The organism is Anaerosporomusa subterranea, assembly GCF_001611555.1.
Classification (GTDB): domain Bacteria; phylum Bacillota; class Negativicutes; order Sporomusales; family Acetonemataceae; genus Anaerosporomusa; species Anaerosporomusa subterranea.
The window spans coordinates 346,030-390,709 of record NZ_LSGP01000025.1; the positions used below are offsets into that span (position 1 = coordinate 346,030).

Sequence of the window (44,680 nt, forward strand, 5' to 3'; positions counted from 1 at the left end):
CCACGGCTTGAAAGGCCGCTTTGGCGCTTTGGTACATCAGTGGAAAAGCCACAACCGTTCCTGCCAGGACAGCAGCAAAAGGAGTGAATATGATTTGAACAGCAAATAAATCGGTTAACAACCGACCAATTGGCCCTTGTTTACCGATGAGCAGCAGCAGCAAGAATCCTGTAACGACCGGTGGCAGAACCAAGGGCAACGTAAACAGAGCTTCCAGAGCCGCCTTTCCTGTGAATTCATATCGTCGCATCAAATACGCGCTTGACACGCCTAAAATAGAGACGATAGCAAGTGAAAACAATGCTACCTTAATTGAAAGAATCACCGGTTGCCATTCAACCATCGAATCACCTGCTTTCCTATTTGCTCATGACAAAGCCATTCTTCTCAAAGATCGCCTTGCTCTCTGCGCCGAACAGGTAAGCGACGAACTCGTTAGCAGCTTTTGATTGTTTAGCACCGGATAGCACCGCGATAGGGTAAACGATAGGTTGATGGCTTCCTTCAGGAGCAGTCGCCGCAATTCTTACTTTTTGGCTGGATGCCGCATCTGTTTTATAAACAATGCCTGCCTCTACGTTACCCGTCTCCGTGTAAGCCAGTACGGTGCGAACATCTTTTGCATATACGACTTTATCTTTTAACTTATCCCACACGTCCAGTTTCAGCAAAACCTGTTGAGCATACTGCCCTGCTGGCACTACCTTCGGTTCACCAAGAGCAATTTTTTGTATCCCTGCTTGCGTTAATCCCTCAAAGTTAACATTCTCTAGCTTAGATGTCGACGGAACAATGAGCACTAGTTTGTTCTCCACAAGATTCTTTCGTGTAGCCTTGTTGATAAGATTGCTCTTCTCCAAATCGTCCATTTGCTTAGGAGCGGCGGAAATATAAATATCAGCAGGAGCGCCTTGCTCAATTTGCTTCTGCAACGAGCCTGAGGCGCCAAAATTATATAGCAGTTTTACATGAGGATTCTTAGATTGATAATTTTTCTGGATTTCAGTCAACGCATCTTTCAAACTGACAGCAGCGGATATGTGTATCTCTACCAGCTGCTGCTTGCTCGGAGAGCTACCTTTGCTACCTCCGCAACCAATAAGTGTGATCACAAGTATAAAAAGCAGTAGACAGACTGTTATAATCCTTGGCCTCACATTTAATCGCTCCTCTTCATTGGCTGCTCCAAGCGAGATAGTCAACCATAACTAAATACATCTGGTGTTATTATATAACAAAAAATGACCTCGCGGTCAAGTGCCGCAAAGCTTGGTGGAGAAAAGCGCCATCGAACTGCTGACCTATTGAATGATATTCAATTAATGGCACCCCCGCTTGGATTAATTGTGAGCTAGCGTTCGCCTCCCCTTCGGTAGCCCAGTTTAATCTTCCTTATTTGTTCCCTATTTGAAAACTGATTTAAATAGCCTATATCTACTAACTTAATAATAATTTAACTTACCTGTCATATGTATGTCGGACGTTATGTCAGAAACATGCTGAATAATTTTACCATTTATCTATTAGAGCTAACTAAAATAAAAAAGCCGCAGCCATACGGCCAGCGGCAATTAATAGTTAGAAGTGCAATCGTAACAGCAGAATATCCTGAACAAACGAACGATGATGACTAATACGAGCCAGGTTAAATCACATTCTGAGTCGAAACATCCACAGCCAAAGCGCATGGGTATACCTCCCAAGTAAATAACTGATTAATGTAATTTATGATAGGCAGATAAAAACTGTCCCTAACCAATAAGCCGCTCCCGAAGGAGCGGCAATCAAGGAGAAAATCAAATATAGTTACCACGCAACAGCGCGCCAGCGCAGCCGATAGTCCATTTCGCGGCCATTCGTGCCTATGTCAACACCAATACGGTTGAACTGCAAGCCGATACCGGAATACTTGCCGACGAATAAATCAATACCACCTGTCTTAGTTCGGTCAATAATCTGTGGCTTAACCTCCAGATTGATGCCGATCTCAGACGACTGCAATAGACTGACTTTCCCCTGCTCAAGCTTCTGTTTCTCGCCCTGCAGTAACCCGAATTCATACGGCTTACCGTTCAGCTTAACGTTGACGGTCGGCTGTTTTATTTCGGCCTGGACGTCGGTTTTCTCAATTTGTCCGGTTGCAGGGTCGGCCTCTTTAGGCACGTACACAACCTCGGTCGCTGTCACCGTTTTGACGACCTCTTTAATCTCCGCCGGTCGCTCGATGACACGCTCCGTATAGTGGTGCTGCGTCAGCGCCGGGGCCAGCCAGTAAACCCCGGCCGCCACGCCAACCACCAAGCAGGCGACGCAGAGGCTAGCTACAATCTGCCATCTCATAGCCAGCCCAGCAGCTTAGCAGCTCCTACTAAGGCGAGCGCCGCAATGCCGAGACCAAGCCAAACCTGCGGCTTTGTAAATCCGTGTTTCGCGGATTTGGCTTCAACCCAATTATCTACTTTATGACCAGCTTTATCGATTTTATCAGTTACTTTCCTATTCATGCAAATCACTCCTCTACATAATTAGTCTATGCTACCAACGCAGCCACGGTATCTCTTATCTGTGGCAACATCCCATACAAAACATCTCCTGGGCAGGCTGTCGGTGTCGGCGTATCACGGTGACCGATGATAGCTGTCGTTGGGTCGATGTCGTATTCATCGCATAGATCAGCCAACAGCGCTACCAATGATTCTATCTGTGCTGATGTTGGTTCACTGCTTGTAAACTCGCCACCGACATGGACGCCAACGGTATCTGTGTTTCTTCCATAGGCATGGCTGCCGACGGCCCACTTCGGCCGGCCGCATTCGACGGTACCGTCTTTCCGAATAATATAGTGATAGCCGCAGCCATTCCAACCGTTTTGTTTATGCCAGTCGTGGATTGTCGCCGCATCCGGATCCAGATCGGCCCCGGTGTGGTGGATGACGATGGCGTTGGTCTCCTCTCTGGGGGTAAGTTGGTTAAAATCCAGGCCGGTTTCTATTACAGATACTCTTCCCATGAGTTAGCCCTCCTTTATCTGCCAGACGGGCTATCGATCAGCCGCTCCTGCTTCTTGCTCAGCATCGCGATGAGGGCCCCATCTCTACCAGCCCATATCTCGCAGGTTCTCCAGGATGCACCTCGCCTCGATGAGCGTACGTAGGCGCGTGCTAACTCGATTGCCGATTTACTAATTGTTTAACCGAAAAAGAAAAACTGTTCGCGCTGGTTAGCAACGATAAGCATTACAATATACCATATGATTTTTTGCAAGCCTTCGCGCATACCCCGCTAGATATTGCGTCGGCTGTCCAGGCCTCCCATAATCCGCCGCACCGACGTGATATAGCTGCCCATTTCGTAATCCAGTCCAGCACGACCAAGGCGCATAGAGTAACCAATCCCGAAAAAGCAAAAAGACAGGCATCAAAGCCTATCTTTTCTATATGGACTATATTGAACTGCATCCTCAGTTAATAAAGGGAAAAGCCGGCCGTTTGGGCAGGCACGAAATACGGTCAACCAGATAACTCTTTTTTCTAGTCAAGCATTTCTATTGATTCGGATTTGAGTCACTTCGCAACCGGTAATTTCGATTTCCTTATTTCTGTTCATGGCAGATTTCCGGCGTTGGCGAATGTATGTTGAGATGCTTAACTTATGACATGCGGGTTTCACGATAGTCATCCTTTCTAATGATAGTTTGCTATTATTTATATTATATAAAAGATAAGCCCCTCAGTCGATGGAAGGTGTAGGAATCTAATTTCTCGGTAAGGAATCAACCCTAATTTCTTTCGATGCTTCCTTCTCGATTCTAGTAAATGATACCCTTACATATGCAATTCTCATTTACTCCGTTCTTCCTTAGTGGCAACAGGACATGCCATTCAGGCATACTGCATATGTGGCCGAAATATCAACCATGTATTTTGGCATTTTGGGATATTTTCAGAACTCACTTACTGGGTTTGTGGCATCGGTCTGCAGTATCCGTTTTGTATAGGTTTTCGAACTAAAAGGCCCTTATTGCTTGCATTTGCAGGAGAATAATATCAATTCACGAAGATAAATAAAAGTCTACTAGAAAATCTTGTACATCAGAATAAAAGGATGATTAAATGAAATATACAGGGAGAATAACCGGCTTAACAATTACGATAATGGCTATTATAGCGATAAGGATATATGCTTATATTTATTTAAACTATTCATTTAGCCATCCACCTATTGTTGGCGTTATTGGTTTATTCATTGCTTTTTGGATTGGTAAACAATATGACAAAGTAAAATTCTATTCAGAAAGAGATAGTTTGACAGGTCTTTATAACCGAAGATTTGTTGATAATCTTTTTTCGCCTCTTTTGGCTCAAATGGATAGAAGAAATGAAAAATTAAGTATATCTATTTGGGATTGTGATAATTTCAAGGCTATAAATGACAGATATGGTCATAAAAAAGGGGATTTGGTGTTACAAGAATTTTCAGCTTTACTTTTAACTAGTACAAGAAAAAGTGATATAGTTGCTAGATGGGGTGGTGATGAATTTTTGATTATTGCTCCTTATGCGGATGAAGAAGATATGAAACTAATCGTAAATCGATTTAAAAATAGACTACATGATTTATCTGAAAAATTGCAAATAGACATTTCTGTTTCAAGTGGATATGCAATCTATCCTAGCGATGCAAAAACAATAGACGGCTTAATCAATATTGCAGACAGTAAGATGTATGATCTTAAAAATCGTCGAGGCATTGTTGACATTACAAATAATAATTTTATTTAAATTTTAACAGCTCCAAATTTTGATTTTACTGGCCTTGTGATAAAAACAGGCCATTTCGTCTTTTATGGAGCATTCATTAGTACGTATACTTGTCAAGAGAATATAAGCAAATGTAAAATCACTGTACCAATCCTAAATACTGTACTTTTACTGTACAAAAGCAAAAAGCCTGTGAGGTAAAAACCTCGCAGGCCTTATGTTTCCTGGTGGAGATAAGCGAGATCGAACCGCTGAGCTCTTGAATGCGAAGTGGCGTCTTGTCCGGCAAGCTCTTTTCATACCGAGCCGGATGCAAGCTTTTGGCCAGCTCATGCTGGCAAAATACCAGTGTCGTCGTTCCTGTCTCCATCTCCGCGTAGTGCCCGCTTTCATGGATAAACCGGAGAGTAAGACCGAAGGCCTTTTCATAAAAAGAAACCGAGCGCTGGACATCCGTTACATACAGGTTGGCATAGGACAGTTTCATGGAATCTTCTCCCTAAGGCAATCTGATACTGAGCCATGTTGCAAACACCTCCGGTACAGAATGTCGTCTAGCAACTCCATTCTACCGGGTTTTGGATCATGGTTCCCTATTGTACACAATTATACGGACTTAACTCCTCCACGATCAAATAATATGTTTAAACTAAAAGGAATTAATTGTATAATATAGAAAGTATTGTAATGGTCTGAATATTCATTTTTTATGATGGATAAGAATGATTGTTACAATTCGCCGCAATGGGTAAAATATGAAGCCACCATGACGCAAGCGTACAAATTTCGCTGGAAACGAGGTGGGCATAATGGCAAAACGTCGCTGTGAAAATCCAGACACGTCGTAAAACAAACCCGTAATGTCCAGTTGCCTTTCGCGTGAAATCCAGAGACACCAGAGATTTGACTTTACAGTATAGGGAGGGATAAGTGGTATGAAAACTGATGAAAGTTTTGAAACAAAGACTTATCACAAGGTTGATCTGCGGCTAATTCCGTTTCTCTTTCTATGTTATATCCTTGCGTATCTTGACCGGGTAAACGTGGGTTTCGCAAAACTACAGATGCTTAAGGATCTATCGCTGAGCGACGCGGCTTTTGCAGCGGGTGCCGGCATTTTCTTCATTGGGTATTTCTTCTTTGAAGTTCCCAGCAACATTCTATTGAAGAAATTCGGGGCACGCATGTGGATTGCGAGAATCATGGTCACATGGGGCATTGTTTCTGCCTGCATGGTGTTTGTGTATGACGAATGGTCTTTCTACGTCATGCGGTTTATCCTGGGCATCGCAGAAGCCGGATTCTTTCCGGGAGTCATTTTTTATCTTACACTGTGGTATCCTTCCAGGCTCCGAGCCACTCGAACCGCATGGTTTGTATCGGCTATCGCCGTTTCCGGGGTCATTGGCAACCCCATATCCGGCTGGATCATGGATTTGTTTTCAGGCGCAATGGGGCTGGCGGGATGGCAATGGTTATTTATTGTTGAAGGCATTCCTTCCATTATCGTTGGATTTTGGGTTATATATTATCTAGACAGCAGCATTGAAGAATCAAAATGGCTTACTGCCGAAGAGAAAGCCATGCTTGCCAAGAATATTGTAGCGGAAGACAAGCATAAAACTGAACATAAGCTGATGGATGCCTTCAAAAGCGGGAAAGTTTGGGTGCTATGCGCCATTTATTTCACGCTGATGATCGGCCTGTACGGAATTGCTTTCTGGTTACCCACGATTGTTAAGGCCTTTGGCATACAAGGCTATTTTGGGGTTGGCGTGATTACGGCAATACCTTATGGCGTAGCCGTTATCGGAATGATTCTTTTAAGTCGTCATTCAGATAAAACGGGAGAGCGTCGACTACATTATGTTTACAATGTTACTGCAGGAGCTGCCGGTTTGGTTCTGAGCGGGGTGTTCGCTTCGAATCCTGTTCTGGCCATAATATTTTTGTCGATCAGCACACTTGGGGTTATTGGGTCCATGCCGCTGTTTTGGCCGTTACCGTCCGCATTCCTGGCTGGAACGGCAGCAGCAGCCGGTATTGGCATTGTGAACTCGGTAGGCAATTTAGGAGGCTATTTCGGGCCCAATATCCCGGTATGGGCAAAACTTGTTTCTTCCGACCCCTCCGCGGCGTTGTATATCATCGCGGGAATTCTAATGGTTGGAGCGGGCTTGACCTATTTCTATATTCCGGAGACGCTGCGTGTCAGGGTGGGTGAGGCCCCGGTGACGTCAAGCGCCAAGGCGGGTGCTGGTAAGAATTAACGAATACGTTTTTTACATGAGGAATATTTTACATGCTATCCCAGCGATTAAATTAGTGTTTCCTTAGCACTAAGGCAGCAAGAAAATTCCTCATACCATCTCACCTCACCATAGTAAAATATCATCTCGCCCAAGAAGGGGAATCAGCGTCATAAACTGCTAATTCCCCTTCTCTTTTTTCCAGCGTCGTCCCTATGATACCGAAGGGTCATTCACTCACTTTTCGGGACAAAGTGGACAGTCCCGGATTGTCACTGCTTTGAGTGAAGCTGGAGAAGCGGAGAAGACTGCCGCGCTGCGCTCGCAGTGACATAGACCTGGTGCGCCGTTCCGTGTCATTACGAGCCCGTTGGCCGAGGCAATCTTCCCATTTTCATTTTCTTTGGCCTTACCAGTCTCGCGTTCCGAAGACCAGAATGACCGACATTAATCAGTAACAATAAATAAAAAACCTACATCAAAAATTCGATGTAACTGGTAGTCGCTAAATCTACCGCACAGCATGGCATATCCTCAATTGTCGTATAATTGTCGTCAAACGCCATTTTGGAAACAAAAAAAGGACCAAAAAGTCCTTTCATTTGCTGGTCGGAGCGGCGAGATTCGAACTAACGCACTCATTGCAATGCTTTCCATCTTGTCTCCATACGTTTTGGGCATCATTTTGGGCATCAAAACCAAAAGGCTTGCAAGGTAAAAACCTCGCAAACCTTATGCTTCCTGGTGGAGATAAGCGGGATCGAACCGCTGACCTCTTGAATGCCATTCAAGCGCTCTCCCAGCTGAGCTATACCCCCATAGGTACCGGCGAAAACCGGACAATCATTATTATATATAAGAGGGCATAGAATGTCAACTACCTTGATCCTCTCAATGCCAACTTTTTTATGCAAACATAACAGTATCGCTTATCAACATATACTAGGATAAAGGCTAAGCCGAAAAGGAGTGATTTACTTGTCACAGTCATTAGCAGATCTATTCGCATCCGAGACCGTGAAAAATAAGCCTCGCAAACCCCATCCGGCTGAAACTGCTTCAATGCAGCAAGATATTCCGCTCGCGTATCCGGCAGCGGAAACTGTTTCTGATGTTATCCCCCCTGATGAAGGAAAACCCACGTGATGGTTGTACCAAAAATTGAGTGAAATCCGCTTCAAGACTAAGCCATGTTAGCAGACGAGTTGCTATCTGCAGCCAACATGTTTTCAAATTAATCGGACTTGATTCGGCAACACTATCACCAGGAGGTGATAGTGTTGGAAAAGAAACAAGATTTGACTTCGTTCCTAGCAGAATACGGGCCAGGCAATCCAGAACCTCAGCAATTTAAGGATTCATCAAAAAGCTCTCGCGATGACCTCAGCGCGTTGCAGGCAGCGGAGGAATACATTGAAGGCAAAGCAGAACAGTAATGCAAAGGGCGAATGGCGCTAATCATCGATTACGATGACGCACTATTCGCCCTTTTGCTATTGTTGACTTTCCTGATTGCACAGTTGCGTCCAGCCGTCTTTCTGCTCTACTTTTCCCTCTTTCATCAATCGACCTAACGCCCGCTTGAATGCAGCTTTGCTAATACCAAATTTTGCTTTAATGATTTCCGGCGAAGTCTCATCCGTATAGGGCATTCTTCCTCTGGCAGCCATAGCGTCCAAGAGTTTGGCTGAGTCCAGGTCCATCGCATTTTCTTTTACCGGGCGCATGGAAACATTGATTCGTCCATCTTCACGAACAAAGGTCACACGCACGGTTAGCTCTTCGCCGACTTTTGGCCGGCTCGTCATTTCGTCATTATGTAAAAACGCCAGCCAGCGCTCCTTGGTCAGTAAAAAGGCCCCAAACTCAGACATATTGTAGATAGAAGCAGTCACTTCATCGCCAACCTTAACACCTTCAGCCGGCTTAGCTACCCGCTGCATTTCTGCATCAACATCCATACTAACAGCCATTCTACCTGACTTATCGCGATACAGTTTTGCCCAGATTGTCTCACCGGTTTTCACACTGCCACGCATTTCAGCAAACGGCAAAAACACACCGCGTTCAGCGCCAATATCGACAAAGGCGCCATCACGGGTCGTATTGATTACCTTAACCCGGGCAATCTGGCCTTCTTGCATTTTAGGTAAATTCATACTGGCGGTTAAGCGGTCTTTCGGATCTAAATACAAATACACGGCTACTTCGTCGCCAATCGCAATTTCCCGCGTCTGCTGCGCTTTATGCAACAGGATATCCTCGCTGGTTTTGCCTGTGCCTGCGTCAAGGAAAACGCCAAGTTCAGAAGAGCGCACAGCGCGCAAAGTCACTACATTGCCGGCCTGCAGTTTCTTTTCGGGGTCCATCATCAGACCTCAAAATGGCGGACTTTTGCGTCGCCCCATAAGCGTTCCAAATTGTAGAACTCACGGTCTTCCTCAACGAAAATATGAGCTACCGCGACACCGTAATCAAGCAGTATCCAGCGTGAGTCGCGGAAACCTTCTTTGCGCAGCAATTCCACGCCAGCCTCGGCAAGCTTGTCTTCGATATTATCGGCAATTGCTTGCGCTTGGATAACTGATCCCGCGCTTGCGACAACAAAATAATCGGTGACAGGCGATAAATTAGCCATGTCTAAAATAGCGATATCGCGAGCTTTTTTATCTCCGGCAGCCTGGGCAATCATTTCAGCTATCTTTTCTAGGTTTTCTGTCATAGTAACCTCCCGCAGCCAAGTAGTTTTGGTCTGCACTATTATTTTTACACGGATACGCCGTGTTATGCGCTAAAACAAATATGTAAGCGCCCCAGCAAGCGCCGGGGCTTGAAAAAAATTCATTTAGTTAAGGAATGGAACTCGAGAGTCAGATGAGGAATTGCCGACGGTTGCCGATGCTTTGTCTGTAAACAGTCGCTGGACCAGACGCCGGGTCTCTTTTTGGTCTGGCACCCAGTAGCTCAGTCCATCGATATCGGCAAAGTTTCCTGGCAACATTTCGGTCTTAAAACCGTCGGTTTGCATGCCTTTCATCGTATTCACCAACTTGAGCATGGTGAACAGGGACATATCGGTAGTGACATATTGATTAATGGTGCCAACAAGAGACGGCACTTTCAGAATTGTTCCTACCTGCAGTACTTCCTCAGACAGAGCTTTTAAAAATCGCTGCTGACGTTGCACCCGCCCAATGTCGCCGAGCTCATCATGGCGAAACCGTACATATTGTCCGGCTTTTTCCCCGTCAAGATGCTGATAGCCTTTGGTTAACTCTATCGTCAAATTGGCATAGGGATCTTGATATTTCATGTTATCCTCAACATACAAGTCTACTCCGCCAAGAATGTCGACGACTTTGATAAAACCCTGCCAATCTACAGCGGTATAGTAGCTGATAGGGATACCTAGCAGATTCTCCACAGTTTGCGTTGCCAAGTCGGCTCCGCCATAGGCGTAGGCATGAGTGATCTTATCCAGCCCTTGATGGCCGGGAATAGCGACGCGAGTATCCCGCGGAATGGACAGCAAGTTAGCTGTGCCATCTTTCGGATTAATGCTGGCGACGATCATCGTGTCAGACCGCCTCGCTGATGATCCGGGATTCTCATTGTCTGGTTCATCTACTCCCAATAATAAGATATTCACACGATTTTTCAGTGTATCATCTGTTTTAAGCACTGCGTTAGATGTAGCGGAACCGCCATTTTTAGCAGTGTTGAAGTAATCAGAATACAGATAAACCATGGCCCCGGTGAAAGCGGTGACGGTAACGAAGAATAGCATGACCAGTAAAAAAACTCGCTGCCAACGAATACGGTAATGGGCGCGCGGTTCCTTTTTCTTCATAAAAACGTCCCCCTCTCCTCTAACTTTGCAGGGAGCACGGGATCGTGCTCAATTGTCGCGCTGAAGTAGCAGCTCATTTCTCCCTTCCACAGTAGCCGGATGAATCAGTCCGCCACGGCTGATAATATATTGGATACTATGGTCATATGACTCAATCATGGCAGCGGCTAAATTGGTCTGCGCCAGTGAACGCAGCTTGTCCACGCCGGGGAAACTCCGAGTGGGTTCAATATAATCAGCCAAATAAACGATCACAGAAAGCTGACCCAAATTCGGTCCGCCTACTGTATGGGCGGCGATCGCAGCAATAATTTCCGGATCAGTTATGCCATAAATGGTTTGCGCTAAACGCGCGCCAATTGGTGCATGCAACAATGCCAATTCCCTGCGTTCGATGCTACCCATCACTATACCAAAGGACTGAGCTGTATGCAATAGGGTATTCCTGGGCATCTCGCGGGCGCAGTCATGCAAAAGGCCTGCAAGTCTCGCCTTTTCCACATCACCACTGTGACGTTCTGCCAACTGAACAGCCGTTTCACTAACACCGACAGAATGCTCGAAGCGGCGAGCAGAAAGCCGATGTTTGAGAGTTTGTTTGATTTGTTGAAAGGTCATGGCTTTCACCTGCCCTGCTCTTACTATTGGACAAAATTGTACCATATTTGCGGGCATTGATAAAGACCTATCTGCGTTGTTAGGACCATAAACTCATTGCTAGCATACCGTATCATACGCGTCACTGCTGAGCCTGCGGTGCTGCCTAGTGATGTATTTTGTTTTCCTGCATCAGATAGTCGCTAGTCTCATAGGCAACAACCTCTGGTCTTTCTGGACGCCGTCGGAAGAGGATTTAAAATTTTAAAGCCTCTTCCATTTGGAAGAGGCTGAGGCCTTTAGCTTTGCCGAGGTTTTGCCTCGTTGACTACGAGTTGACGTCCACCAAAGTCTTTGCCGTTCATGCCGGAGATCATCTTTTCGACATCAGGGTCATCAACTTCGACAAAACCAAAGCCTCGAGATCGACCGGTTTCTTTGTCGGTGATAATCCGGCTGGAGTGAACCGTACCAAATTCGCGAAAAGCGTCTGCGAGTGAAGTATCGGTTGTTGACCATGGCAGATTGCCGACATATAAGGTTGCCGCCATTCAGTAATTCACCTCTTCTTTTTGAGTCAGGACTACATTCACATTATTTGCGAAACCTGATTATTTATTCTGCCCAACACCTGGAAGCAGGTTCATTGCTCTGTGTACAATTGTTCCTTTTTGATATATTCTGCCACGCTTTCCGGGACTAAATAGCGGATGGACAGACCCTGCCGTAATCGCTCACGAATCTGGGTGGCAGAAATATCTAGTTGCGGGGTATTAACACGAAGAACTCGGTTGCGTCCTTTTTCGCCAAGGCGGGCAATAATCGGGTCAATCGCTTCAAGTGCTCCTGGTCGACTGGCGGCGGCAAACCAGCATAAGTCTAGAAGCGTATCTAGGTCTTTCCAGGTTAGTAAATCTCTGATAGCATCCGCGCCGGTAATACAGAACAGTTCTGTGTTAGGCCCATACTCGTTTAAGAGCCTACGTACAGTATCAATCGTATACGATGGGCCAGACCGTTCAATTTCCATTGGTAAAACCGCAAAATGTGGATTTGACGCTGTAGCCATCACGGTCATTAAATAGCGGTGTACGGCTGGAGTGATAATCTGGCCTTGCTTATGCGGCGGCGAACCGGCTGGTATGAACAGCACTTTATCCAAGTGAAAATCAGTCCGCACAATTTCGGCTGTGATTAAATGGCCGATGTGGATGGGGTCAAACGTTCCACCCATAATGCCTAGCCGTTGTTTTTGCATATCCATCTTTATCGTCTCCAGATCGTATTCTTTTACTTGTAGACCAAATCAAGTAATAACTTAATTACCCACATTACCGCGATGAGAAACAACAGCGCCCGCAGTCGGTCAACAATATCAAAACGCGTTTTTTCTTCGTTCAGCCAAGCTCTGAGATTTTGCCAAAAGCTGTATTTACTCATAGCGTAACGCCTCAATCGGATCAAGTAGGGCGGCTTTGCGTGCCGGATAAAGACCGAAGAACAAGCCGATAAGCACTGAAAACCCAAAGGCGGCGACTATTGACCAAAGTGATATTACTGTATTCCAATTCGCCACAGCGGAAATAACGTATGAAGCGCCAATTCCCAGTGCTATGCCGATAAGCCCCCCGGTCACGCCAATGACGACCGCTTCGATGAGAAATTGCAGTAGAATGTTGGCATAGGTTGCTCCAATAGCCTTGCGTATACCGATTTCACGGGTCCGCTCGGTTACAGAAACCAGCATGATATTCATAATTCCAATCCCGCCGACTAATAAAGAAATGGCTGCAATATTACCAAGCAGCAGGGTGATCGTTTTTGTCGTTTCTTCCGCTGTTGCCATGACCGCAGCCAGATTTCTGACCGTGAAGTTATCGGCTGCGCCTAACGAAATCCGATGACGAGCCCGCAGCAAAGCGCTAATATCCTCTTGCACCTGGTCGATCACATCTGCACTTGCCGCCTGGACGCTGATATTATGTAGATGTGTAATGCCCATCATGCGTTCTTGCGCAGTAGTAATCGGTATGATTGCCAAATCATCCTGGTCCTGACCGCCCGCGGACTGACCTTTGGATTCTAATACGCCGATCACGCGAAACGGCGCTTTATTAATCCGGATAGTCTGGCCGATCGGGTCAACATCGTTAAATAGATTATCTGCCGTCGTTTTGCCCAATACAGCGACTCTCGCTCGCGTATTCAGATCTTGCGTGGAAAAGGAAACTCCGCTTCCCACATTGAAGTTGCGAATCTCTAGAAACTCTGGTGTAGTCCCCTGAATGTTAGTGTACCAGTTCTTGTTATTGAAAACCAACTGATATTGACGGCTAACACTAGGCGCCACCAGACTGATGCCTGGCACTTCTTTGGCAATCGCCTGGGCGTCTTTAGGCGTCAGCGTAGTACTTGAGCCAGCAGCCATTCTCACGCCAGAGGGGGAGGTTGCGCCTGGCATAACGATCAACAAATTACTGCCAAGGCTAGCAATAGAATTTTGCACTTTTTGCCGCACACCCATGCCTAGTGACACCATGGCAATGACAGCGCCCACGCCGATAATAATGCCGAGCATGGTGAGCACAGAACGCAGTTTATTAGCGCGCAGACCTTCCAGCGCGATCACAACGCTTTCCCAGAACATCAGAGCGCCTCCTTCCATTCATCACGCACAATTAGGCCATCCCGTACATGAATGACCCGTCTGGCATAGGCGGCAATATCCGGCTCATGCGTGACCAGGATAATCGTCCTGCCTTGTCGATTAAGTTCAATAAATGTAGCCATAATCTCATCACCTGATTTGGTGTCAAGATTACCTGTCGGCTCATCAGCCATGATGATAGTTGGTGAGTTCACAAGCGCGCGGGCGATAGCCACCCGTTGCCGTTGACCACCAGACAACTCACTCGGTTTGTGATGCATACGGTCGCCAAGTCCGACAAGCTGTAGCGCCTCTGTTGCTAGGTCTTGGCGCGCAGCTTTTTCCACTCCGGCGTATATGAGAGGCAAGGCGACATTTTGATGAGCTGACATCCGCGGCAGCAGGTTAAAATTTTGAAAGACGAAGCCGATTTTCTTATTGCGGGTAACCGCCAATTGATCATCACTTAAGGCAGCGACTTCCTGACCATCTAACTGGTATGATCCGGCGGTTGGTCGGTCTAGGCAGCCGAGGATATTCATCAACGTTGACTTCCCTGAGCCTGATGGTCCCATAATCGCAGTGAACTCGCCCGCCTTCACAGACAGTGATACGCCTGCCAAAGCGTTAACGACTGTATCTCCCATCTGGTAGACTTTCGTTACGTCGGTCAAGTGCAAGCTCATAAGAAGCTCCCCTTTCTACCGGCTCATCATCCGCATCGGGTTTGGTCCTCCCTGTTGCTGCCCCTGTTGTTTAGACTGCGGTAAAATGATTTGGTCCCCTTCTTTAATCCCTTTTACGATCTCAATTTTATCATCACTAGCCAAACCGGTAGTTACGGTCACATTTTGCGGTTGGCCGTTTTTCAACACTTGCACATAACGCTGACCTTTAGCTTCTTTTACTGCCTGAAGTGGCACAATCAAGGCATTCTTGCTCTCACCGGCGTTCACCGATACCCTGGCTGTCATGGTTGGTTTTAACAAGCCTTGCGCCGAATCAACATCAATGATCACAGGATAATAAACTACATTCTGCTGAATTTTTGCTTTGTGGGAAACGCTGGCGACCTCGCCGCTAAAGGATTTGTCCGGATAAGTGTCGACAGTAAAGCTAACCTTTTGGCCGACTAAAATTTTACCAATATCTGACTCATCAATTTGGGCTTCGATCTGCATCTTAGACATATCTGCAATCGTCAAGAGCACCATCGGCGTTGAGATACCCGGGGAAACCGTTTGCCCTGCCGGGATCGGCTTGCCGATGACAGTTCCAGTAATAGGAGCTAGGATCGTTGTGTCAGCCAGTTGACTAGCCGCTTCAGTATGCGAAGCCTGAGCAACATTGTACTCCATGCGGGCGGCATCCAACTGTTGTTTGGCAATGGCGCCAATAGTATTCAACTGTTTCATTCGCTCAAAATTTGCCGTTGCATTAGCCAGCTTCGCCTCCGCTTGCGCGACTTGGGCGCTGAGACGGGTAGCGTCGAGGATAACCAACACCTGCCCGGCTATGACGAGGTCATTTTCATTAACACGAACTTCTTTAATCAAACCAGTGACCTTAGAGCTAACATCTACACTGTTCACCGGTTCAATCGTTCCGGTCGCAGAAACAATAGCGAAAATATCGCCCTTTTCAACAGTGGCAAGCCGTATCGCGGTTGCTGGCTTATTCTGCGTCTGGTAAAAATCCATGCCAAACTTACCGGACACCAATACAATGACCAGCACAATCAGCCACATCTTATATCTCAATATTTTCTGCAGCATAGAAAGAACCTCCTAGCCTATGTTCACACTCTCATTCTACGATGGTTTTGACTAATTAGTCAATTATGGAAGTGGTGAAATGCGTGGTAAATTGCGGTTGCAAAGCAGGGAAGATCGCCACGCCACTCCATTCCTCGCGATGACAACTCAAAGGATATGCCTTTTATTTCATATCAGTCGCCAATGAAAGGCACAAAAGAAGACTGCTCCGTTCCTTGCAGTAACATTCGGGTCTGTCATTGCGAGCGCAGCAAAGCAATCTCCATCCTTTTAATCCAGTCTCTCTTTCGGTGAGAAGGCGCTCAGATGCCCCAGATGCTAGGCAGCCCCGAAAATTCAGCAGCGCCGCGTACGTTCGCAGGTACGCAAGCAATGAATTTTCGGGGCTAACAACGCAGATGGGGTATATCAGCGCCTTCTCACCGGGTTTGGCCGGCGCCGTTGATGAGGTATTTCGTACTCGTCATCTCATTAAGTCCCATCGGACCGCGGGCATGCAGTTTCTGAGTGCTGATGCCGATTTCGGCACCAAAGCCAAATTCAAAGCCATCGCTAAAACGAGTCGAAGCATTAACATAGACGCAAGCCGCATCAACTTCGCGTTGAAAGCGATTGGCGTTTGCTAGGTCAGAGGTTACTATTGCTTCCGAATGTCTGGTTCCATAACGGAAAATATGCTCAAGCGCCGCATCGAGATTCGCTACTACTCTGACCGACAGAATCAAGTCATGGTATTCGGTAGCCCAGTCTTCCTCGGTCGCAGGTTTGACGGCAGAATAGTATTTCATTGTTTCTGGACAGCCGCGCAGTTCAACTCCGGCTACGGCGTATCGTTCCAGCATACCTGGCAGAAAGTCTGACGCTACTGCCTCGTGCACCAGTAGGGTTTCCATCGAGTTGCAGACACCGGGACGAGACACCTTAGCATTAAACGCGATGTCGCTCGCCATGGCTAAGTCTGCAGTCGCATCGACAAATGTGTGACATACGCCATTGCCTGTTTCAATCACCGGTACGGTGGCGTTTTCAACAACCGTGCGGATTAGGCCGGCGCCGCCGCGCGGTATAATAACATCAAGGTATTCATTGAGTCGCAGCATCTCATTGACGGCCTGACGGTCTGTGGTTTCGATCAGTTGGATAGAGTTTTCCGGCGCACCAGCCTGCTCAGCTGCATAGGCGATAATGCGCGCAATGATTGTATTTGAAGTAATAGCTTCAGAGCCGCCGCGTAAAATAACCGCGTTGCCAGATTTTAGACACAGTCCGGCAGCATCGACGGTGACGTTGGGACGAGCTTCATAAATCATGCCAACAACGCCAAGCGGAACCCGAATTTGCCGAATATCTAAACCATTGGGCCGCAAAGCACCACCAAGGGTTTGCCCAATCGGGTCGGCCAGGTCGGCTAACTGGCGTAGGCCTTCCGCCATCGCCCTAATCCGAACCTCGGTCAACATCAGGCGGTCAATCAGCGCACCTGAAAGTTTCTTTTGCCTGCCTCGTTCAATATCGACCGCGTTTGCCTCCAGGATATCATCCCGGCGCTTTTCAAGCGCGTCAGCCATTTGCAAAAGCGCCCGATTTTTTACTGTTGTCGATAACACGGCAAGTTGGCGAGCCGCCTGTTTAGCTTTTGCGCCTTTTTCCCGCAGTTCTACAAGATAGTCCATCGTTATCCTCCTCTCACCATTAAAACGAGATTATCACGGTGAATGAGTTCATCATACGGTTTGGAGCCAAGTAAGCCAGCAATCTCTTGGGTATGAGCTCCCATAATCTTTTGCGCGTCCCGTGAACAATAATTCGTCAACCCGCGGGCGATTTCTCTGCCCTCTACGGTCAGAACGCGAATTGTGCTACCAGACTCAAATTCACCATCGACAGCAGTCACCCCTGTTGATAGCAAACTGGAGCCTCCTGTCAAAATTGCCTGTTCACAGCCTTTGTCAACTGTGACCGAACCACAAATGCGTGCACCAAAGGCTAACCAACGTTTGCGAATATGCAGTCGATTTTCCTTAGGCCAAAAAATCGTGCCTACACTTTGGCCGTCAACTACCTCACGGACAACTCCATCACGACTACCTGAGGCGATCACCATGACTACGCCGGAGCTGACGGCGATTTTTGCGGCCTGTACCTTCGTATACATACCGCCTGTACCGCGAGCTGTGCCCGCGCCGCCAGCAAGAGCCTCTACTTCGGCAGTTATATCGTTTATTTCCGGAATCAGCTTCGCGTCCGGATTCGTCTGCGGATTATCAGTGTATACCCCTTCGACATCAGAAAGTATGACTAACAGATCAGCTTCGACGATACTGGCAACCATGGCGGAAAGGGTGTCATTATCGCCGATTTTCAGTTCATCTACTGCTACGGCGTCATTCTCGTTGATGATAGGAATAACCTTCATTGACAGCAACGTGAGCAGAGTATTGCGCGAATTTGCGTATCGTTTGCGATTGACCGAATCTTCTCGGGTTAGCAGCACCTGGGCTACAATTTGTCCGTATTCGCCAAAAATTTTCTCGTACGTATGCATCAAAATTCCCTGCCCAACGGCGGCTGCTGCCTGCTTGCCGGGAATCGTTTTTGGCTTTTCCGGCAAACCCAGCCTGTCTACGCCGGCACCTACCGCACCTGAAGTCACGAGAATGATCTCTTTGCCTTGATTCGCCAAATCAGCCAATTCGCGAACCAGTTTCTCAATACGAAAAAAATTCAATTTGCCAGTATCATGGGTTAGCGTGCTAGTGCCTACTTTAACAACAATGCGGCGCGCTTTCCCTAGACTTTCTCTAGTCAGCATGCTGCTCCCCTCCTCTGTGGCGGTAAAAAAAACCGTGGTATATTGGGGAGAACGAGGCCGGGAACGTTAACCGCAGAGTACGCAGAGCACGCGGAGGAAACCCGCAGAGGTCTCTATTTATCAATATTACTCTGCACCCTCTGTGTACTCGACGTACCCTCTGTTTACTCTGTGGTAAAAACGTAACCTCTCATTCTCCAACTTCATTACGGCAGTTCGATCCGCGGTTTTTCTGGATTACGTTTATAAAGCAGCCCGTTTCTGCCGATGACTTGAACCAAGTCGGCCCTGGTTTGATCAGCAAGTTCGCGGATTGCGTCCTCTGGTTCGGTCAGGCTATTCTGCAGTACCCGGACTTTAATTAATTCGCGTTTTGTCAACGCATCCCGCACACTGTCAACTACAGTTGGTGAAATGCCGCCTTTGCCAATTTGGACAATAGAGTCCATGGTGCTGCCCAACGATTTTAAATAGCTTTTTTGTTTTGATGTTAGCATAATACCCTCACTTATGGTCGGAATGTGAACTCCATGCCACGGATGCGCACAGTGTCCCCTTCCTTAATTCCTCTTGCGCGAAGCGCTTCGTCAATATTCTGGTTGCGCCAGATACGCTGGAAGCGACGCACTCCTTCGTCATCATCAAAGTTGGTCATTGCCACCAACCGCTCTAGCTGTTTACTTTCGACCACATACGCACCGTCATCATCACGGCGAATAACAGCCGCTTCTTCTTTGACCACTTCTTTATAAGTACGAAGTTCCTCAATGGTATCTAGTGCCGCAGGGGCTGTTGCCAGGGCATTGAAAGCCCTCCACATCAAGTCACGCACACCCTCGCCCGTAGCTGCCGAAATGGGGACAGTCTCGTGTCCCTGCTTTTCCATATATTCACGAATACGTGGAAAATTTGCTTGCGCCTCCGGCAGATCCATCTTATTGGCAGCAATGATCTGCGGTCTTCCTGCTAATTTTTCATTATATAAACGGAGCTCGTCATTGATCTTGTGATAATCCTCGATTGGGTCGCGCCCCTCCATGCCAGACGCATCCAGTACATGGATAATGATCCGGGTCCGCTCAATATGCCGCAGGAAATCGTGACCGAGACCTTTGCCTTCATGGGCTCCCTCGATTAGGCCGGGAATATCAGCAAGCACAAAGCTTCTACCTTCATCAAGGCTGACTACTCCCAAGACTGGCGTCAGAGTGGTAAAATGATAGGCTGCGATATCTGGTCGGGCTGCCGAGACACTGGCTAGCAAACTGGACTTGCCTACACTCGGATAGCCAACCAAGCCAACATCAGCTAACAGCTTCAGTTCCAATAGCAGCGATTTTTCTTCTCCTGGCTCGCCTTTTTCTGCGAACGTAGGAGCCCTGTTAACACTATTCACAAAGCGGGCATTGCCACGTCCACCGCGGCCGCCTCTGGCGATTACCGCTTGTTCACCGGGGTTGACTAAGTCTGCCAGCAGTTCGCCGGTTGCTTCATCGCGTACTAACGTACCGGGCGGGACTTTTACCACTAGATCCTCGGAGCCGCGGCCGTGCATATTACTGGTTTGGCCGGGATCGCCAGGATCTGCTTTAAACTTTCGCTTATAGCGGAAATCAATTAACGTGTTAAGGTTGTCATCAACCGTGAGAACGACGCTGCCGCCTTTACCGCCATCGCCGCCGCTGGGTCCGCCTTTTGGCACATACTTTTCCCGGCGGAAACTGGACATACCATTGCCGCCGTCACCAGCTTTCACTTGAATCTTTACTCTGTCAATAAACATATGCTACCCCTTGCGCCCTCAGGAGGGCTATGTACTTTTCCAGTAGTATGCACAGCAAAGCAGCGTACTACTCTGCCAACTTATCCTCAATTCGCGGCTGATATAACGCCAGCAGATCACCTGTCATTTCCGGGCTTTTTACCATATCATCTATATATCGCAGGGCCTTATCTAGTTTGCCTAGCTGAATAAATGCTTGAATAACCTGGATATGATTGATAAAATCGTGCCGCTGCAGCCGCAGCAAACGCAGGATTTCCTCGCGTATAGCTTGTTCGGCCATGACGATTTCCCCTCTCATCCGAATACTGTTTCTTTCTGCGAAAAACCGCAAAAATCCTGCGACATAATTAAGAAAAACCGTTGAAACGGTCTTTGGGGAAAGTACGGGGTACCATACCACAGAGGGCACAGAGTGGTAAAGAGGACACAGAGGACTAAAGTTTGGGGCCAGCACAGCTGGAAAAATAAATTACAGTTCCTCCGTGTCCTCTGTGGAAAGCGTAACCCTGTTCCATAAATTCAAAGTTTATACTTTCGGATAGCTTAATAAAAAACCTGCGGCTAAAGCCGCAGGTTTTTGTCGATAAACAATCCAATTTTAGTTATTGGGCTGCTTCGGTTTCTACCGCATAGACGCTGATTTGTCTGTCATCGCGGCCTTTGCGTTCAAAGGAAACTTTGCCAGGGATCAAAGCAAATAAGGTATGATCCTTGCCAATGCCGACGTTTAGACCAGGATAGAAGCGAGTGCCTCTCTGACGGACCAAAATGCTGCCAGCAGTAACAACTTCACCAGCTTGACGTTTTACACCAAGGCGTTGCGCTTCGCTGTCACGTCCGTTACGGGAGCTACCAACACCCTTTTTATGTGCAAACCGTTGCAGATCAAATGTAAAATTGAACATCGAGTTCACCTCCTGTATTCAACAATCCGAACATAATCCGGTTCTAATTTAACAATCTCCTTTAGACCAAGTAACATGGTTTCAAGCACGGCACTGGTCTGATCATCAGGAAGATTGCATAGTTCCATAGACAACAGGCCATCTGCAGCCTGCCAGCGAATCGTCCGATTCAGATATTGGGAGAGACCGAGCAACGCCGACTGGGTTAGAGCCGAGACGCCAGCGCAAATAATATCTTTGCCACGTGGCGCAGAGCCGGAATGCCCTTTAACTTGAAATTGAACAATGCGTTGTACGCTATCGCGGGTAATTTCTACCGTAATCATGCCTTATGCTTCGATTTTCTCGATAGTCACTTTTGTGAACGGTTGACGATGTCCTTGGCGTTTACGGTAGTTGGATTTGGACTTGTACTTGAAAATGCGAATTTTCTTTCCCTTGCCATGCTCAACAACCGTGCCGGTTACTTTCGCACCAGCAACGACAGGTTGGCCAATCTTCACAGAGCCGTCAGTGACAACAGTCAGCACTTCGTCGAAAGCAACAGTCTCGCCTGCTTGGGCTTCGAGTTTTTCGATGACAATGACGTCACCTTCGCTAACGCGGTATTGCTTTCCGCCTGTTTGAATAATTGCGTACATTTTTAGATACACCTCCTTATAGAGTCTCGCCGAATTTGGTATCACTGAAAGTGAATTTTTAAAACCTCTTCGAGCGGCCGTGAAGGCACATGCCTACATCATTGAATGATATCATATTCATTTGTCTCTGTCAATTTTAATTCGATTATTCCTGATTGGCGAGGATGGAATATGTTTCAGGATGCAAGGCTGGCAATGCCTCTACTTTCAAAGTAATGGCCAACTCCTGTTGCAGTCTCTTCAGTTCAGCCGGAGCTGCCAGCACTTCAGCTACCTGTGGGTGGGCTTGCACAATATAACTACGAACAGAGCTGGCGGACAAAGATAGGCGACGCAATTGCCGTCTAATATTGATCGATACAGTTGGCGGCGATAGAACACGGCCTCTGCCTTCACAACAAGGGCATGGTGCGTAAAGCATGGCGTCGAGATTTTGACGCGATTTTTTGCGTGTCATTTCTACTAAACCCAAACCGGTAATACCAACAACATTACTCTTGGTTCGGTCTTTCTTCAGACCTTCTTCCAGCGCCGCCAACACGGCTTGTTTGTGTTCCTCAGTATTCATATCAATAAAATCGATAATGATGATGCCGCCTATGTCGCGCAGGCGCAATTGGCGAGCGATTTCGCCAGCCGCCTCCAGATTCGTGCGAAATACAGTATCTTCAAGATTGGTGCGGCCAACAAACTTGCCTGTATTCACATCGATGACCGTAAGAGCTTCTGTGCGGTCAAAAATAAGATAGCCGCCGCATTCCAGCCAAACCTGCCGTTTTTGAAGTTGGCTGTATTGTTCTTCTAGTTGGTGGTGACTGAACAAATCATTGCCCTCATAGTAGGACACCCTGGATACTAACTCAGGCGAATGATGGGTTAATAGTTCAACTACCCGCTGATAGGCGTCCCGGTTATCAATCACCAACTCTTCTAAGTCGCTGGATAAATAGTCTCTCACAACCCGGATAACAAGGTCAACATCACGGTACAAGGCGGCAGGCGCCTTAGTACGTTTCGAGCGGGCAATAATTGAGGACCAGAGCGTATGGAGATAATGCAAGTCCTTGGCCAAGTCCTCTTCACTACGGCCTTCAGCCACAGTTCGCACAATGACCCCCATGCCAGGCGGCCTAACCTTTTCCGCCAATTCGCGCAGACGTTCCCGTTCAGCACCTGATTCGATACGGCGTGAAATCCCGATATAATCCACAGTCGGCATAAGCACAACATAGCGGCCAGGCAAAGTCAGATGCGTAGTCGCCCGCGGGCCCTTGACGCCAAGCGAGTCTTTGACGATCTGTATCATAATATCCTGTCCGATTGTCAAAACGTCATCAAGCGGTCCTGTACGGGTTGGAATATGGGGAAAAATATCACCAACATACAAAAAAGCGTTCTTCTCCTTGCCGATATCAATAAACGCTGCCTGCATACCTGGCAATACATTTTTAATTCTACCTTTATAAATGTTGCCGACAATATGGCCAGTATCAACTCGTTCAACAACTAGCTCGCTGAGAATGCCGTCTTCGAGCACAGCCATCCGTGTTTCTTCCAATCCTGCGTTTACCAGTATCTTCTGAATCACTGTCGTCACCCCCTGAGTTCGAGCGGTGAAATCAAGTCATCTCCCTGTTTTATCCAAAGCCCCTCACGCCGGATAAAAGCCAGCTCACGCTCCACTGGCAACGAAAAGCGCTCAGTCAGGACTTCCAGTAATTCACTTGCTTTAGCGCTGCCAGTCGGTTTGATCTCTATACCAAACGAAAGCAACAGCTTATTGCCATTCGTCTGGGCTGTGAGATTGTCAACAAACTGCTTCAGATCAATCTCTCGTTTTCCCTTTGGTGATTGCCGTGTGTACATAACAACCTCAGCTGTATTAAACCCAGAAACCGCAGCCTCTACAGCAGTCAGTCCACCGGCAAGAGGGAGTTCGACGGAATATGCGGCATAATTAATCACAGCCATTAATGCCTTATGGGTTTGGGTAATGACCGCAGCTTGCGACACGTAAATGCCGTCAGGTAAAGCGCCCGCCAGTCGTGCGGTAAAATCTGATGGAGTGATATCCTCAACCAACTCAACATCAAAGTATTCCTGATCGCCAGTTACGCCAACACTCAGTGCGGAAGCGAAGGCCAGCTTAACATGCGGATTAAAGCCCTCAGAGTAGGCCACCGGCAATTGAGCTCGGCGCAACGCCCGTTCTACAGTGCGGGCGAAGTCAAGATGCGAAATATAGCGGACTTGTTCTCCTTTAGTTATGGCTGCTCTAAGTAACATCAGCGGTTCCCCCAATCGGCGATCTGAACCCCGAGTCCATCACAGACACCACAACCGCCGCAGTCGCCGCGGCGGCAATCCGGGGTTAGCTCGAGCCTCACGCCTTTGTCATACTCTGCTATCAGATATCGTTTATCAACTCCGGCTGAAAGGTGATCCCAGGGCAGGAGCTCGTCCGTCTCCCTGCTGCGGTTAGCGTAAAAATGCGGATCAATGCCAGTTGCTGCAAAAGCCGCCATCCAGATATCAAACCGGAAATGCTCGCTCCAACCGTCAAAGCGGGCGCCATTCTGCCAGGCATGGATAAGCACATCAGCCAGGCGGCGATCGCCTCTGGCAAATACCGCCTCGAGAAAACTCACTTCCGGATCATGCCAGTGTAGGGATATGCTGCGATCACGAATGCTAGACTTTAACAGTGCTTGCTTACGGCGCATTTCACTGATCGAGTCTTGTGCCATCCATTGAAACGGTGTTTGGCATTTGGGGACAAACGAAGACACGCTGACACTGACTTTAGCTCCGCGGCGTCCGGTTGCTTCGCGATACCAGTCAAGAACCCGGTAAGCGAGATCAGCTATGCCGCGCACATCCTCGTCAGTCTCTGTCGGCAAACCAATCATAAAGTATAGCTTTATCGACGACCAACCAGCCTTGAAGGCGGCCGTAACAGCATCGCGCAAGTTCTCCTCGGTAACACCCTTATTAATAACATCGCGCATGCGTTGTGTTCCCGCCTCTGGCGCAAATGTCAATCCGCTTTTTCTTACTGTTTGTACCTGTTGGGCTAAGTCGACAGAAAAGCTGTCAATCCGCAAAGAGGGCAACGAGACACTGACTTTATATTCCCGCAATCCTTCCTGCAGCTCTGTTATCAGTCCGTGCAGGCACGAATAATCTGCCGTGCTCAGCGAGACAAGTGAAATCTCGTCATAACCGCTGTCAGCTACCAGTTGTTTGGCCAAATTCACTAGCGTCTCTGGGCGGCGTTCCCTGACTGGCCGATAAATTGTGCCTGCTTGACAGAACCGACAGCCGCGCGTACAGCCACGAAACAGTTCAAGCATAATCCGATCATGGACAATATCCAGATAGGGCATGACCAATTTCGTCGGGAAAGGCGCCTTGTCCAGATCCTCTACAACCCGTTTAATCACGCAAGGCTTGGCTTCTGGCAGCGTGGGAGTAACGGCGGCAATCGTCTTGTCATCGTGATAGTCGATGTGATAAAACTGCGGTACATAGATGCCCTCAATACTCGCCACTCGCCGCAAAAGGCCAATTCTGCCGTCCGGCTTGCCTTCTCGCTTCCACTGCACCAGACAATCAGTCACGTCATTAATCGTCTCTTCCCCTTCACCCATTACAAAAAAATCAAAGAAGTCAGCAACCGGCTCAGCATTAAAAGCGCAAGGGCCGCCACCAATAACGAAGGGGTGTTCCAGCTGACGGTCCACCGTTTTCAGCGGAATATTGGACAGATCCAACATGTTTAAGATATTGCTAAAACTCATTTCGTATTGCAATGAAAAGCCAATAACATCAAACTCATTGATCGGCCGAAAACTCTCCAGAGCATACAGCGGTATGCCATGAGCCCGCATCTCAGCCTCCATATCAGTCCAAGGCGCGTACACTCTCTCTGCCGCCGCATCGTCGCGTTGATTTATAATGTCATACAAAATCTTTAGCCCCAGATTGCTCATGCCCACCTCATAGACATCTGGCAAAGCCAGCGCATAAGCAATATCCACTGTGCCGGGATCTTTCTTGATACTGTTCCATTCTTGCCCTGTATAGCGTGCCGGCTTGAGTACTCGATTCAGAATATCAGGTGATAAGACAATGTGCATAACGGCCTCCATAGTGTTCAATTACATGTAGTATGTCTAAAAATTACCAGGTGCAATCAGAAATACCTGGCAGTTGTTTGCGCGCAAAGGAAAAAAACATGCGATACACGCATGAATATCATTATTTCGCTATAGTTTTACCAGATTCCTTCTAGTAGTTCAAACATGTTAGATTATAATGTGGTTGAGCCACTAAGCGTCAAAGGAAATCACCAATTTTGGCCATCATTCCCTTGTCTGGAATAGACTCCCACACATCAGTCTCTGTTAATGACCCCCGCATCCTAAATCCTTTGTCCACAATTAATATCATATGATATTGTTCCGGCTGAAACAGAGCAATCACATCCCGCACCAGGCAATCCTCGACAGCGGTAAAATGCGCGGTTGGCATAACTCCCCGCCGCATCATATCCGCTTTTTTCTGCGATAAAATGCGCATAGCGCGAAAGCCTACCGCAGCCATTTCCTTGCGCGAGGCAAGCGCTATAAAACCGGCAGCGAATAGTAGCGTAATATTAACGTCTGAATGAAAAACGAACTGTAAAACCGCTACTATCAAAAAACCACCGCTGATAAGCCAGCTAACAAAGACTACAGCTGTCGTCGCTTTGCGGTAACCGCACAGTTGGGATAACCAAGCGCGCAAAATTCTGCCTCCATCTAGCGGCAAAGCTGGGATGAGATTAAACCAGCCTAGCATCAAGTTGGTCTGAAAAAAAAATCTCCAATCCCAATTTTGTACATAATGAGACAAAATCGCAATCATTGCCGCCATGACAAAACTGGCAACAGGACCCACTAATGCGACAAACAGGTCATTTTGTGAATCAGCTTCACCCAACCGATCAATGCGAGCCACCCCACCAAACGGCAGCAATTCCACTTCCCGAACCGTATATCCTAGCAGTCGGGCTGCCATGGCATGAGCGCTTTCATGCCATAAAACCGAGGCGAATACGCCAATGACCTTGACTAACATGCCAGAAAATGAAAAGACGATCAGAAGAATAAGGAACCAAGGACTGATGAGAATTTGTACTCCTGCCACTCTTCCCGCACGCAAGCTCTACTTCCCATCCTTACCAGAGAATTCTCCTTGAATGCGAGTAAGCGGATCAATAAATTTTCCTTTGTCACTAACTGCAAAGTATAGCTTAGGAGCTTGAGTCATCCCTGTCTGGCCAACTCTCGCAATAAGCTGGCCTTGAGTAACAGGATCGCCTGCTTTAACAGCAGCTTCAGCAAGGTGTCCGTAAACAGTTTGCACCTCACTGCTATGCTCAACAATAATAATTCTGCCGAATTGGGCGCTATCTTCCACTACCCGAACATGTCCCGACGCAGCCGCTCGCACGGCCGTCCCGGCAGGTGCTGTGATGTCAATTCCTTCATGCATGACCTGTTGTTTCAAGACAGGATGAGTCTGCCAGCCAAACGTTGCTGTTAGCTTGCCATCTACTGGTTTCACCATGTATTGCAACGGATCGGCGGGACGTGACACGGTTGTCTGTACACGTTTCCAAAGTGAGGTATCTAGTTGCTGTGGCAAATAGGGCGCCACCTGATCCATAAGATAGGCAACATCAGTTTCCGTTGTCAGCAGATAACGAACTCCATCCACTACCGACCGCCCAACCTGCGTGTTTGATGAAGCTGCCATATAGACAGCAGCAAAAATAAGCAGCGCAGCAGCAGTTTGCTTTAACCAACTGAGATTCATCCGGTTCCGCTTTGTCCGGTATTCGACAGGTTCAGAGTAGTAGCGCCTTTTGAACCGTTGTGAGAATGTTGTCATGACCTTACCTCCGCCCGGCCATATTCGGTCTTGTCTGGCTATTGTAATGTATATGACATTAACAGAGGAATATGAAAAAATCCTTGTCCGTGAAGCGGAAAATATTTTCTGTATTATCTAATAAATCAAAGGATTATTGCCTTTGACGGCGAATAAAATATATTGGGTCTACGGTTTATTTAAATTAAATGAATATGCTTGGCAGATGTAGACAGAAACGGTTGTGCCCCGCGACTGAAAATCATCTGTTTCAAACTGTGTTGATTACGGCTTCGCGCCTACCGCACGAGGCAAAAGTAAGTTCAACATCAGGTTTGCTGCAAAGCAGCGGGACCTGGTGTTTTTATTTTCCGGACAGCAAAACACCGCGGTTCCGGAAAGGGGTGTAGTCATGAAAACCGCAGAGGGGGGGACCATCTTCCATCCATGTAATGAAATGTCCTATATACTTTACAACTGGCAAGGAAAATGCAAGTGGGTCTATTTAGAGGGCGTGTTTTTAGTTGACCCGAAGTTCGAAGCAGAGTTTAAAAACGCGCACGGGGCCGCATAGGCTTCGCCAGAATGTTGATAGACAAAGAACCACGGGCCGGTGTGGCGTCGTGGTTCTTTGTTTTCCATGCTATTGCGCTTGGTTTTTGTAATTCCGAATAAACTCAATTGCCCGTTCTAATTCTTCTGGCGATATTTCCGCCTCGACTGCCTTATCCAGAGCAACCAGATAATTCGCATAGCGTGATTCAGATAGTCGTGCCCGCAGCGCTGAGCTGACTTTCAACTCATCCAGTCGGAGTATATCTTCCCGCAAAAAAAACTCAACCGGTATATCAAGTGTCTTGGACAGGGCAACAATCCGGTCACGCCCTAAGAGGCGGCGATTGTTTTCCACGTGGGAGATGTACGATTGGGAAACCTTGAGACGCCGAGCCAATTCCTCTGTAGTAAGTCCCGCTTTTTCTCTAACAAACCGGACCTTTTCTCCGAGCGTCATTTACGCACACTCCCTGTCAATTTCGGTATATGAATATATAATAGTATGACTATTCCCTCTGTGTCAAAATAATTATTCTAGAATGAAAAAAACGCAAGACTTATATGACAAATTGTCATATAATATAACTGAGCCGATGATTTATTTGCTCTATTATCTGGCTTAAACGAAAATCAAGTTTACTGTTTCGCTATTTCCAATGACAATTTGTCATAAATATAAAAAGAAGGCGAAGTAATGAACGAACTTGGTTTCGGTCTGAAGCGCACCCTGTCTGTCATGGTCTCCGCCGGTCTATTTATGTGCACTGTTGTGTTGCTCTCGCATCGAGCTGACATATTGCCAGGTCTGCTGATTGGCATTGCCGCCAGTTGCCTGTACTACCTCTTGCTCTATTATCAAATCAAAAAAGACGCCTTTAGACCCGTGCAAGCAGACGCCTGTATGAACGAAGACGCTTTTTCCCGATTCTATCTGCTGCTTGTCGGTATAGTATTAGTAGTCCGCGATCCAGGACCAAACCTGATCGCATTCTTAGCAGGTATTATCCTGCCTTTCCGTCTGATACTGTCTCTCAGTCGCTTTTTCCTGCTGCAAAAACAATCCAGGGAGCAGCGCCCATCGCACCGCCGGAACCACTAGCCCTTGCTTAGATGATGAGGCTGAGCTGCTTAAGCGGTCTCGAATCTAGCCGTCCAGCGGATAAATTGGCACGCTCCCGATTATGACATATAGTCATAATCAGCTTGACAAAGAGGTGTGTTGATGATGGGCGAATTTCACTTGATTAGCAATAAGCAGTGTATACTTGTGATGGCGGCCGCAGGTATTGTCATCAGTATAGTTGCTGCTCTGATTGGGTTTGAACAGCATGCCTTGGCTATTCTCTATGGCACACTAGCCGGAATTAGTTTTTCGATGTTACTGAAATTCCAATATCAGAAAGGTTTAGAGACCAGTGCGCATCAGGCGGTTATGAACGTAAACAACGGCTTCATCAGCCGGTTCTGTGTCGTGGTCGCATTTATACTTTTTGGTGAATACTGTCTGGATCTCCATATCATCGCTGTACTGGCCGGACTATTTGTTACCCAGCGGATAGCAATTGTTTGGCAAGTCTTCTGCCTTGCTTTTGATCAGGATACTGTCAAAATAACAGGAAAGGAGAATAAGACATGGAGAGGGTAATCATTATCGTTTGTTCTGTCATCGCTGCTGTCATTATTATTCTCACCGTAACACTGAGTGCACCCAAGTGTGACGCAAAAGTGGCCTACACCACCCTGGACGCGATGGGCAGGAAGCCGGAATTGAAGTCCTCCTTGCTACCAACGATGTTGATTTCGATCGGACTCATTGAGTCAATCCCAATTATCGCCACTGTAATCGCCATTGTATTAGTCATCGCCAATCCGTATTTTGGGCAATAGACAAACCAATAAAGCAGGTGCAGACAAATGTCGTCCGCACCTGCTTTATTGGTTTCAAAACAGTATCTTTTGTCGTCGCATATAGATATTTAACAACAAACCTAAGCTGATCATATTGGTCGTCAAAGCACTCACGCCGTAGCTCATTAGCGGCAGTGGGATACCAGTAACCGGCATGATGCCGGCAGTCATACCGACATTGACCAGAACATGAAATGCCATCATCGAGGTGACGCCCGCAGCTATTAGGGTGCCAAAGTTGTCCCTCGCTTCGCCTGCAATCTTTAACCCTCGGTATAGCAGAATAAAGTACAGCAGTAATACCAACAGGCTACCGATAAAGCCGACTTCTTCGCCAATCACAGCAAAGATAAAGTCGGTGTGATTTTCCGGCAAGAAGTTAAGCTGGCTTTGTGTCCCGCTGAACAAACCTTTGCCTGTCAACATTCCTGAGCCAATAGCAATTTTTGATTGAATGATATGATAACCAGATCCTAGCGGATCAACGTTGGGATCGAGAAAGACTGTCAAACGCATCTTCTGATAGTCTTTTAGAAAATGCCAAAAGATCGGCATAAAAGCTAACCCGGCTCCGATAATCGTGAACAGCTTACGCGTGGGTATGCCAGCGACAAAAATCATCCCAAACAATATCGAAAGAAATACTAGCGAGGTGCCCAAGTCGGGTTGCTTGAGAACCAGCAAAAACGGTATTCCCACATACAGAAAAACCGGCAAAATATCTCGCCAGGTTTGAAGTTGGCCAGCCCTTTTATCCAGCAGATTCGCCAAACTAACAATCATAATCAGTTTGGAAAACTCCGATGGTTGTAGGGTAATTGGACCGATTTGAATCCAGCGTTGAGCGCCCAAAGCCGATTGGCCGACAAACATGACTGCCAACAGCATCACTAAATTGAGCACATACAGTAAATTCGCATACCTGCCAATTGATTTATAGTCAAAGTGCAGCATGACAAAGATAATCACTATATTAATTAAAGCAAATATCCCTTGACGTTGCACATACCAGTAACGATCCTCACTGGGCGTATTGATATGGGTGGCGCTGCCGATGAAAATCAGGCTCACGACAATCAAGGCGATAATATCAAGAATGAGAATGAAATCAAGATTTCGCAGCAGTCGTCGGTTCAGCATTTTCGATTATACCTTCCCTAGTCGTCATACAGGGTTCACTTTGGAGTACGGCTTGCTCATCGTTTGCAGGGTCGATCTGACGCGTGGCAGGAGAGCGTTTAACCGCACTAACGGGAATGTTGGCAACGAGCGTTACCGTCTGATCGTCGCGATTCAGATTCACTTCCATGTCTTGCGGATTGATCTCCATATAGTTTGATACAACTTTGATCATATCGTCCCTAAGAAGTCCCATATATTGCGGTGAAACATTGGCACGATCATGCAGGAGAACCAAACGGAGCCGTTCTTTAGCAATATCTTTGGAGCCAACGGCAGGCTGTTCGCCTAATAGCTTTTTTAGCATACTTAGCATAGCTTGTCCCTCCTCATAGCCCGATCAGGAGTTTGAGCCGGGCCCACAGGCCCTTAGGGGGAGCGAGAACAAGGAGCGGTACATTTTCCCCAGTCAGCCGTCTTACGACGTTTTTGTAAGCCTCGCTCGCCAGTGTGGTTGGATTAGTTACAGCCGGTTCCCCCCGGTTTGTAGAAATAATAATATACTCATCTTCCGGGATTACGCCTAGCAAATCAACTGACAAGATTTCAATAACATCATCAATTGACATCATCTCGCCGCGTTTGACCATTTCCGGACGGATTCGGTTAATAATGAGCTTCAAGTCAGTTTTTCCAGATGACTCTAACAAACCAAGAATCCGGTCAGCATCACGTACGGCTGACACGTCGGGTGTTGTGACGACTATCGCTTTCTCAGCGCCAGCGATTGCGTTGGTAAAGCCTCGCTCAATGCCTGCCGGGCTGTCAATAATGACATAATCGAAGTCGCGGGCCAAATCGCGGCATATTTCGCGCATTTGGTCAGGCGAAATTGAAAACTTATCTCGTGTCTGCGCTGCAGGCAAGAGAAATAAATTATCATACCGTTTATCTTTAATCAATGCTTGTTTCAGGCGACAAGCGCCTTCTGTAACATCCACTAAGTCAAAAACAATCCGATTCTCCAGCCCCATGACAACATCCAAATTTCGCAGTCCAATGTCAGCATCGATTAGTGCAACCTTTTTGCCGGACAAGGCAAGTCCTGCGCCCAAATTGGCCACAGTTGTCGTCTTGCCGACCCCGCCTTTACCGGATGTAACGACAATAATATCCCCCACGCGTAATCCCCCTCATCCCAGCCATTCCCATCAAACGCATATTACCGATTTTTTACTATTCGGCTTGAAGGTCAGGTTTTCCTGCCTCATTCGGCAATCCAAGGAGGAATCAAATCGCGACTTTATTTGATTTAAATACCTTAGGGGCATTTGTCGTATCTTGATTAAGATTAAATGCAGCTTCCAGAACTTTTTTAGTAATAACGCCTGCTGACGACCCGCCATAGCCGCCTTGCTCGACAATAACCGCTACGGCAATCGTTGGATCTTCATAAGGAGCATACGCGACAAACCAGCCATGATCTGCGCCATGTGAGTTCTCGGCTGTTCCGGTTTTACCGGCTATTTGAACCGGAAAATCGGCGAATAGGTAGCCAGCAGTTCCACCAGGCAGAGCAACATCACGCAGCCCATTGCGAATCAGTTCGAGATTCGCCGGTGAAATGTCTACTTTGCCGACTTGCTCAGGTGCGTAATCCTTGACTACTTTGCCGTCTGGTCCGGTAATCTGCTTTACAAGGTATGGTCGGTAGCGAAGACCGCCACTAGCAATCTGCGCAATCAACTGAGCCTGTTGCAAAGGAGTAACTAGATTGAACCCCTGACCGATTGCAGCGTCAAACGTTTCTGACAGATACCACTGCTCACCATATACTTTTTCTTTGTAACGGCGGTTAGCAACCAAGCCATCCGACTCTCCCAGCAAATTAATCCCAGTAAAAGCGCCAAGCCCAAACATTCGCGCATATTTTTCCAGGTTGTCAATACCTAGTCGATTGCCCATTTCATAAAAATATACGTTATCAGACTTAGCAAAAGCCTCATTAAAATTGATCCATCCCAGTGCTTCGCCATGAGCATTGCTTTTATCAATCAGCCAATGGCGTCCTGTATCGAGTATCTTTTCTTCTGGAGTAACTTTTTTTAGTTCTAGCGCCGCAGTGCCAGTAACGATTTTAAAGACAGATCCTGGCGGATATTCCCCGGAAATAGCTTTGTTGTCCATTGGGTTGAAGGGGTTCTCGTTAATCAGTTTCCAATCTTTTTCTGAAATGCCGCCTGCGAACAGATTGGGGTCAAAGGCAGGACGGCTGACCATCGCCAATACCTCTCCCGTCTTCGGATTAAGAGCGACAACTGATGCGGCATGTGCATTGCGAAATTCTGTTTGTGTTTGTAAGTACTTTAGAGTCTCATCTATTGCCATCTCTGCCGCCTTTTGGATGCGGTAGTCGATGGTGAGAACAAGATTTTGCCCCGGAATTGGATCCTTTTTGCCAAGAACCTGGACTGGTCTGCCACTGACGTTGACTTCTGTTTGCCCGCCGCCGTCTATGCCACGCAATTCTTTATCAAACACGCGTTCTAGGCCAAACTTGCCAATGATATCGCCGGCTTTATAGCCGTCGCTTTTGCGTTTTTCTAACTCCGTATCATTGATTTCGCTGACATAGCCAAACAGATGAGCGGCGAAGGTCTTGTTATTATAAGTCCGCACAGGCTGGATTTCAATAATTACGCCTGGTAGTTCATTGCGACGTTCTTCAATTTTAGCGACGATTTCCGGTCCCACATTTGCTTTGATTCGAACCGGATCAAACGATCCCTTGCGCTGTTCCAGCTTAGCAAGAATTTCCTCTTTTTTCATGCCAAGAATCTGCGATAGTTTTTCAAGAACCTGAGGCTCCGGCTGACCGGATGGTAGCATGAAGTCGACTGTGAACCCAGGACGGTTTGTGACGAGTTGCACTCCGTTGCGGTCGTAGAAAATACCACGCGGAGCCTGAATCGGGATCAAACGGATACGGTTACCGTTGGCGAGATCTTCAAAGTGCTTTCCTTGCGCGATTTGCAGATAACTAAGTCGAGAAACTAGAGCAACAAAGATGAGCATGACTAGCATGCCCATCACATCTAATCTTTGCAACTGCCGTTTTACAGTCAAGAAGAAACACCGCCCATTCGCTTATTCCCTGGCAGGTGTCAGTCCCAGCGCTTAGCCAGACGATACACCGTTTGATGAACCGGAACTGAAAAAAGCACGTTATAGAGTAGTGACGGCAAAATCTCACCAGACATCGCCGCACTCCAGCCGATGCGGTAGCCTAGAAATGTCATCAGCGCCAGCATCAGTGCACTGTTTAATAAACTGGCAACCAACATGGCTGCCATTGGCAAAAAAATATGTTCTTTAAAAACCTTTTGTTCCGCCAAGCCAGCCAAATAGCCAATAGCCATCTTGGATAAAGTATGAATACCAAAAATGTTGCCTGAAGCCAAATCTTGCAGCAAACCGGAGAAAAAGCCAATGCCTACAGCTTTTTCACGTCCACACAGCAGGCCGCAGGACACAGTGAAGATCAGCAGCAAATCAGGCTTAACCGCAGCTGATAATAGCTGCGGCAAAATCGTCGCCTGCAAGAGCAATAAAACGAGAACGCTCAGTACTAACACGCCTACCTGTTTCATCGTACCTGCCCCGTTGGAACAGGCTGCGCAGGTTGACCCGGTACCGGGCTAAGCTGTTCGCGCGAGCGGACAAGAACCTGAACCTCTTCTAGTCTATCAAAATCAGCAGCGGGCTTCAAGGTAGCATATTTTAACAGACCGCCTTCTGCGTTGACGACTTCTGTCACTTCGCCAATGAGTAGCCCTTTGGGATAAATACCTCCTAGACCAGAGGTAATAATTTTATCGCCTTTAATCACATCCGCGTCGCGGGCCAGATTCACCATACGCGGTGCCAGCGACGGGGCGTCTGCACCTTCAACAATACCGGCCACGCGCGATTCTGGTCGTTGTACTAAAGAGCCAACCGCGCTTTTTCCATCTGTCAGCAGCAATACTTTGGCAGAATGCGGAAATGCTTGAACAACATTGCCGATCAGGCCACGAGATGTTACCACCGGCATATCTTTATTAATACCGTCAGCTGAGCCGCGATCGATCATTACCGTGCTTGTCCATGATCCAGGATCGCGGGCAATCACAGAGGCAATCACAAAATCAAACTGGGGCATACTTTTCTTATAGTCAAGAGTTGCCTTTAGCCGCGTATTCTCTGCCAGCACTTCATTTAGTTGCAGTATCTGCTGACGCAGTTGCTCGTTTTCTACTTTCAACATTTGGTTATCTCGATAGGCGGTAGCAATGTCTCCGACGAAGCGGACAGACGAACGGATCTGGTAGCTCACTTTTGCCAAGGCACTCTCAAAAGGAGTAAGCACCACTGCCACCAATCTTTCTGCTACCGGAAACCGAAACTTACCTACACCGGCCGAGGCAGCCAGCAGAAATACGGTGAACACCGCAACCGCCAGCACCACCGACCGCTTTTGCAACATGCGCACCTGTTGTCTCCTCTCTCAGCCAGGTCTTCTGGCATTCTCTCTACCTTACGCAATTAGCTGCGACGCGACGACGAAATCAGGACTCGCTTCAGCAGTTCGATACTCTCGAGTGCCTTGCCTGTTCCATTGGCCACGCACTGTAACGCATCTTCTGATACATGAACCGGCATGCCGGTTTCTTGCGCTAAAAGGACGTCAAGGCCGTGTAACAACGAACCGCCACCAGTCATAACGATTCCCCGATCCATCACATCTGCCGACAATTCTGGGGGAGTCTTTTCCAGAGTAGCTTTGACCGCTTCGATAATTCCAAGCACGGGTTCACTCAGGGCGTGTTGAACCTCTTTAGCGCTGAGAGTAAGCGTTTTGGGCAGACCAGTGACCATGTCACGCCCGCGGACTTCAAACGTCTGATTCTCGGGCGGCGTTATTGCCGATCCCATAGTAATCTTAACTTGCTCAGCTGTGCGTTCACCAATCATCATGTTATAGCTACGCTTAACGTATTGGATAATTGCTTCATCAAGCTCATCGCCGCCAATACGGATCGATTTCGAGTTTACAATACCGCCGAGCGAGATAACCGCAACCTCGGTAGTACCGCCACCGATATCGACTACCATGTTGCCAGTAGGCTCATATACCGGTAAACCAGCACCAATGGCTGCAGCCATTGGTTCTTCAATTAAATATGCTTCTCTCGCGCCAGCCTGTACCGTTGCATCAATGACAGCCCGCTTTTCGACCTCAGTCACGCCAGAGGGTACACCAACAATGATGCGCGGCCGAATAAAGCTACGCTTACCAAGACATTTTTGAATAAAGTATTTCAACATCGACTGAGTCACATCAAAATCAGCGATGACTCCGTCTTTTAGCGGACGAATGGCAATAATATTGCCTGGCGTCCGTCCTAACATCTGTTTCGCCTCTTCGCCAACTGCCAAAACCTCACCAGTGTCACGTTGAATTGCGACAACAGAAGGCTCATTTAAGACGATTCCCCGTCCGCGGACAAAAACTAGTGTATTGGCGGTGCCCAGATCTATCCCCATATCGCGTGAAAACGATCCAAATAGATTCACTTAGAATCACGACTCCCTTCAATCCTACATACTCTCATATTATTCCCTTATCTTTCATGCTTACATACTTACCATCGCCAATAATTACGTGGTCTAGGACCGGTATCTCAAGCAGTTTTCCTGCTTCCATCAAACGACGGGTTACTTCGATGTCCTCGCGGCTGGGAGCAGGGTCACCGCTCGGATGGTTGTGCACCAAAATGACCGATGCGGCGGCATAATTTAATGCTTCCCTGAACAGCTCACGGGGATGAACAATCGAGGCGTTAAGGCTGCCAATTGAGATTTCTCGTTCATCAAGAACATGATTCTTGGTTGACAGCGGCAGTAGATAAAATTTTTCTCTCTGTTCATACCGCAATAGGGGCATCATATGGTCTCTGACGTCCTGTGAATTGCGAATAACCGGCCGCTCTTCACTCTTTTGGTCACGCAACCGCTTTCCCAATTCAAGCGCGGCAGCTATTGTCACCGCTTTGACCAATCCAATACCTTTCAGCTTGACCATCTCGCGGGGTGTAATCCGGCCCAAGCCGGCTAAGCCTTGATGATCAAACAGCAGGTGTTCGGCCAGCCTAACAGCCGACTCCTCGCGGCTGCCTACGCGCAGTAAAATCGCGACTAAGTCAGCGGTCGACAAGGTTTGAGCGCCGTGTTTTAATAAACGCTCACGCGGCCGGTCCTGTTCAGGCAATTCTTTAATGGTCAAAGGCTTCTGTGAATTCATAGCAGGCGAACACCCACTCTCAATAGCAATCGCGAAAGCGTCACTAACGGCAAGCCAACAACATTGGCATAACAGCCTTCAATTCGCTCAACCAGCAAAGCGCCCATGCCCTGAATCCCGTATGAGCCTGCCTTGTCCACCCATTCATCAGTCTCAATATACGAATCAATTTCTGCTTCAGTCAGATCGCGGAAAGTCACTAATGTTACAGCACAATCGCTGAAGACCTCACCGTCAGCGACAACTGTGACACCAGTGATGACTTGGTGTTGCTGCCCGGCTAACGAGTGAAGCATATCCCTTGCTTGTTCTTGATTGTTAGGCTTGCCAAATACCTCGCCTTTATAAACAACGATGGTGTCAGCCCCGATAACGACTGCCTGAGAATCAGCTGTTGCAGCGACTGAAGTTGCCTTATCAACCGCAAGAGACTTAGCCAATTCAGCCGGAGAAAGCCCTGGCTTCGCGGCCTCCATGACATCACTCGCTTGAACGGCGAAACACAGCCCAACCTGCTCTAACAGTTGGCGACGACGGGGCGACGCAGAGGCCAGAATCACATTCATGAGTCTCAACTCCCCATTTAGAAACGACGGTAAATGAAAATACCCAGTAGCATTCCTAGTATGCTCATGAGACTCGGCTGCAAAACCAGCCCGCCTACAATTTGCGCGATATAAAGATCTACTGTTAATGGTGGTACGTTGAGTAAAACATAATGTTTGGTTAGATATGGCGCAAGGTCAGCGAAAAAGGCCTGCTTCGCTAGAACCTCTCCCAATACTCCACCTAGAACGGCACCGATAATCAGAAACAGCACCAATAATAGCCAGCCTCTGCCTTTGCTTGCTCTCACAATAGATCCTCCTGAAAACCCTTAACGTGTTTCCTGTATATGATTCTACAAAAAAGCAAAAAAACCTTGCGCGCAGCAAGGTTTTTCTCAGCTACGAACCAGCAATATTTAACATTTCGATTACGATTGTTGGAATTGAAGCTCAAACCATTGCTTACCTGCTTTTTCGGTTTGTTTCCAACCCTCAGCAAGCAACTTCTTAACCAAGCCGTCAAATGCAGCCTTATACTTGCGGTTTTTTTCATTCGGCCCGTAAATTTCAAAGCCGGTTAACGTGAATTTATCAGACACCGCTATCGTAGCACCATCCTCGCCAACTGCTTCAAAGCGGCATATCTCTTTGCCAAAAAGGGACCACTTCTCGTCAACCTGACGAAACACCACATTGCAAACCAGTTTGTCAACGACTTTCGTCTGTTGTACAGCGCCGCACTGAAGACAAAAGTTTGCTTGTTCCGGTAAAATAGTCCCGCAATGTGCACAGTTCATAACCACATACCTCCTACCTCCGTATTTGTATTGCTGGTAGAATTAATCTATATCATAGCATGTCCCAAATCGTTTGAACAGACTAAAAGCAGTCTTACTAAAAGAACGCGCCCTAAGCCTTATAGCTCAGAGCGCATTAGCGAGTTAAATAGCGAATCCTATTTTTTCAATATCTTGAGAGCCACCTGTTCTTCTGTCAATCTTACTCTGTTAGGCATTTTCTCGTCCAACAGATTGAGAAGCTCGTCACTAGCCTTAAAAAAGATCCGGTGATTCTCCACTTTTCCACCTTTGCCTGGAGCCTCATACGCCATAGCCCAAACCAGTCGATTATCTAGCGCTGAGTTCAATCGATAGGTACGCCGAAATTTGACCACATGAACCAAACCAGTTTTGTATTTATAGATTCCATTAATGTCTTTATAGTCAACCTCATAAGTTTTGCTACCCAGAAGGCTCTTCTTAGTGATCCGAATGGTTTTTTTGCCGATCTCGCAGATGTATTTCGCCTGAGCCCGTTCAATCAGCACATAAATAAACATCAAATTAAAAAAGATTTCTATCGGTTGTTGAACGCCAACCACAACCCACTTATAGACGGAAAATGCAAAAAGTAGCCCAAAGGCCAAGATGGCGATACCAATAACAATACGATTTTTTTTATGCACTTGGGATGTTTCAATTAAGATTGCTGAATCCTTACTCATACTACCTCCAGGAAGTGAAGAGACGGACGCGCTAGGCGCGCCCATCTCTTTCCAGCTAAATTGCGTTTTTCGCTCTCAGTTCATCAACTTGTTCTTTTGATAGTCCTAGCAGTTCATGCAATAACTCTTCTGTGTGTTGTCCAAGTAATGGGGCCGGAGTATCGACAGAACCAGGTGTAGCCGAGAACTTGATCGGCACTCCAGGGACCTTCATATGACCAGCAACCGGATGCTCAAGCTCTACAATCATTTCACGAGCTTTGATCTGTGGGTCGTTTATGATTTTATCAACCGTATTGATCGGAGCGCATGGGACACCCGCCGCCTCCAATGCCTTCATCCATTGATCAATCGTCTTAACTTTGAAGACAGCATCAAGAATAACTTTTAGTTCATTTACATTCTGGGTACGTTTTAAGTTAGTGCTAAAGCGTTCATCTGTCAGCAGATCAGTACGTTCGATGAGATTGCAAAGTTTTTCCCACAGGCGATCATTGCCAGCGCCAACAATAATATGACCGTCTTTTGCCGTAAAGGCTGCAAACGGAGTGATTGACGGATGACGATTGCCGATCGGCTGAGGTACTTCGCCGCTAACCAAATAGCGGGAAATCGCATTTTCGAGCACCGCCACCTGACAATCGAGCATGCCAACATCAACCAGTTGGCCTTCACCGGTACGTTCACGATGGTAAAGAGCCATCAAAACGCCAATCGTAGTGAAAAGTCCAGCAATAATGTCACCGACTGATGCGCCGACCCGTGTCGGCTCGCCGCCTTCAGGACCGGTGACGCTCATGATGCCGCCCATTGCTTGTACAATGATATCATAGGCAGGTTTATGCACATATGGACCAGTCTGACCAAAACCGGAACAGGTTGCATAGATAATCTTCGGATTGATCTGTTTGAGTTCTTCATAGCCGAGTCCAAATTTCTCCATCGTTCCCGGACGATAGTTCTCGAGAACGACGTCAGCCTTTTTAACCATTTCCCTAAATAAATCTTTAGCAGCCTGCTCTTTCAGATTAAGAGTCATGGAACGTTTGTTACGATTCAGGCTCATGAAATACGCACTTTCTTTACCAACAAACGGACCGTAGGCGCGTGAATCGTCTCCTACCCTGGGCGGTTCAATTTTCACCATGGTGGCGCCATAATCCGCCATCATCATGCTCGCATACGGCCCAGCCAACACACGGCTCAGGTCAAGTACAACTACACCTTTTAATGGTTTCAATTCATAACCTCCTCAGTCTCTCGAATCGTGGAATATGTATAATATGCCCCTGCCGGGCAGGAACATATCACATTAATTATAGCATAATTATTCTAAATTACCTAGCATGTCTGGACACGAAATAGGATGAAGGCCGAAGCTAACGCTCCGGCCTTCATCAAAAAGTACGAATTACAGTCCCAGGATACCAAAGAAGACGTAGCAGATAACCGCGCCAACTACGGACATCGACAGACCCCAGATTAAGAGGTTGCGGAATAGCTTGGCTTTGTCTTCGTGGTCACCAGCGCAAGCGATACAAAGAGCGCCGAGAGTGGACAACGGCGAGGTGTCAACCAAGTGTGCACCGATGTTGATCGAGGAAATCAGAGCAACAGGGTTGCCGCCGCCGACTTCTTTGATCAAACCAGGAACCATCGGCAGGAACATCGGCATAACAACGCCGGAGGAGCTGGAGTAAGCGGAAATGACACCAGTGATCAAAGCCAGCCAAGCGTTAACAGTGGTCGGATTCGAAACCGCACCAATCATTTTAACGAAGGCATTCAGGCCGCCGGCTTTGTCCATAACTTCGATGAGAACGGTAACGCCGCAAACCATCATGATAACGCCCCATGGCATTACTTTAATGGCTTTCTTAGAGTCGCCAGAGCCAGTCAGCATCATCACACCTGCGAGAATAAATGCTACCGTGCCAACGTTAGAGAGCAGGTTAAGCAGGGTCTTGGGGAATACGCCTTTGAACATAGGCAGACCTGGCAGAACGATAGCGAGAATCAATATACCTACCAAAGATAGGGTCAGCCATTGGTGTTTGTCAAACGGTTCGGGTTGCGGAGCGAGTTCGTCAATGTTCAACGTTTCGCCGCGTTGTTTCTTAATCCAGGCCCAGCCGCCAAGTAGGAAGAAGCCGCCAATATTGGCAACACCTTGCGCTACAGTAGAATTGAAGTGAATTTTCCAGGCTAGACTGTTGAGCGAATCAGCAGCCATACCGAGTTGGGGAGCCATTTTGGCAATAATGCCGTTGGAGATAATACCGGTCGGAGCAAACGGAGAGAATGCAGCGCCGTTAGCAGCGCCGACAACGACCAGAGTCATCAGGAAGGCAGGCATACCGATGCGAGTGGCGATAGCCATGGCCACCGGAGCCATCAGAGCAGTACCGGCGATGTTGCCAGGTCCAATGGTGGTAACAAAAGTAGTCAATACAAAGACAACAAACGGAACAATCGCGGTATTGCCTTTACAAACACGAATGGAATAAGCAGTTAGTTTTTCCATCGTACCATTGGTTTGAGCCATACCGAAAAAGAACGTAACGCCGACAAGGATCATGAACAGACCAACCGGGAAGTAGGTCAAAACTTTAGCGCCAGTAGCCCCACCCCATATGCCGCCAACGATGATACCAAAAGCGACCGCCAGGAAACCTACGTGCAAATCTTCATTAATACAACTGATGATAACGACGATGAGCAATGCGACAATAGACATAATTGCAGCCATTGACAATTCCATACAACCGTTTCCTCCTCAATTACACTTTTTTAAGTCACTTCGGGTATTGGGTAACTTTTTGTTTTGACCCAACAGATTCGGCAGTTAGCTGTCAATAAATAAAAAATGAGTAGATAATGATTGCTAGATAGTACCTGCCTGCATACGTTGGTACACATCACCCCTTTCACATTTATATTTTACACAATTATATTAATTATGTAAATATAGATTCTTCTGATAATTAATTTGATTTTAACCCTCTTTCTTGTTATATGAGGGATCAATTCGCTAAAGAGTGGCTCAATTCCTCTTTTTTTACTGTTTTTTCTGTTTGTTGCTACTTATTTGAAGAGTATGACTTTTTTGAAGAAAAAGTCAGGGGGACAAATTTGCCCCCCTATTTGTTGCTTTTTCGCAGTAATCTTCTGTTTAGGCTAGAAACCTAACAGACCAAAGAATACATAGCACAACGCTCGTAGGACTAGATAAGGCGCCGATCATTTTAACCATTGCGTTCAGACCACCGGCCTGGTCCATAACATCGATCAATACAGACACGCCGCAAACCATCATGATAACGCCCCAAGGCATTACTTTAACAGCCGCTTTGCTGTCGCCGGAACCAGTGAGCATCAACACGCAGGAAAGCACAAAAGCGATCGAGCCAACGTTTGACAGCATGTTCAGAACAACTTTCGGGAACATTCCCTTCATCCCTGGCAGACCAGGTAGAACAACGAGAAGAATCAATATCCCTACCATAGCGAGAGTCAGCCATTGATGCTTGTTGAACGGTTCAGGCTGTGGCGCGATTTCATCAATATCGAGGGTGGCGCCACGCTGTTTTTGAATCCAAGCCCAGCCACCAAGCAGGAAGAAACCGCCGATATTGATAAGCCCTTGAACCATAGTAGAGTTGAAATGAATTTTTCACGCCAATCCGTTGAGTGAATCAGCGGCAATACCAAGCTGGGGAGCCATCTTGGCGATAATACCATTGGAAATAATACCAGTCGGAGCAAACGGAGAGAACGCAGCACCATTGGCAGCGCCAACAACAATCAGAGTCATGAGAAAAGCCGGCATGCCAACACGGGTGGCAATCGCCATCGCTACAGGCGCCATCAAAGCGCAACCAGCAATGTTGCCAGGTCCAATCGTGGTGACAAATGTTGTCAATAGATACACGATCAACGGAATCAGGGCGGTGTTGCCTTTACAAACACGAACAGAGTAAGCAGTCAGCTTCTCCATGGTGCCGTTAGTTTGAGCCATACCGAACAGGAACGTAACACCAATCAGAATCATGAACAAACTTAGCGGGAAGGAGGCCATTACTTTTGCCCCAGTCATTCCGCTGAAGGCCCCGCCTACGATGATAGCGAAACCAATACCCAAGAAGCCTACGTTAAGATCCTCGTTGACACAACTGATAATAACCACGATAGCTAGCGCTACCATTGAGGCTATTGCAGCAGTACTAATATCCATGAATTCTTCCCCCCTACATAATCTATAGTGCAGCTAATCTTCAATCCCTATAACTGACAGAGGAATCCGTCTGGAAAATTATTCATTTTTCACTGTGTATAGGCAGATATGCTAGCGCTAATAGTCTGTGTCTTTTTCTACAGTTTTATGAGAGTTAGTTCCAGGATTACCGGATTACCGGGGTACCGTAGTACCCCAGTAACATCAGAATTCCAAAGGGAGATTAATCTTCGTCTTCTTCGCCTTCTGCAGGAGCAGGAAACGCTTTATGCAGTGCCGTAGTGGCAATCATAAAAACAAAGATAACCAGAAACATGGTAGGGAGTGCGACTGCCATCATGGTTATCGCATTCATAGTAGCTTGTGACATTTTCAGCACACCTCCAAATTATTTCGATAATGCGGGAATTAGAGCCAGAACCAGACCGCCGGCAACAACTGATGCAACTTGGCCGGCTACGTTAACGCCGATGGCGTGCTGGATGATAAAGTTGGTTGGATCTTCTTTTAGAGCCATCTTAGCAATAACGC

The 44,680-nt window shown here is 47.3% G+C and carries 54 protein-coding genes, 1 tRNA gene and 1 pseudogene (1 of these 56 cut by a window edge); 7 read left to right on the top strand and 49 right to left on the bottom strand.

Annotated elements, in window-relative coordinates; genetic code table 11:
• From modB to AXX12_RS16555, 5 genes are all read right to left on the bottom strand, one after another.
• A protein-coding gene (modB, locus tag AXX12_RS16540) for a molybdate ABC transporter permease subunit (protein ID WP_066245106.1) crosses the window boundary here: on the bottom strand, positions 1 to 343 show its start. The gene continues 350 nt to the left of window position 1, outside the view; the window shows 343 of its 693 coding nt (coding positions 1-343); its start codon is at positions 341 to 343; its stop codon lies off the left edge, out of view.
• A gap of 16 nt (positions 344 to 359) precedes the next feature.
• Positions 360 to 1,157, bottom strand: coding sequence for a molybdate ABC transporter substrate-binding protein (gene modA, locus AXX12_RS16545; protein ID WP_066245108.1), 798 nt, complete (start codon positions 1,155 to 1,157; stop codon positions 360 to 362).
• A 649-nt stretch (positions 1,158 to 1,806) separates the two neighbouring features.
• Positions 1,807 to 2,340: a hypothetical protein gene (locus tag AXX12_RS16550; protein WP_066245110.1), complete on the bottom strand. Its 534-nt coding sequence runs from the start codon at positions 2,338 to 2,340 to the stop codon at positions 1,807 to 1,809.
• Entirely contained in the window at positions 2,337 to 2,504 is a 168-nt protein-coding gene (locus AXX12_RS19700; protein WP_197470767.1) for a hypothetical protein, read from the bottom strand. The genes AXX12_RS16550 and AXX12_RS19700 overlap by 4 nt, the downstream gene beginning before the upstream one ends.
• Positions 2,505 to 2,530: 26 nt before the next feature.
• Positions 2,531 to 3,010 (bottom strand): N-acetylmuramoyl-L-alanine amidase, encoded by a 480-nt coding sequence (locus tag AXX12_RS16555; RefSeq protein ID WP_066245112.1) that lies wholly within the window; start codon positions 3,008 to 3,010, stop codon positions 2,531 to 2,533.
• A gap of 1,102 nt (positions 3,011 to 4,112) precedes the next feature.
• On the opposite strand from AXX12_RS16555, the gene AXX12_RS16560 reads away from it, so the two are divergent.
• On the top strand, positions 4,113 to 4,781 hold the full coding sequence (locus AXX12_RS16560; protein WP_066245115.1) for a GGDEF domain-containing protein: 669 nt from the start codon (positions 4,113 to 4,115) through the stop codon (positions 4,779 to 4,781).
• Positions 4,782 to 4,899: 118 nt separating this feature from the next.
• On the opposite strand, the gene AXX12_RS16565 is transcribed toward AXX12_RS16560, so the two are convergent.
• On the bottom strand, positions 4,900 to 5,247 hold the full coding sequence (locus AXX12_RS16565) for a VOC family protein (protein WP_066245116.1): 348 nt from the start codon (positions 5,245 to 5,247) through the stop codon (positions 4,900 to 4,902).
• 448 nt (positions 5,248 to 5,695) lie between these two features.
• Here AXX12_RS16565 and AXX12_RS16570 point away from each other — a divergent pair, with 448 nt between their 5' ends.
• Positions 5,696 to 7,030, top strand: coding sequence for an MFS transporter (locus AXX12_RS16570; RefSeq protein WP_082816938.1), 1,335 nt, complete (start codon positions 5,696 to 5,698; stop codon positions 7,028 to 7,030).
• A gap of 721 nt (positions 7,031 to 7,751) precedes the next feature.
• On the opposite strand, the gene AXX12_RS16575 is transcribed toward AXX12_RS16570, so the two are convergent.
• Positions 7,752 to 7,827, bottom strand: a tRNA-Ala gene (locus AXX12_RS16575).
• A 160-nt stretch (positions 7,828 to 7,987) separates the two neighbouring features.
• Here AXX12_RS16575 and AXX12_RS19475 point away from each other — a divergent pair.
• Both AXX12_RS19475 and AXX12_RS19480 read left to right on the top strand, forming a co-directional pair.
• Complete coding sequence (locus tag AXX12_RS19475) at positions 7,988 to 8,155, top strand: hypothetical protein (RefSeq protein ID WP_156478705.1); 168 nt, start codon at positions 7,988 to 7,990, stop codon at positions 8,153 to 8,155.
• 134 nt (positions 8,156 to 8,289) lie between these two features.
• Entirely contained in the window at positions 8,290 to 8,445 is a 156-nt protein-coding gene (locus AXX12_RS19480) for a hypothetical protein (RefSeq protein ID WP_156478706.1), read from the top strand.
• Positions 8,446 to 8,502: 57 nt separating this feature from the next.
• On the opposite strand, the gene AXX12_RS16580 is transcribed toward AXX12_RS19480, so the two are convergent.
• From AXX12_RS16580 to AXX12_RS16690, 24 genes are all read right to left on the bottom strand, one after another.
• The gene (locus AXX12_RS16580) at positions 8,503 to 9,378 is read right to left on the bottom strand and encodes a CvfB family protein (RefSeq protein WP_066245118.1); all 876 of its coding nucleotides are present in this window, start codon (positions 9,376 to 9,378) and stop codon (positions 8,503 to 8,505) included.
• Positions 9,379 to 9,380: 2 nt separating this feature from the next.
• Positions 9,381 to 9,731 carry a ribosome silencing factor gene (rsfS, locus tag AXX12_RS16585; RefSeq protein ID WP_066245120.1) on the bottom strand — a complete coding sequence of 117 codons (351 nt, stop codon included), beginning with the start codon at positions 9,729 to 9,731 and terminating at the stop codon, positions 9,381 to 9,383.
• A 123-nt stretch (positions 9,732 to 9,854) separates the two neighbouring features.
• Positions 9,855 to 10,859 carry an LCP family protein gene (locus tag AXX12_RS16590; protein WP_066245122.1) on the bottom strand — a complete coding sequence of 335 codons (1,005 nt, stop codon included), beginning with the start codon at positions 10,857 to 10,859 and terminating at the stop codon, positions 9,855 to 9,857.
• Between the two features lie 48 nt (positions 10,860 to 10,907).
• On the bottom strand, positions 10,908 to 11,477 hold the full coding sequence (gene yqeK, locus AXX12_RS16595) for a bis(5'-nucleosyl)-tetraphosphatase (symmetrical) YqeK (RefSeq protein ID WP_066245125.1): 570 nt from the start codon (positions 11,475 to 11,477) through the stop codon (positions 10,908 to 10,910).
• Positions 11,478 to 11,755: 278 nt separating this feature from the next.
• Positions 11,756 to 12,007, bottom strand: coding sequence for an RNA recognition motif domain-containing protein (locus AXX12_RS16600; protein ID WP_066245127.1), 252 nt, complete (start codon positions 12,005 to 12,007; stop codon positions 11,756 to 11,758).
• Between the two features lie 92 nt (positions 12,008 to 12,099).
• Positions 12,100 to 12,720, bottom strand: coding sequence for a nicotinate-nucleotide adenylyltransferase (gene nadD / locus AXX12_RS16605; protein ID WP_066245129.1), 621 nt, complete (start codon positions 12,718 to 12,720; stop codon positions 12,100 to 12,102).
• 26 nt (positions 12,721 to 12,746) lie between these two features.
• Positions 12,747 to 12,896 carry a hypothetical protein gene (locus tag AXX12_RS19485; protein WP_156478707.1) on the bottom strand — a complete coding sequence of 50 codons (150 nt, stop codon included), beginning with the start codon at positions 12,894 to 12,896 and terminating at the stop codon, positions 12,747 to 12,749.
• The gene (locus tag AXX12_RS16610; RefSeq protein WP_066245131.1) at positions 12,889 to 14,103 is read right to left on the bottom strand and encodes an ABC transporter permease; all 1,215 of its coding nucleotides are present in this window, start codon (positions 14,101 to 14,103) and stop codon (positions 12,889 to 12,891) included. Before AXX12_RS16610 ends, AXX12_RS19485 begins: the two co-directional genes overlap by 8 nt.
• Positions 14,103 to 14,789: an ABC transporter ATP-binding protein gene (locus AXX12_RS16615; protein ID WP_066245133.1), complete on the bottom strand. Its 687-nt coding sequence runs from the start codon at positions 14,787 to 14,789 to the stop codon at positions 14,103 to 14,105. The genes AXX12_RS16610 and AXX12_RS16615 overlap by 1 nt, the downstream gene beginning before the upstream one ends.
• Before the next feature lie 15 nt (positions 14,790 to 14,804).
• Positions 14,805 to 15,878, bottom strand: coding sequence for an efflux RND transporter periplasmic adaptor subunit (locus AXX12_RS16620; protein WP_066245135.1), 1,074 nt, complete (start codon positions 15,876 to 15,878; stop codon positions 14,805 to 14,807).
• A gap of 419 nt (positions 15,879 to 16,297) precedes the next feature.
• The gene (locus AXX12_RS16625) at positions 16,298 to 17,551 is read right to left on the bottom strand and encodes a glutamate-5-semialdehyde dehydrogenase (protein WP_066245136.1); all 1,254 of its coding nucleotides are present in this window, start codon (positions 17,549 to 17,551) and stop codon (positions 16,298 to 16,300) included.
• 2 nt (positions 17,552 to 17,553) lie between these two features.
• Positions 17,554 to 18,690 carry a glutamate 5-kinase gene (proB, locus tag AXX12_RS16630; protein WP_066245139.1) on the bottom strand — a complete coding sequence of 379 codons (1,137 nt, stop codon included), beginning with the start codon at positions 18,688 to 18,690 and terminating at the stop codon, positions 17,554 to 17,556.
• Positions 18,691 to 18,896: 206 nt separating this feature from the next.
• On the bottom strand, positions 18,897 to 19,187 hold the full coding sequence (locus AXX12_RS16635) for a YhbY family RNA-binding protein (protein ID WP_066245141.1): 291 nt from the start codon (positions 19,185 to 19,187) through the stop codon (positions 18,897 to 18,899).
• A gap of 11 nt (positions 19,188 to 19,198) precedes the next feature.
• Entirely contained in the window at positions 19,199 to 20,473 is a 1,275-nt protein-coding gene (gene obgE, locus AXX12_RS16640) for a GTPase ObgE (RefSeq protein WP_066245142.1), read from the bottom strand.
• Positions 20,474 to 20,540: 67 nt separating this feature from the next.
• Entirely contained in the window at positions 20,541 to 20,756 is a 216-nt protein-coding gene (locus AXX12_RS16645; protein WP_066245144.1) for a Spo0B domain-containing protein, read from the bottom strand.
• 322 nt (positions 20,757 to 21,078) lie between these two features.
• Positions 21,079 to 21,381: a 50S ribosomal protein L27 gene (gene rpmA / locus AXX12_RS16650; protein WP_066245146.1), complete on the bottom strand. Its 303-nt coding sequence runs from the start codon at positions 21,379 to 21,381 to the stop codon at positions 21,079 to 21,081.
• A gap of 5 nt (positions 21,382 to 21,386) precedes the next feature.
• Positions 21,387 to 21,707, bottom strand: a complete 321-nt coding sequence (locus tag AXX12_RS16655; protein WP_066245148.1) for a ribosomal-processing cysteine protease Prp — start codon at positions 21,705 to 21,707, stop codon at positions 21,387 to 21,389.
• A 3-nt stretch (positions 21,708 to 21,710) separates the two neighbouring features.
• On the bottom strand, positions 21,711 to 22,022 hold the full coding sequence (gene rplU / locus AXX12_RS16660) for a 50S ribosomal protein L21 (RefSeq protein ID WP_066245150.1): 312 nt from the start codon (positions 22,020 to 22,022) through the stop codon (positions 21,711 to 21,713).
• Positions 22,023 to 22,167: 145 nt separating this feature from the next.
• On the bottom strand, positions 22,168 to 23,610 hold the full coding sequence (locus tag AXX12_RS16665; protein WP_066245151.1) for an Rne/Rng family ribonuclease: 1,443 nt from the start codon (positions 23,608 to 23,610) through the stop codon (positions 22,168 to 22,170).
• Between the two features lie 5 nt (positions 23,611 to 23,615).
• Entirely contained in the window at positions 23,616 to 24,308 is a 693-nt protein-coding gene (locus AXX12_RS16670) for a TIGR03936 family radical SAM-associated protein (RefSeq protein WP_066245153.1), read from the bottom strand.
• A complete protein-coding gene (locus AXX12_RS16675) occupies positions 24,308 to 26,161 on the bottom strand; it encodes a TIGR03960 family B12-binding radical SAM protein (protein WP_066245155.1) in 1,854 nt (617 codons plus the stop codon). Before AXX12_RS16675 ends, AXX12_RS16670 begins: the two co-directional genes overlap by 1 nt.
• Before the next feature lie 199 nt (positions 26,162 to 26,360).
• Positions 26,361 to 27,227, bottom strand: coding sequence for a M50 family metallopeptidase (locus AXX12_RS16680; protein WP_066245157.1), 867 nt, complete (start codon positions 27,225 to 27,227; stop codon positions 26,361 to 26,363).
• A 3-nt stretch (positions 27,228 to 27,230) separates the two neighbouring features.
• Positions 27,231 to 27,959: a M23 family metallopeptidase gene (locus tag AXX12_RS16685; RefSeq protein ID WP_066245159.1), complete on the bottom strand. Its 729-nt coding sequence runs from the start codon at positions 27,957 to 27,959 to the stop codon at positions 27,231 to 27,233.
• Between the two features lie 622 nt (positions 27,960 to 28,581).
• A complete protein-coding gene (locus tag AXX12_RS16690) occupies positions 28,582 to 28,950 on the bottom strand; it encodes a helix-turn-helix domain-containing protein (protein ID WP_066245161.1) in 369 nt (122 codons plus the stop codon).
• A gap of 237 nt (positions 28,951 to 29,187) precedes the next feature.
• On the opposite strand from AXX12_RS16690, the gene AXX12_RS16695 reads away from it, so the two are divergent.
• From AXX12_RS16695 to AXX12_RS16705, 3 genes are all read left to right on the top strand, one after another.
• Complete coding sequence (locus tag AXX12_RS16695) at positions 29,188 to 29,592, top strand: ATP synthase subunit I (protein ID WP_066245163.1); 405 nt, start codon at positions 29,188 to 29,190, stop codon at positions 29,590 to 29,592.
• Between the two features lie 123 nt (positions 29,593 to 29,715).
• A complete protein-coding gene (locus AXX12_RS16700) occupies positions 29,716 to 30,138 on the top strand; it encodes an ATP synthase subunit I (RefSeq protein ID WP_066245165.1) in 423 nt (140 codons plus the stop codon).
• Positions 30,126 to 30,380, top strand: a complete 255-nt coding sequence (locus tag AXX12_RS16705; protein WP_066245167.1) for a F0F1 ATP synthase subunit C — start codon at positions 30,126 to 30,128, stop codon at positions 30,378 to 30,380. Before AXX12_RS16700 ends, AXX12_RS16705 begins: the two co-directional genes overlap by 13 nt.
• 54 nt (positions 30,381 to 30,434) lie before the next feature.
• On the opposite strand, the gene rodA is transcribed toward AXX12_RS16705, so the two are convergent.
• The 18 genes and pseudogenes from rodA to AXX12_RS18935 form a co-directional block, all read right to left on the bottom strand.
• Positions 30,435 to 31,541 carry a rod shape-determining protein RodA gene (gene rodA / locus AXX12_RS16710; RefSeq protein ID WP_066245168.1) on the bottom strand — a complete coding sequence of 369 codons (1,107 nt, stop codon included), beginning with the start codon at positions 31,539 to 31,541 and terminating at the stop codon, positions 30,435 to 30,437.
• Positions 31,542 to 31,635: 94 nt separating this feature from the next.
• Positions 31,636 to 31,896: pseudogene (minE, locus tag AXX12_RS16715) on the bottom strand (cell division topological specificity factor MinE); the annotation flags it as partial.
• A gap of 13 nt (positions 31,897 to 31,909) precedes the next feature.
• Positions 31,910 to 32,701 (bottom strand): septum site-determining protein MinD, encoded by a 792-nt coding sequence (gene minD, locus AXX12_RS16720; RefSeq protein ID WP_066245172.1) that lies wholly within the window; start codon positions 32,699 to 32,701, stop codon positions 31,910 to 31,912.
• A 109-nt stretch (positions 32,702 to 32,810) separates the two neighbouring features.
• Positions 32,811 to 34,646 (bottom strand): penicillin-binding protein 2, encoded by a 1,836-nt coding sequence (gene mrdA / locus AXX12_RS16725; protein ID WP_066245175.1) that lies wholly within the window; start codon positions 34,644 to 34,646, stop codon positions 32,811 to 32,813.
• A 38-nt stretch (positions 34,647 to 34,684) separates the two neighbouring features.
• Entirely contained in the window at positions 34,685 to 35,170 is a 486-nt protein-coding gene (gene mreD / locus AXX12_RS16730) for a rod shape-determining protein MreD (RefSeq protein ID WP_066245177.1), read from the bottom strand.
• Positions 35,167 to 36,045, bottom strand: a complete 879-nt coding sequence (gene mreC, locus AXX12_RS16735; protein WP_231881937.1) for a rod shape-determining protein MreC — start codon at positions 36,043 to 36,045, stop codon at positions 35,167 to 35,169. Before mreC ends, mreD begins: the two co-directional genes overlap by 4 nt.
• Before the next feature lie 59 nt (positions 36,046 to 36,104).
• Positions 36,105 to 37,136: a rod shape-determining protein gene (locus tag AXX12_RS16740; RefSeq protein WP_074431391.1), complete on the bottom strand. Its 1,032-nt coding sequence runs from the start codon at positions 37,134 to 37,136 to the stop codon at positions 36,105 to 36,107.
• 34 nt (positions 37,137 to 37,170) lie between these two features.
• Entirely contained in the window at positions 37,171 to 37,863 is a 693-nt protein-coding gene (radC, locus tag AXX12_RS16745; RefSeq protein WP_066245182.1) for a RadC family protein, read from the bottom strand.
• Positions 37,860 to 38,429: a Maf family protein gene (locus tag AXX12_RS16750; RefSeq protein ID WP_066245183.1), complete on the bottom strand. Its 570-nt coding sequence runs from the start codon at positions 38,427 to 38,429 to the stop codon at positions 37,860 to 37,862. Before AXX12_RS16750 ends, radC begins: the two co-directional genes overlap by 4 nt.
• Positions 38,430 to 38,446: 17 nt before the next feature.
• Complete coding sequence (locus tag AXX12_RS16755) at positions 38,447 to 38,719, bottom strand: DUF4321 domain-containing protein (RefSeq protein WP_066245185.1); 273 nt, start codon at positions 38,717 to 38,719, stop codon at positions 38,447 to 38,449.
• Between the two features lie 120 nt (positions 38,720 to 38,839).
• A complete protein-coding gene (locus tag AXX12_RS16760) occupies positions 38,840 to 39,208 on the bottom strand; it encodes a zinc ribbon domain-containing protein (protein ID WP_066245187.1) in 369 nt (122 codons plus the stop codon).
• A 158-nt stretch (positions 39,209 to 39,366) separates the two neighbouring features.
• Positions 39,367 to 39,915, bottom strand: a complete 549-nt coding sequence (locus AXX12_RS16765) for a hypothetical protein (protein WP_066245189.1) — start codon at positions 39,913 to 39,915, stop codon at positions 39,367 to 39,369.
• A 55-nt stretch (positions 39,916 to 39,970) separates the two neighbouring features.
• The gene (locus tag AXX12_RS16770; protein WP_066245191.1) at positions 39,971 to 41,155 is read right to left on the bottom strand and encodes a CaiB/BaiF CoA transferase family protein; all 1,185 of its coding nucleotides are present in this window, start codon (positions 41,153 to 41,155) and stop codon (positions 39,971 to 39,973) included.
• 171 nt (positions 41,156 to 41,326) lie between these two features.
• On the bottom strand, positions 41,327 to 42,676 hold the full coding sequence (locus AXX12_RS16775; protein ID WP_066245193.1) for an SLC13 family permease: 1,350 nt from the start codon (positions 42,674 to 42,676) through the stop codon (positions 41,327 to 41,329).
• 411 nt (positions 42,677 to 43,087) lie between these two features.
• The gene (locus tag AXX12_RS19915; RefSeq protein ID WP_231881928.1) at positions 43,088 to 43,567 is read right to left on the bottom strand and encodes an SLC13 family permease; all 480 of its coding nucleotides are present in this window, start codon (positions 43,565 to 43,567) and stop codon (positions 43,088 to 43,090) included.
• Between the two features lie 21 nt (positions 43,568 to 43,588).
• Positions 43,589 to 44,149 (bottom strand): transporter permease, encoded by a 561-nt coding sequence (locus tag AXX12_RS19920; RefSeq protein WP_231881929.1) that lies wholly within the window; start codon positions 44,147 to 44,149, stop codon positions 43,589 to 43,591.
• A gap of 223 nt (positions 44,150 to 44,372) precedes the next feature.
• Complete coding sequence (locus tag AXX12_RS19705) at positions 44,373 to 44,519, bottom strand: hypothetical protein (protein ID WP_197470768.1); 147 nt, start codon at positions 44,517 to 44,519, stop codon at positions 44,373 to 44,375.
• Positions 44,520 to 44,537: 18 nt separating this feature from the next.
• Positions 44,538 to 44,680: sodium ion-translocating decarboxylase subunit beta (locus AXX12_RS18935; RefSeq protein WP_197470593.1), on the bottom strand; the 143-nt coding region annotated here is incomplete at its 5' end.

Bases quoted from the DNA above. Each gene is read 5' to 3' on its own strand.
- AXX12_RS16580 (WP_066245118.1), bottom strand. From the start codon at position 9,378: ATGGACCCCGAAAAGAAACTGCAGGCCGGCAATGTAGTGACTTTGCGC.
- nadD (WP_066245129.1), bottom strand. From the start codon at position 12,720: ATGGATATGCAAAAACAACGGCTAGGCATTATGGGTGGAACGTTTGAC.
- yqeK (WP_066245125.1), bottom strand. From the start codon at position 11,477: ATGACCTTTCAACAAATCAAACAAACTCTCAAACATCGGCTTTCTGCT.
- AXX12_RS19920 (WP_231881929.1), bottom strand. From the start codon at position 44,149: ATGGATATTAGTACTGCTGCAATAGCCTCAATGGTAGCGCTAGCTATC.
- AXX12_RS16620 (WP_066245135.1), bottom strand. From the start codon at position 15,878: ATGCTGCAGAAAATATTGAGATATAAGATGTGGCTGATTGTGCTGGTC.
- mreC (WP_231881937.1), bottom strand. From the start codon at position 36,045: ATGTTGCAAAAGCGGTCGGTGGTGCTGGCGGTTGCGGTGTTCACCGTA.
- AXX12_RS16655 (WP_066245148.1), bottom strand. From the start codon at position 21,707: ATGATTACGGTAGAAATTACCCGCGATAGCGTACAACGCATTGTTCAA.
- AXX12_RS16625 (WP_066245136.1), bottom strand. From the start codon at position 17,551: ATGGACTATCTTGTAGAACTGCGGGAAAAAGGCGCAAAAGCTAAACAG.
- AXX12_RS16750 (WP_066245183.1), bottom strand. From the start codon at position 38,429: ATGAATGTGATTCTGGCCTCTGCGTCGCCCCGTCGTCGCCAACTGTTA.
- AXX12_RS19915 (WP_231881928.1), bottom strand. From the start codon at position 43,567: ATGGTTCAAGGGCTTATCAATATCGGCGGTTTCTTCCTGCTTGGTGGC.
- AXX12_RS16685 (WP_066245159.1), bottom strand. From the start codon at position 27,959: ATGACAACATTCTCACAACGGTTCAAAAGGCGCTACTACTCTGAACCT.
- rplU (WP_066245150.1), bottom strand. From the start codon at position 22,022: ATGTACGCAATTATTCAAACAGGCGGAAAGCAATACCGCGTTAGCGAA.
- AXX12_RS16700 (WP_066245165.1), top strand. From the start codon at position 29,716: ATGATGGGCGAATTTCACTTGATTAGCAATAAGCAGTGTATACTTGTG.
- AXX12_RS16765 (WP_066245189.1), bottom strand. From the start codon at position 39,915: ATGAGTAAGGATTCAGCAATCTTAATTGAAACATCCCAAGTGCATAAA.
- AXX12_RS16670 (WP_066245153.1), bottom strand. From the start codon at position 24,308: ATGTTACTTAGAGCAGCCATAACTAAAGGAGAACAAGTCCGCTATATT.
- proB (WP_066245139.1), bottom strand. From the start codon at position 18,690: ATGCTGACTAGAGAAAGTCTAGGGAAAGCGCGCCGCATTGTTGTTAAA.
- AXX12_RS16760 (WP_066245187.1), bottom strand. From the start codon at position 39,208: ATGAACTGTGCACATTGCGGGACTATTTTACCGGAACAAGCAAACTTT.
- AXX12_RS16555 (WP_066245112.1), bottom strand. From the start codon at position 3,010: ATGGGAAGAGTATCTGTAATAGAAACCGGCCTGGATTTTAACCAACTT.
- AXX12_RS16690 (WP_066245161.1), bottom strand. From the start codon at position 28,950: ATGACGCTCGGAGAAAAGGTCCGGTTTGTTAGAGAAAAAGCGGGACTT.
- mreD (WP_066245177.1), bottom strand. From the start codon at position 35,170: ATGAAACAGGTAGGCGTGTTAGTACTGAGCGTTCTCGTTTTATTGCTC.
- AXX12_RS16570 (WP_082816938.1), top strand. From the start codon at position 5,696: ATGAAAACTGATGAAAGTTTTGAAACAAAGACTTATCACAAGGTTGAT.
- AXX12_RS19700 (WP_197470767.1), bottom strand. From the start codon at position 2,504: ATGAATAGGAAAGTAACTGATAAAATCGATAAAGCTGGTCATAAAGTA.
- AXX12_RS16705 (WP_066245167.1), top strand. From the start codon at position 30,126: ATGGAGAGGGTAATCATTATCGTTTGTTCTGTCATCGCTGCTGTCATT.
- AXX12_RS19485 (WP_156478707.1), bottom strand. From the start codon at position 12,896: ATGAGTAAATACAGCTTTTGGCAAAATCTCAGAGCTTGGCTGAACGAA.
- AXX12_RS19705 (WP_197470768.1), bottom strand. From the start codon at position 44,519: ATGTCACAAGCTACTATGAATGCGATAACCATGATGGCAGTCGCACTC.
- AXX12_RS16550 (WP_066245110.1), bottom strand. From the start codon at position 2,340: ATGAGATGGCAGATTGTAGCTAGCCTCTGCGTCGCCTGCTTGGTGGTT.
- AXX12_RS16645 (WP_066245144.1), bottom strand. From the start codon at position 20,756: ATGGCCGAACAAGCTATACGCGAGGAAATCCTGCGTTTGCTGCGGCTG.
- AXX12_RS16695 (WP_066245163.1), top strand. From the start codon at position 29,188: ATGAACGAACTTGGTTTCGGTCTGAAGCGCACCCTGTCTGTCATGGTC.
- AXX12_RS16610 (WP_066245131.1), bottom strand. From the start codon at position 14,103: ATGTTCTGGGAAAGCGTTGTGATCGCGCTGGAAGGTCTGCGCGCTAAT.
- radC (WP_066245182.1), bottom strand. From the start codon at position 37,863: ATGAATTCACAGAAGCCTTTGACCATTAAAGAATTGCCTGAACAGGAC.
- obgE (WP_066245142.1), bottom strand. From the start codon at position 20,473: ATGTTTATTGACAGAGTAAAGATTCAAGTGAAAGCTGGTGACGGCGGC.
- AXX12_RS16775 (WP_066245193.1), bottom strand. From the start codon at position 42,676: ATGGAATTGTCAATGGCTGCAATTATGTCTATTGTCGCATTGCTCATC.
- AXX12_RS16615 (WP_066245133.1), bottom strand. From the start codon at position 14,789: ATGAGCTTGCACTTGACCGACGTAACGAAAGTCTACCAGATGGGAGAT.
- AXX12_RS16600 (WP_066245127.1), bottom strand. From the start codon at position 12,007: ATGGCGGCAACCTTATATGTCGGCAATCTGCCATGGTCAACAACCGAT.
- rodA (WP_066245168.1), bottom strand. From the start codon at position 31,541: ATGCTGAACCGACGACTGCTGCGAAATCTTGATTTCATTCTCATTCTT.
- AXX12_RS16560 (WP_066245115.1), top strand. From the start codon at position 4,113: ATGAAATATACAGGGAGAATAACCGGCTTAACAATTACGATAATGGCT.
- AXX12_RS16590 (WP_066245122.1), bottom strand. From the start codon at position 10,859: ATGAAGAAAAAGGAACCGCGCGCCCATTACCGTATTCGTTGGCAGCGA.
- AXX12_RS16565 (WP_066245116.1), bottom strand. From the start codon at position 5,247: ATGAAACTGTCCTATGCCAACCTGTATGTAACGGATGTCCAGCGCTCG.
- AXX12_RS16635 (WP_066245141.1), bottom strand. From the start codon at position 19,187: ATGCTAACATCAAAACAAAAAAGCTATTTAAAATCGTTGGGCAGCACC.
- AXX12_RS16675 (WP_066245155.1), bottom strand. From the start codon at position 26,161: ATGCACATTGTCTTATCACCTGATATTCTGAATCGAGTACTCAAGCCG.
- rsfS (WP_066245120.1), bottom strand. From the start codon at position 9,731: ATGACAGAAAACCTAGAAAAGATAGCTGAAATGATTGCCCAGGCTGCC.
- rpmA (WP_066245146.1), bottom strand. From the start codon at position 21,381: ATGTTCAATTTTACATTTGATCTGCAACGGTTTGCACATAAAAAGGGT.